Here is a 41,265-nt window from a genome sequence, read left to right as displayed (position 1 = left end):
GGGTCTGTCATGGGTGATGGATAACCTCGCTGCCGCGGCTGAAGCCGGCCGACTGGATGCAGACAAATACATCGAGCAGATTTTTGCAGGCAAGGAAGATGTGCGCGCTTTCCGCCATGTCTTGCGAGAAGCTGGCGGCGACCGGTGGCTCACAGACCGTCACCATAATGCTCGTCGGAAGCGAGGCAATGCCGAATTCGACGTGACCACCTACGTCGGAATTACAGCGCTGTTTGACCCTGCCGAGTAACCTCGAGGGGTGCATTCAGGGTTGCCGGAAGGTGACCCTGCGCTTAAGCCATAGGAAAATAAACATCCTTCAGCAAACACCAATCACCTTAAGCGCTCGCACGCATCATTGCCAATTCCGGCACCCGACGCTGGACTCGCGCGAGTGGTTTACCCCTCTTGCCCCTGCGTCAAACCCTGTCGCGTAGCCGTTTTCGTGAGCGCAGCCTCATCTGGAGGGGTACAGGTTGCCGTTTCTGCGTTCCTTCTGCACAAAACCCCTTGTTTTAGGGCCTCACCCGTTGCGGATTCAAATGCGAATTGCTACGCTAGCGCCAGCCTGAGGATTTGGACCTTTGCGCATTGTCGGTGACTACGCAAAGGCGAGGACCCCGGGCCAACCTTTGACCAATGGCGAGGAATCTATGGCAACGAAAGCTGCAACAAAGCCGGCTCCGAAGAAGGTGACGACTCCGGTCGAGAAAAAGGCGAAGGCGCCGACGGTGAAGAAGGCGGCGACTCCTGCGACGAAGAAGACCGTCGCTGCCACGCCGCTGAAGCCCATCAAGGACTCGTTCACGAAGGCTTCGCTTGCTACCCATCTTGCCGAGCGCGCAGGTGTCGAGCCGAAAGCGGCGAAGGCTTTGATGGCCGCTCTGGAAGAAACGGTGCTCGCATCGGTCCACAAGAAGGGTGCGAAGGAGTTCACGCTGCCGGGTCTGCTGAAGGTTGTTGCTCAGGACGTGCCGGCAAAGAAAAAGCGCTTCGGCAAGGACCCGTTCACGGGTGAAGACAAGTGGTTTGCCGCGAAGCCCGCTTCGGTGCGTCTGAAAGTGCGCCCGCTGAAGAAGCTGAAGGACGCCGCAGTCTAAACCGGACCGCCGGAAAGGGAGCCCCTCGCGACGGAAGTCTGAGGGGCTTTTTTACTTTTTGTGCTTGGGGAGCACGGGCCTTGATGTAATCTGGCTACGCAAGGTGAGCTAGGCGATACTGCGGAGCGCCCGGCGTGCACTACGAGGAGCAACGCATGCAAGGACGGCCTCATTTCAATAACGATGGGAAGTCGGGCCCACCTAACGTCACGTCTGGTTTCTTCGCTGTCCTTCCTCGCCGCAACTTGGCTCGTCCAGTCTGGAAGCGTCGTTGGACCCCAGTAGAAAGGATTGTGCAGCCACCATCGAGCCACAATCGCCGGTATGCCTACACGATAGGCCGCACTCCAGGCGGCGTGGGACGCCTGCTAGTGCCCTCTCGCGTTATTATCAGGCGACCGCACAACGCGAGACGATATCCACATTCGTACCGTCGGCACCCCTGTACCCTTGCAGCGCACTAACCATGGACTCCACCTTCGCAGCCGACGTCAGCCTTTCCGCGGATGGAAATCTCGTCCTTTTCGTCATATCTGCCCGTAACCAGTCGGTGCAGTGTTCAATCAGCCGCGAGGCTCTCGAGCAACATTTCTGGTTGCCGGCCGGCGCGAATGACGCGCGCACATTGAAGGCATTCGCCGACGGGCGACAGCGCATTTCGGCCGCGGCTGAACGGCGGACGCTCAAGTCGGCTGGCGCATCGATTGCGCTGACCGCAGCGGACTTTGCAAGCAGATAGCCGGCTTCGCCGCACACCATCCGTGAAGTTGTGCAGTGACCGAACGCAGCTTAGTCTTGCAGACAGCGCATCCGAGGCATGGGGAAACAGGATGTGTTTGTTCCGGGAAACGACAATGAAAGAAAAGGCAGTATCGGCGGAAGCATCGGCCCTCGAGCGCGTGGTGAGCGCCGCGCGCGAAGTGCAGGCAGCATCGCAACGGCTGGAAGCGCACTACGCTCAGGCACCCGATGAACAGCCCTCGACTCTTGAGCTGGCACGGTTTGCCACGGCGATGCAGGAGCTAAAAGACGCGCGGGAAGCCTTCGACGTGTTAGTCGCCAAAAGAAGCGCACCATCGCCCTGAGCAATCTTGTATGGCTCGTCTAACATCGACTCGCTCCGCCTTATCGCTTCCACGAAGGACCTGATGATTTGAGCGCCTTCCCGGTTGGCGGCCAGCGCGACACCTTTCAGCCGCAAGTAGCCGGTAGCCAGTTACATATCAGTTTCGGGCCGGTTATCCCGCCGTCGTTCAGGCCGGGGCAGTGCAAGGTATTTTCGGAGTACACCCTGTGTAGCAGGCGGTTTGTCAGCCACGCGCCCTATAACAAAGCCCAAAGGTGCGGGATGCACCGGCGGGTTCACAAGCTCCGTCGATATCGCGATTTCGCCCCGATGAGCTGCGCTCCGTACCCCGGCTCGGCGCATTGCGCGTCATTTTCCAGATAGCGTCCGCACCAACCGTATTCGATGCCTCCCAGGGCGCGAGTGCGATGGCAGGGAGCGCGTATAACGCAAACCCTCGGGGAATCCATGAAGGTGGTCAAGGAGTGAATCATGAAATCACAGTTGATGGCCGTGCTTGCTGCTGGCGGACTGCTAGTCATGCCGGGGCTCGCCAACGCCCAGGACACGATGCCGGCGCCGCAGGCCCAGCAGCAGAACCCCGCTACTCCGGCCGCGTCCTCTGACATGAACTCGCAGTCGTATGGTGGAGTGCCCTCCACAAACACACAAAGCGGCAGACGCGCCGCGGAGAAGTGCAGGTTGGACCCGCAATGCAATATCTTCTTCGGTAGCTGAGCGAATTCTGCGCTGTGCATCGTCTCATCAAGTAGACCTGTAGGTGCTTCCGGTCGCCGGCTGCCTCGAGCACTATCAGTTATCGTGTCGGCGGGAAGCCCCCGAGGGTTGTCCCAATTTATAACAACGACGGCCCTAAGCAGACACGCTCCATTGATAACTTCTCGTACACTGCAAACAGCATTAACCTGTCGACGACGGGATTCGAACTATATGCATTCAACGCCTCGCTATCGACGCCAGGCTACGACCTGCAATTGTGTTCAAAAAACATTGGCACGCTGGGCGGATACATCGTGTTGAACGGGACAGCGACGGCCTGGGGCGACGCCACAAAATCAGTCAGTGCGACGCTCACCATCACGCTTCAACCCCACGTTGAGGGACCGTAGAGGTGAATGGGGAGGTGGTGACCGCTGTGCCAATCGCGGTCGATGACGATTAGCCTCGCTCGACGCGCAATTCAGGCTCTGCCGGCTCCTGCTCATCGACGCCTGCAACGCATATACAATTCCGGCCTTGCTGTTTGGCAGCATACAGTGCGCGGTCGGCGGCTCCGACGAGCATTGCAGGGTCGCTGTCTTGCCCGGCCTGCGTTGCAGCGACGCCCACGCTAATCGTGACGATGCCCGGACTGCTCGCCTCGTGTGGAATTCCAAGGCACTCCACCGCCCGCCGGATTCGCTCGGCCACAATCAGCGCACCCGCGCCGTCAGTATCCGGCAATATGAGGGCAAACTCTTCTCCACCATACCGGGCTACCGTATCAGTCGCACGCGAAGTGGCAGACGAAATTGCTGCCGCAACCGTGCGCAGGCATTCGTCACCTCGCTGGTGGCCAAACCAGTCGTTATAGCTCTTGTAGGCGTCCACGTCGGCCATGATGACCGCGAGATTCCCCCGCTTGTCGGCCCGCGACGTCTGTTGCCAGTGACGTCCCAGCTCGCGGTCGAAATGACGCCGGTTGAAGAGCCCCGTCAGCCCGTCGCGGAAAGCGAGCCCCTGCAACTCCGCGCGCTCGTCGGCGGCACGCTCGTCCGCCAGCTTTTGTTCCGTAATGTTGCGAATGGGGGCGGTCAGGGAGTCCGGATTGCCCGAGTACGGGTCGATGACGCAGCGCAGGTGCGTCTCCATCCAGACGGCACCACCGTTCCTGTGCAGGAGGCGACTGGCCTGGGAAGCTTCGGATTCGCCCGACGCCACTTTTTCGAGGGCCATCGCCAGGGCACCGCGGTCGTCGGACAGCGCCAGGTCGGGCAGGTACGCGCCCATCGCCTGGTCAACGGTGTGGCCCAGCAATGCGGTAATCCGCAGCGACACGTAGGTGAGCCGGCCGTCGAGCCCCAGGCTCATGACGATATCGCTCGCGTTTTCCGCGAGCACACGATATCGCCGTTCGCCATCGCGCAGCAGCCTGAAGAACCGGTTTCGCTGCGCCTGGGTGGCGCTGATGGGCAGGGCAATGCCGAGTGCGGCAACCAGAAAAGCTGCAGGCCGAAGATGCGGCCTTGCATGGTTTCGTAGGGAAAGACCCAGAGCGGCCCGGACCCGCGCATCGTGAACGACACGGCGATGCCGAGACACAGCAGCAGCCCGACCATAACGCCCGCGAGGTCCGCCTGAAACGCCAGCAGCACGATGGGCGGCAGCGCCCAGTACAGGAGCGGAAACCGGCATTGACCAAATACGCCTGCCGTGACAATGCAAACCAGCAGCAACAGGAAGGCGGTCTTCCGGAGTTGGCCAGCACGCAGGAGATGCGCGACCTCGCCGGTCCAGAACACCAGGGCGGCGGGCGTGAAGATGGCGAGGCTCAGCGCATCCGAAACATACCAGTTGGCCAGGCTGGGCAGCAGATGCCAGTTCAGCTGCCCGCGCAGCAGCGTCGTCGCGAGGACGCCGGACACGGCAGGCGCAAGCAGCACACCGCCCGTCACGAATCTCACAAGCGGTTTCAGTCGGACCAGCTCGGAGACAGTCGATACGCGCGGTGTAAAGGCGAACGCAATCAGGACCTCGACGATGTCGGCCGACGAGTACGAAGCCGATGCCCCGAGGCTTTCGCCCACATAGAGATTGGCCACCAGATTCCCGAGGACCCCGCCAGCGAAGACCCAGTATCGTTGCCGTCGCGGTGCGGCCATCAACTGTGACAGCAGCACCGCATTGGTCAGCCATATCGGCGTGATTTCGCCCGCCATCGTTTTCAGCTCGCCGCTGGCGAGGCAGGTCAGCGTCGTGACCATGAGCGCGAGCAACAGGTGCCAGACATCGGCGCGCCCTGCGGTGAGGTGCGAGGACAGCGAGGCTGCCCTCAACCTGGGCGAGCGGTGACCAGCCAGATTCTCCATTTTTCTCTCAGCTATCTGCTTATTTTCCTGTGCAACCTTCCGGCCGGTAGGGTCCCGCACAGCGGGCATGCTTCGAAGGCGCACCGGACAAGGCACCTTGCCGCCCTACGAGCTTGTTTATCGGCAGCGGGAGCGGGAGCGGAATCTTTATGGTGCAGCAACGGACGCGGCAAAATTTCTCTTGCACACGCCACGGCGGCGATAGACTGGAACCTTCCATCGCTCCCCGGAGTCCGGGCATGACCTCGCAAACCTGCAACCGCACCGACCTTGCGCCCGAGCAGTTGGAGATGGCGCTCGTCGCGTTCCTGAAGCGCCATCGCTTCGCCTCGGCCATCACCCTGGCCGCCGCGGCCGAACGTGTGCTGGGCCAGGCATTGCGGCATGCCGGCAAGCAGGCGGTCCTGGACTGGAAATTCGAGGCGACCGACCTCGTGCATACGCAGCTGCACGGCGAGCCGCTGGACCGCCAGGCCTTTCACGAAACGGAGAACCGGGTCAGCAACGCGCTGCGCCACTTCGATAAAGCCGATGCGCCCGACTTCGAAGCCGACCTCGAGGAGGCCGCGTGCTGGATGCTGGTGCGGGCCTGCGAGAATGTGCACCGGCTCGGGCTGACCGTGCAGGGCTTCGATGCGTTCAACGAGTGGTTCTGCGAGCACGTCGTCGGCGTCTGACCACGGGTACCCCGAAGAACAACAACTTCGGAACGTTCACTTCGCGACTACGCGGCAGACGTTTCCTGACGGAGCGCATGAATTATGAGGAAGCAGTTGACCGCCGCAGCAATCGCGACCTGCCTCGCGCTGGTAGCCGTCCGGGCCCAGGCTGGAACTGTCGATGTCGACTACAGGAATGCGACCTTCCGCATCGACAACGAAGACGTGAAGTTGTCGAATGGCAAGCGAGCGGTACCGGCCGCGCCTGGCTCGGTGACGCAGCACGTGACGCGTGTGTTCGGCAAGCCCGTCGGTGGCCGGCTTGACTCGAAGCCTGCTGCCGCGATATTCCTTGCGGACGAACCAGGCGGTAGCGGCATTTTCAATTACGTAGCGGTGGCATTCAGTGACTGCAATAAGACCAACGCTGTCTTCCTTGGCGACCGCATCATGCCGCGGTCGATTGGGTTCCATGGCCGCTCCATCGTCGTCACCTATCTAGACCGAAAACCGGACGAACCCATGGCTGTCATACCCAAGGTGACGAAGAACATGACGCTTGGCTTTGATTCCAAGACCTGCCAGCTCGCCAAATAACAACACGGGACCTGGCGGACCCAACCGGGCACCGCCCTGACAGAGCACGCATCCGGGCAGACCGGCAAGGAGCAGAAAAGTGACAACCGACGGGCGGGTCCTGTGCGTCTACCGCTGCACGGCCTGCGGCCATGCCGGTGAGGTCCATCTGGCGGATGATGCGCACGACGGTGAGCGGGCGCACTGCGACTCGTGCGACGCGCCGGTCACGCTCGAGTGGGATGGCGGCGTGCGACTGGTGCCTAATTTTTTCACTACGCTCGCTGCCTTAGCTGTAGCTTTCAGGCGCCAACCTTCCTTGGCGCTTATGGGATAGCTGGAGCAGAGCACATGAGCATTGTCCGCAAATTGCGCGCGACCGGTACCGCGTTCCTCCTGTCGGCGCTCTGCGCAGCCTGCGCGACTCCACACCCACCACCCGGCGCCCGGCTTTCCACGCGGGAATATTTCGGCACGGCGCAGGGCCATGACGTCACCGACAGGGTCGAGTTCTTCGGGGTGGGCTTCACGGCCAGCAAGCCGGTGGTGCTCCGCGTCGACCAGCTTCCGGGCGACACGCAGGACATTGCCTTCACCATCCCGGGCACGCCGCCGGCTGACCCGTACGGCTTCCTCGATTTCAACTACGCGCCACCGTGTCTCTATCGCCGCGGCGACCGGCCGACGGTCGAACGGCCAATCCGCGTGCGCGCGACCGATGCGGCCGGCTGGACCGTGTATTCCGGCACGCTGACTGCGCAGAGTTTCGCGTGCGATGCGCCGCCACCGGACGCCGTGCAGCGACTGAAGCGGACAGGGAACTGAGAGCCGAAACCCAGCTGCCGGGTTTCAGTTCTGGATGTCGGTCTCGCGTCCTTCGCTGATGTCCCGGGTAGCGGTCCAGTATGGTTCGCGGTTGTAATAGGTATGGACCGTGGCGCCCCATTTTTCGTCCGCCATCGAAGGCCAATGGTCCTTGTCGAACCCCGGCTCATCCTTGAGCCGCTGGGCCGGGATGTCCACGACGAAACACCGGTCAATTGCATCCAGTGTCAGTGCGCTCCACGGGATGGCGTGCAGCGTATCCCCGATGCCGAGGAATCCCCCGGTGGAGAGGACGGCATAGGCAATCCGTCCGCTTCGCACGTCCAGCACGATGTCGGCTATCTTGCCCACGTGTTCGCCGTCGGATGACACGACCCTGTCGCCATTGAGCGTGGTCGCTGCCATCACCGCCGGTCCGGGCCCCCGCCGGCGGTGCTGCCAACGATTTTCGCGCCGGTGCCGGACGGGTGCAGTTGCGGGTCGGATGTAGTCATCATGTGCTCCTGAGGTTGAAACACCGAGACGCGCAACCCCCGCGCCTGGCTCATTACAAACCTTTCTTCCATGATAACGGCTCTATCACAGAAGAATTTTTAGGAAACTGCTCCTCTGTTTGCTTCGCCTACGTCACGTCCATCACGGCCCCGATGAACTGCTTATTGTTCGGCTGGTCGTTGGTTGCATGTGCAACCACACGGAGGGTGCTTGATGGGGATGCGTCCAAGCTCAGGACAACTTCACGATGGAACGTGGGCAGCTCGACCGGCAACAACTGCAGGTCGCCAGCACACATGCGCTCGAACGCCTGCCAAGCGGTTGCCCCCTGTTCGACCGACAGTAGACGGTCCGTTGGTTGATGTAAAGGCCCGCCGTACCCATTACTAGAAAGCAGGGGTATGCGGCAGGCCCATACATCAACAGTGCTATCGCACTTGCAACTGCCAATTGAGGCTTCCTGGCGTTCTCCTGAAGAAGTCAAGTATCTCTGCCTTCGGGGTCGAAAATATCGGAGGTCTCGTTATCATGGACTTCTCCGGAACCGTAACATCGTGTGCAGAGCAGCCACCGCTCTCCGCCGCATTTTGGGCACGTGATGGTGTTGGACGTGCGAGACATGTCTGAAACAGTCTCGATTTCGGTTATCTGCACCCTTCCCGTCCCGCCACATTTTTCGCACTTGATTTTTCCTTGGCCACCACATTGCTGACAGGTAGTCATGACCTCCCCTCCTGGTGGTTAGGTGTACATGACCATACTACGCCGAGCGCCTGAGAACACGAAGCCAGATGCTGGCCTCCACGAACTCGCGCAGTTCCTTGCCGGGCGACGAGAACTTGTGGGCGTGGTACTCGGCCAATTGTGCTTTTTTGAGAACACGTGACGCACCTACGCGGCGGTCAGCGCCACGTCGAGCATTTGTAGCACCTCGGCTCGCGCGGATTGCCCTTAAATACGCCCTCCCGATATCCGTACGCTCGGGGGACTGATAGGGGACAAATCTACATCACCGAATAGTGTCGAAGACTGGGCTCAATTCCTCGCAGAACCTGTAAGGCACTGGCGCACCGGCCACTCGGCCCGAAACCTCGCCCATTGCTGGCAAGATGCCGATCGCTTTCCGTTAGAGGTCGCCGAGGTCCTAGCGACGACCGAGGTGTGTCGCGAAAAATATAAGTTCGTTTAGCTAGAAATGTCTTTAAGTTCTTTCTTCGAAAAAGAAGTCCCTTTGACATCCAACCCATTGACTGGATGGCAGTCTTTTTCCATCGCGGATGACGGTCCTAGGGCCCGCGTAAAAGGAGTTTTTTTCGATAGGGTCTTCTGGGAAGTCACGATACGCCGGAGCGGAAAGCATGCGTTCGTTCACAGCAGAGTTCGTCCTAGACGGCAGTGAAGACCACGGCACCATGATTTCCAACTTCGGTGAACGTTCGAAGGAAGGATTCGTCTGTCCATTAATGTTCAGCTGGTTCAAACGTGGCTGCGTCCCACCTGAAAATTTGGTAGCCGCGCCATGCCGTTTCCATCGGCCGTGGCGCGGTTATCACCGTACAGAGTTCGCGCGGTCAAATATCGGTGTCTATTCCCGGGTCGAGGTCCCGCGTCGCCGACCAATAGGGAGAACGGTTGTAATACTGATGTACCTGAGCCCCCCACGTTGTATCTGCCATTGCAGGCCAATGGTCCTTGTCAACACCAGGGTCATCCTTGAGCTGTTGCGCGGTGATGTCCACGCGGAAGCATTTCGCATCGGTATCGAGTGTCAATGCGCTCCACGGCATAGCGTGCAGCGTCGTGCCCATTCCAAGAAATCCGCCTTCAGACAGCACCGCGTATGCAATCCTGCCAGCGCGAACGTCGAGCATGATGTCCGAGATTTTTCCGACGTCTTCGCCATCGGAAGTCACCACCTTGGTTCCATCGAGGGTGTCCGCAGCCATGACGTCCGGGCCCGGGCCATCGCCTACTCCCGTGCCGACGATGCGGGCCCCGGCGGCAGACGGGCTTCCTTGCGGGTTGAGTGCGTTCATGAATCCTCCTGTACAAAATAGGGATGAACTCAGGTGCGCAAGCGCTATGCCCAGGTGAGGCCGCGGAAAGACGTCGTTTGGTAGGGGCAGAGGCAACCCAACGACCAACTGCACCTCGCGGCCCCCCCTGCAAAGAGCCACTGCTACACTTTTTCGATGGGAAATGTTCCTCGGGTCCAAAACGTAAGGCGAGCAGCGCGTGCAGGGTTCCTGGGCATGCCTGTTGCAACTGATGGAGATTCGCCCGAGTATTGAGAGGCGCAAGCAAGGAGGCAGCATGGCAGACACTTTCAAACCCGGCGAAATCGTCAAGGTGTCGGGCATCTATTCGGTCATTCTTGAAGGTGGCGACAACGAGGGGCGGACATTCGATGCCACATGCGTTGAGGGTGACCGCTTCCTGCCAACGCGTACTGGCGCCGGTGTTCACTACGAGCTGAAGTACGGAGCGCCCTACTCACACCGGCACCCTGAGTTGAATCCGGGAAGGTAACAGACACCGGCAAGCCGTATCGTGGCGGCGTTCTGAGTGACATCGGACCGCCGGACATGGGACGGGTATCAACTGGTCCCGGCATTCCACCAACCGGAGCGCCTTGCCGCGACGACCTTTGGGGCGACTACCGGTCATGCCGATGAAGCGGGCAGGAAGGCAGCCCTCGAGACCCGCTTCGATGTCCATATGCCCAAGCCCGCCGATGCGAGCAAGCTCGAGCAGATTCTGATTGAGCGAAGAGCGACAATTAGACATCCATAATGAGAAGGGAATCGCAGACGGTTCGTGTTCGCGTGGTGCGACTCCACGCCGCAGGGCCGCAGTAACTCACTTCATCTGGATTGACTGGCGGTTCTAGGTGTCGCCGGTACAATCGAAGGACATATCGCTTGGACCTCGAACATGACCGCCCTCCCGGACGTACAAGACGATTTTTTGTGGATGCTCGTAAACGACAAGACCGCGGTAAACGTGTTCCTCGTAAACGGCATCAGACTGAAAGGTCAACTGGCCGCCTTTGACCAATTTGCAGTTCTGCTGGAGTCTGGTCCAGGTGTGCAACTTGTTTTCAAACATGCCATTTCGACCGTGGCGCCGGTCAATGGCAGGGGCCAGGCACGTGAGCCGACCGAGGTGCCAGTGAGTGGTGACAAGTCGAACCATGTGCGGGGCCGTGTCCGATGAGTACTGCCATGACATGCTGTGGGTACGCGACAGCGAGTGCGCTGCGGTGTCAGATGAGCTGCATGTTTGGCCGCCTGCTTACCCGCGGGCCTTGCTTCACGTCAAAGCTGACCTTCTGGTTTTCCCGCAGCGATTTGAAGTCTTGTGCCTGAACCTCGAAGAAGTGCGCAAACAGCTCCTCGCCATCATCATACGACGTGATGAGCCCAAAACCCTTCGCATCGCTGCGGAGCGGTAAGCTCTCACGGTTGTTCGAGCGCGTTTTCAATCAGCCGTTGAGGAAGCTAAACCCGGCCATCAGGGCCTCTGCTTCAGTGGCGAAAGGTCGTTCGCCTACGTTAGGCAGGAGAGCCGGAGGCAGTTCCCACCCAGACGGCGGATGACGCACGCCAACCTTTACCAGGAAACCTCCCGACGCGACAACCGAGTCCGCGACGATAACGGCCGGCAGCAGCTCGACTTCAACAGTCGCCACGAAGCCCCGATACTGATACGTGCGTTGCATTACCTGCCTACTGTTAGGTTTTGGTCACGCAGGTATGGCTGCCAGATGGTCGCTCGACAGACCGAATCGGAGTGAACGGCGGATTCGGCAACGTTGTGCCGTCAATGTGAGCTTTAGCATATGCAGCGGCATACTGGAGCGCGGAATTCTCCGAGACGAAATAGGCGAGGATTCCGAATGCGCTGCACTTTCCGGTGGGGCGCGTGACAAATACGCTTGCCGCATAGCCTAGCTTCGAGATTGATACAAAAGGCGCAATTACGTGCTGTTATAACTGAATGGCTGGGACTCCATGGTGCTAAAGCCTTCCGGTAGACGTTGCACTCTGTAACGTCGCGGCATTTCCATACGTTCGCAAACGCACGCCCGCGGGCAATTCCCACCGTCCGCGGAACGCATCCACTTTGCTCGGAGCAGGTCGTGCCGCCCGTCGAAAGCGCCTATTGCTGGTAGCAGATTCATCGTGTGAAAAGTTGGTGGCTCAATTGGTGAAATGCCGGTGTTGCAATAACCAGATGCCCATTGGGCCAGTTTAATTTGCAACGCCAGCCCGCGAGACCCAGGGGCGAATCGCCTGTAGAGCTCACCGTAATCGTTCCTTGGTCTCCGTAAGCGATTCGCTTTGACATGTTCTACCCCCGGTTCTTGCTACGGGAAAGGCCATGGTACTTTTGCTTGGAAACTAACTTGCGTTTCCGACGTGCGCGCCGGACGAAGCTTCTCTCCGCCACACCGTCCGGCGGCGTTCAAACAGCTTCAGCCGTTGCAGCCTACCCGTCATTAACGGGGTTGCTTGCTGCGCGGAGGGACAACGCGCTTCCGGCCAGACATGGATATCGCTGACGTGCCGGGCGTCAGCTCTGGCAGGCGACCATGCTTTATGAAATCGCGAAGCAGCCTGACTGCCTCCGGCTTGCCCCGCTGCTCCAGTCTCCCGAGAAGTGCATACGCAAATGCCTGCAGGTCCTCGCGTCCATGGCCTGTCTCGAACTGGAGAAGCGTTTCGCTGACCGCCGCGTGAATGCTTTGCTCGTACAGCATGCTCGCAATATGCGACGACCCTCGCGCCAGTTCCATCTCGCAACCGTCCAGGCGCTGGACGTCATCAGAAGACCGTTTAGGTTTAGCTGCCTTCACATCCATACCCCGGTTTTGCGGCAACGCCTGTCGCGTCGACTTATCAACGCCGGCGAACGCGTCGTCGCGCGCCAGTCAGACCCTGGCATACAGGAATGAAACGGACGAACGGCACACCGACCCGATGCACCGCCATCGTCATGAGATGTGGACTAGGCGTCCCGGGTCTGCCCTGTACAAAGCCAGTGAACGTCGACGTTGAGCTCGGCGGCAAGACGCGTACAGGCGTTCAGCGGCGGCACGGTGATTCCATGTCGCCAGTAGTCCACGTGGTATTTGCTGACACCCAGCGCCGTCGCTGCGCGCGCCGAACTCAGGCCGGCCCGTTTGAACGCCCTGTCAAGGCGGGCCGCCAATGCCCGTCTGAGACGGTCGTTCTCCATGCTACGTTCGAGGTGACCGCTCGCGGTATCCTGGTTCATCATTTTTGATATCTCTCAGTATATTTTTTAATCGCCGCCCGACGATTCGCAGCCTGGAGTCAGGCTACTTTTGCTCATGACGGTCTTGCGACTTGGCATCGCGACAGCCTGTCAGGTTCGTGACCAATGCGACGAGCGGTTGAGTGTTCCTGACGAAGGACACAAGGGAGGGGCTCATCGTTAATGGACCGGCTGGTCGCCGCCACGTCGAGCCTTCTTCCCCTTCAGAAAATCTAGACTACGCAATACCGAATCTCTATGGCCATCTTTTTGGATGGCTTATTGCGGCTGTATATTGGCCGCCTGATTGCCCTTCGGGCCTTGCTTCACGTCAAAGCTGACCTTCTGGTTTTCCTGCAGCGATTTGAACCCTTTTGCCTGAATCTCGGAGAAGTGCGCAAACAGGTCCTCGCCACCGTCGTCCGGCGCGATAAATCCAATGCCTTTCCCATCGTTAAACCACTCACGGTACCGGTTGGCATGTGGCTGCTCTTCTCTCAAACTGATTGCTCGCAAAACGCGACGATTGTCCGTTGCGCGTTCAACGTTTATAACGGATGGTATCGCCGGGAGCCCCAGGGTTTTCCGACAGTTCGCGCCGTACCCGGTCAGGCATCCATCGTGATTATCCGGACAGTACTGCCCCAAAATACAAAAAGATGTCGTATGGAATCCTAGTCATATCGATATCCCGAAAAGTAGCTGACTACCCTGCGGCGGCGAGGAATTCGTCGTCCTGTTGGTGGCCTGCGGATATGACGGGGCTAGGCTGCCAGAAGACAGCTCGCATTGCTGCTGCGCCGCGCGTCTTCGAGGACCCGCATGAGCATTTCCAAGGAAAAAGGCTTCTGCAGGCACACATCGAAGAGTCGGGCAAACTCTTCATTGCTATCGCTGTCACCCGTCATGGAGGCAACAAAGGGCCGGGGGAAGACTGGCCTGTCCAGCAGCGACAGCGCGACGGCACTGCCGTTGATGCCGGGGAGGTTTTCGTCCAGGAAAACGAGTTCGAAAGCGCCGGCATGGAGCAGTTCCAGCGCAGTCTCCCCATCGTGCGCCATAACGGCGCGGTGACCAATGCAGTCCAGCAGAAAAGCCAGACTGTCCGCGACGAATTCATTATCGTCGACGACGAGCACATTCATTCAATATCCTTATTACGGGAAGTTCACGGCGCTGCCAGAATTCTTCTTATGTAATACGATATTATTAAATGGCGCTGCCTCTAAGTTAGTTTTACAGATTAATACGTAAGTATAACCACGGACCTGTTCAGCAGGCATTTAAATACGCCCCGTACGACGCGAGGGACTAGGTCGACAATCCAACAAGGACACAATCGCAGCAGCGCAGCCCAAGGGCTCCGGGGCTTCGCTTCAATCGCGCGTTTTCGACATGCGCACGATGCGCGTGCCATCCTCGTTTGAGTCGGAAAGGACCAACCCGGATGTCTTCGCGTACGACACACGTCGCCGGCGAGGCAGGTGTCGTCTCGCTGTTTCGAGTGGCGTCGAAACGGGAAACTGTTCCTAAAGTGGCGACATACTGCTGAACCCACGTTAACGCACGCAGCCGTTGCAGAGTCGCACCGTTCATCGGTGATGCGGGCACACCGTGCGACAGTGTGCCCGGCTTCGAAGTTGCGGCGGGACCTGCTCAATGTTGAAATACTGGTCGCCTTTAGCGAAACCGCGAGGCGCGATAAAAAACGATAAATAGAGAACGCTCAGCACGGCGAGCAAAATAACCGCGCCAAAACAGCGCCATGATAAGCGAGCCGATTATCCCGCCTCGGAGGTGCAAGCCGAGTGCCCCGCACCCCCGATGCTGCCAAAACCGTCGCGCAATCCACTTACGATGTACGTCTACGCGGAGCCGGACCGCGACGCCGTTTGCGCTATCCAAGTCTCCCGGGAACGCCTGTTGCGTCATTATTGCGCGGGCGAAGCTTCGGATTTCTTAGTTGTTGAGACCGCGCTTGAACAGCCTTCAACCTGGGAGACGCAATCATGCAGATTCTTGCCACTCAAACCGGCCTGCCTCGCGTGTCATGGGGTGCCATTTTCGCCGGCGTAATCCTGTCACTCATTGTCTATCTGGTCCTTAGCGTGCTCGGGACTGCTATCGGCGCAACACTCCTGTCTCCGCTGTCGCAGCCTGACCCGATGCGCGCATTCGGCTTTGGCTCAGGCGTCTGGATGATTGTGACTACGGTCGTTGCCGTCTTTACCGGCTCCTATCTGGCTGGCCGATGTGCGCCTGTTCTCGGATGGTTGCATGGTCTGCTCGCGTGGGCAGTCATGATTCTTTTCGTCGTATACGGCATGGCGTCCCTCCTCGGAGGTGCGGTCAGCGTTGCCGGCAGCGTCGCCACGGCGGGCGCGACTGTGGGCGCCGCGCAGAGCCAAGCGCCCGCCGGCAACCCGGTGGTCGACTCGGTCAAACAACAGGTTCAGAGCGTCGTCGCGTCCGCAGCCTCGATAGCGTCGAGCCCGCAAGCCGAGCAGAACGTACGCCAGGCGGCAGACACCGCTGCCCGTGCCGTCGCTCGCGCGACGTGGTTTTCGTTTGCCGCGCTTGTCGTGGGCGCAATCATCGCTCTGGGGTCCGGCAGTCTCGGCTTTCGCCATCAACCCCTTTACGAGGAAGGAGGCGGCTCGGCGAACGACGACGCAGTACGCGCCGCACGCGGAAGTGGGGGCACACGTACTAACAGTCCTGCCCGTTGACGCCTGACGGCTGGCGTTCGGTTTTGCGCGAGGAACATGCTTCTGTTGAGCGTCGCCCGGTCGACCGTCCGGCGCCCCCGCCGACCCGAAGAAGGTTGTGTCGAAGTCCGCGAGACCAGCGAGCGGCCAGTCGTTTCGAAAACTTCGCGAGTGGTCCAGGAGGCCGAGCGACAACATGCGTAGCTGTTCGTGAATAATCTACTGGAGAGATTGCAATGGACAACGTTTCGCGGGAAGAACAGATTCGTGTGCGGGCCTATGAGCTCTGGGAAAAAGACGGTAGCCCCGAGGGACGCGCCGACGAATATTGGGAACAGGGCGAGGCCCAGATAGACGAAGAAGAAGATTCGGGCGAAAACGGAACTGAGCCAAAGAGTCGGCTGCCCAGGTGACGGAAAACGGACGCTGAAGAGAAGCCCCGCCGTCGACCGCCCAGCGGAGCCATAACTCTTGCAGGCTAACTGTTCGACGCCGCGATGCACGCGGCGCGTCCTTCCGTTCCCGCCGTGCGCCGCCCCCACGACGTGCCCGACGCTGTCCGGTTGCGTCACGCTACCGCATAACGCTGCAGGCCAGCCTTTGAGCTTGCAAATTACACAGGACGCTTCTGCAACAGCACCGCTGTCAGTAGGCCTTCTTCATGCCGCCACCCTCGGAAGCAGGTGCATCCATTCCACCCTTCTTCTGCGTCTTAGGCTTCATCTGCTTTTGCGACATGTCGCCCGACTTCCCCATCGTGTTTGCGCCGGACGCGCCAGACGGTGACTCCGTCGTTCCGCTTGCATTCGGCGCCCCCATTCCGGTGCCGCCCTGGCCTGCACCAGCGCCCCCACCACCACTTGTGCCCGCACCCTGCGCATAGGCGGTGCCAGACAAACTCAAAATGAATGCCGATAACAGTAAACCTTTCGTAGCAACTCGCATGATGGTCTCCCTCGTGCGCAAAGCGACCAGTTGCGACCCGGGTCGGTGCAACCCCCGCTGCGTTGAATCGCGCAATTCCCGTGCCGCTGTTGGCCCTCGCAAAGGTTCCTCGATTTCACCCTTCGCCGTTCGCCGTTCGCCGTCCCCAGGAGCTATTGCGAGTACCGCGACGGCCCGCGCACTGGCATGCGGATGCCGCTTCGCCGCACAGAAGGAGGTTCCGCATGCGAGGTGCGAACAACGGTCGTCGTGGCATGCGCGTTGCGCGTCCAAAGGCATCCACCTTTTCAGGAGTAGGCCATGACAACCCTTGACCCCCAAACGCAGTCCCAGACGGGTGGCAGAGGTGCGAACATGGTTGGCGGCGGAGTCGGCGATGGGCCGGAGCCCGATGTAATGGCCGCCTCAACCTTGGATGGAACCAAGGTGATGTCGTCTGATGGAGAACATGTGGGAAAACTATCAGACATCATGCTCGACGTGCGCAGCGGCCGCGTCGCATACGCTGTTCTCGCCGAGGGCGGATTTCTAGGCATGGGCAGCACGCTGCACGCCATTCCGTGGAGCGCATTGACACTGGACACTGACGAAAAGTGCTTTTTCGTCGACATAACGGCCGAGCAAATCAAAAGTGAGTCCGGTTTCGATAAGGACCACTGGCCGTCCATGGCGGATGCGCAATGGGGCGCCACGGTCCATCAGTACTACAACCGGGACCCGTACTGGTCTGCTACCCGCGCTGCCAGCAAAGGAGACGTTACTGACATTTAACAGTTCTGTCCCCGACAGGCGGCATACGAAGCGGCCGCCGCCTATCGGATAGCCGCACCGGCAGCACCCAGTACATTGGGTCGCTGACTCCTTCAAGGAGGAAACCATGACGAATCATCGAAAGACACAGACACGCGAGACGGGCCGCGATGATGATAAAGATGACCGACCAGGAGGCACGTCGAAGTCGTCTGGTCCGCCAGTGCCCGACAGCGCTGCTCCGGTCTTGCAGTCAGAGGACGATGACCCATTGGTCGACGAAGACGCGCCGGGATAAGATGCGCCGAAACGAGGTGTAGCGCCGAAACGGAACATTTCCAGCCAGGTACGCAACGAGTGGAGATAGCTTCGACGGTTGACCCATCTGACAGACGCGAGTTGCTGCTTCATCCAGGATTTGTCCATGCTGGGCCGCGTTGGCCAACCTGGTACAGCGCTGCTCGACGTCGAAAGGCAAGGTGTCGTGCCCGCTCACCGACGCGCTCATGAGCGGCGATGAGCTGCCCCAGTGAACGTGTTAGCGCGACGCGTGCCGGTAGCACACACCAGCTACACAACCGGGACAGGGCTAACCAGCGTGCCTTCTATGGCTTATTTGTCAAAGAGACTGTTCAATAGAAGAGGATGTTAAAGACATATGTAGCGAATGGCTTTGTGCGTTATATGCCTTCTGAAATTTAGCTGCCGCCTGCAGTTCGAGGACGATGGGTCACGAGCAATTTCGAGGTGCAACCGTTTGTGGAGCGAGCCCGCCCTTGCAAGCAAGCAGGTACGAACCCTCGTTGACTTTGCGCCGCCCCTCCCGTAATGTGAAATTCGCCGCTGTGAACAAGGTCGCTCTGGCGCCCGTCTGTCGAGCTAGCAGCATCCTGGCATCCCGACCTTCGAGCTTTCTCTATTTTTCCAGTCGCTCTGTCAGCCATGCAAAGCAGTCGCGCGCCTAGTCAAACGGATGAGCTTGCCCGCAGGCCGGTCCGCGCCGCAGATTACGCGGCCGAGAACCGAGCGCTTGTGGCGCTCGCCCGGACTCAGGCCGGCCCGCGCTCCGAATTTCTGCAAGCCATCGCGGACACGGCTCTGACACTGTGCCGTGCGGGTAGCGCAGGTATCAGTCTTGTCGAAGGACCGGATGACAATCGGGTCTTCAGGTGGCTCGCGGTCGCCGGGCTCTGCGCTGGCCTGCGCGGCCATACGACCGCATGGGACGAGTGCCCGTGCGCTGTGACCCTGGAGGCGGGGACACCGCAACTATTCGTCAACCCGCAGGCTCAGTTCCCTTGCCTTGCGTTTCCGGGAGTCGACGTACCGGAAGGCATAGTCGTTCCAATCAAGGCTGCGAATGCGGAGCTGGGGGCGATATGGGTGATGTCACACACGCAGGATTGCAGATTTGACCCCGAAGACGTCAGACTGCTCTCAAACCTCGCCGTTTTCGCCGGCTCGGCGTTGACCATCGTCAATGCGCGCGACAGCGGTGAAGAGAGCGACCGGCGGCACAACGAATTCATCGCGATGCTCAGCCACGAGTTGCGAAATCCAATGGCGCCAATCGATGGCGCTATAAGTGCAGCAAAACGACTTTGCGCCGAAAACGAAAGAGCCGTCGAAGTCCTGACTATTGCGCAACGCCAGATGAGGCATCTGCGAACTCTGGTCGATGACCTGCTCGACGCCGCCCGTCTGAAACATGGCAAGCTCGCTATCAAGCACAGCGACACGTCACTCAGCGACATTGTGTCTGATGCTGTGACAGCCATCAGACATCACATCGCATCCCGCAGGCACACACTCAAAATCACCGGGCTGGACGAGCCCATCCCCGTGCGTGCTGACCATGTCCGCTTGAGCCAGGTACTGGGTAACCTCCTTTCGAACGCAGCGAAATACACACCTGTCGGAGGCACCATCGAACTCAACGTCCGCGTCGAGCCAAACAACTCGCGCGACGAAGGACCGGGGCTGATTGTTATTGACGTCACTGACAACGGGATGGGCATCGATAGCGCGGTCCTGCCGCACGTCTTCGAGTTATTCGCGCAGTCTGCCCGCGGTCAGGCGCGTTCCGAAGGAGGCTTGGGAATCGGGCTCGCGGTGGCAAAGCGGATGGTCGAGCTTCACCAGGGAACAATCTCAATCAGGAGTGAAGGCTCAGGCAAAGGCACGGTTGTGACGCTCCGTTTGCCGATAGCCCGGACAACAGCGGATACAGGCGTCAGCGCCCCGAGCGCGACCGTCCCGGCGTCAGGGCCGGTGAGTTTACTGCTCGTTGACGACAATCAGGATGCGCTCAGGGCGCTGAGCGTTTTGCTCGAGCTTGAAGGTCACGAAGTAACAACGTCGGACAACGGGCGCGGTGCCATACGGCTGATGTCTGAAATGCACCCTCAGGTTGCAATCATCGATGTGGGCATGCCGGAAATGGACGGCTTCGAAGTTGCACGAACCGTTCGCCTGAATCGCGAATTCGACGGCGTCGTGCTCGTAGCGCTCACGGGCTATGCATCCGAATCCGACAAGTCGAGGGCACTGGCGGCCGGTTTCGATTTCCATCTGACCAAGCCACTTTCTCTCGACAAGCTGCAGTACATCCTGGCGAATCGTGCCGATGGCAAGTTGCGGGGCATTGTCTAAGGTCGGTGGGCTCTTGGTCACGAGTTCAGGGCTACGAAGAATCGGCCGAACTAGGGGGACGTCGGCCTGAACGGGCAGAAACGCACCCCACTACCTGCCGCATCTCCAGCCAAAGGAGGAGTTCACATGCAAGAGTTTGAGCGTATCAAGGTCCTGTTCGTTGCCGGATTTGGACCAATCGTCCGCGATAAAATCGCGGGCCGGAACTTGTACGGGGAGACGTTCAATATCTCATTCAAGGAGGAGTCGGGCGGTTATCTGCATACTGAGGCTCTGAAAGGGGTTCAGAGTTTTGCCTTATGGCCGCTCGAGCAGGCGGCGCAGTCCTGCTTTGGCAAAGATTCCTGGCCGGACGACACGCCCGTTCCCCAGGCATGGCTCGAATTTGATGTCGAGGATGTCGAAGGAGCAACTGCGGAATTGGAATCGCGAGGCTATCGAATTCTCATCAAGAACAAGAAGGAACCGTGGGGTCAAACGGTCACACGATTTCTTTCTCCGGAAGGATTGCTGGTTGGCCTAACAATTACTCCGTCGATGCGGCACCCGTGAGTGTAATGGGACCGGTGGTTTGCTAGCCGCTGGCCGCGCTTGCAGCTTTGGAGAGCCAGAGCAAGAACATCCGGGGGTGTCTCCGTTTCTAAGCTCCTGCGCAGTGCGCTACATTAATGACGACCGCCCGCTCTACGGCTTTGGCGAACGATGGTTGCGCGAAGTATTCAAGCGAACGAGTCGCCATGATGAACTGCTGGTGACGTTCGCCCTGCGTGGACCTCATTTGAATATTCGGCTCTCAACAACGAACGCTCAGTATAGTCGACACGTCACTTTCTTCGAAATACATGCGGTCAAGCGGGAGTGTTATCCCGAAAATTGAAGTTGGTCGCCGGCCTCTTGCGCCCCAGAATTCAACCCGTCCAAAGTGGTTCACAACGATTACCTCACTCGCGCCGCCCTCCAGATAGCTTGCTATCCGGCGGTCGATGTCCTGCACCCTGTCGCTATCGAGAAGCACTTCAACGCAGAGGTCGGGCGCAAACGGCACTGGGTCGTCGCGGTCGAAGCTTTCCCACTTATCACACGGCATCCACACGACGTCCGGGACCCTGATGCCAAATGACCGGGTCGAAATGGCCACCGACATTGCTGCGCCATGACCCATGTGTTCGGTCAGGTGACAGTAGACATCTGTGAGCATTATCTGGCGCCTGGCAGACGGGGAAGGATTCAGAACAGCCTCGCCGAGTTCGTCCAGTTCATACCGGTATCGCTCGACAAATTCTGTATTCGGACTGACGCGACACCAGGCGGCGAGCAGTTCGTCACGGTCCAGAAGAGCAGGCGTGGCCATAGTCATCTCGCGAGGAAGTCACTTAAGCGTAAACCCTCCCCGGACGATTTGACAATTATTTTATTATTGTGCGATGCACAAATCCAACCGTAGTAATCAGGCTCTCGGCATACGCTTTTCCGCATTGGCAGCATTGTTCGGTAGGCTTCACGCCGCATATTGCGGGCAACGGAGGTCCGATATTCACCTGATTTCTGAGATTTGTTGTGCAGTGCAGTGCAGTGACGGGAACTAGACCGTTATTCGCGCCTCTCATTTTGACGCTTTACGATTACAAAAAAAGCATTGAGCGCCACGGTGCAGCACGAACACCCCGCGCACGCTCGCAAAAGGGTCGTAATTTCAAACATTTGACCAGGCGTGCCGACCGCGGTAGGCAGTGCCAAATCTGGCGCACGAGCCTTGATGCATGCCTTCCAAGCAGAGACTTAAAAAAGCCGGTGGGCCGCCGGCTCCCTCCGGTGACAGGGGGCTTAAGAAAAGCTGTGAGCCAGCTTCGTACCGCATGTGCCGTATCGGCCGAAGATAGGAAACCCAACATGAAACTTGACGACGCCACTTTCCGGCAACTGCGCCGTCTCGCTCCTGTACTCGACGACTTGCTGAACGCGGGCGAGGTAGAGCATCCCGACCAGGCGGTACATCTTGCTGCATTGGCGCAACTTTGCTCACACGTGTTCGACGCGTATCAGCGTCAGCATCCTGATGAGACGGCGCAGGCGCGGCTCGACGCAATCGAGTCGCAATAGCACACGCCGTCCTGGTTGCAAGACCCGTAAATCGACACCGGAATCAGCAGGCGCGTGCTCCTTTGCACCTGAGCACGAGGCAGCGTGCGCGGCACGATAGACGACGGTCAAGCGACCTCGTATTGCCAGTCAGCTCGACAACCGTTCAACCGGAGTTGGCGGTCGGGCGAGGATTCGGGCCGGCGGAAGGCTTCACGACGCGCTCACCAAAACGCTCGTGCGCTTTGCGAGTCAGCGTGCTGCCAACCACCGACCGGGATAACGCAAACGGGGCGAATCATTGCTGTCGCTCACGCGAACTGCGGCGGTCGTTCCTCACGCGCATCGCGCAGTTCCTGCATGGCGGAGGGAAACCGCGCGGTTTCAAGCTTCGACGGTTGCGTAACTCCAGCGCAGTCAGAATGTGTTTCCGGCGCAGCTGACGCTGCCTGCCCTTCTCGTGCGGCGTCAGCTACGCACTCAAGTGCCATGGCCTCCGGCGACGCCGTGATTTCTTTCCGCTTGCACATGCGTCGGCTGCATGGGGCGCGCTACATACTCGGGTCGAAGTCATCGACGGTCAGCACGATACGCTCGCTAGGTCGTGCGCGGGCCTTTCGTTCCGCCAAAGCCACGATGCGCCTATGGCCTTCGGAAAATGCCTTGAGAACGCGCGCATCAGTTGCGCCAGGTCGCACCCAGAAATGCTGCTCGAGTGTCTCGCGCGTGACGACGCACGCGATGTCGCGACCACAGAGTGATAGCGCAAAAACGACACCGTCTGTTGAAACACTGGGTTTAAGTTCAAGGGCTTCCACGATAGGTGCTCGAAAGATTGCTTCCACGTGTCGCCTTATAGTACGGGCGAGACGGCAGAAATCTCAACAAAACCTGAACGGCGCTCGTCGCGGTTGCCCAATATCGAGAGTTGCGGTAGCGCAGGTGGGATGCAGACATCGCCCTGCCGGAAAACACAAACCGGCAAGTCGGGAACGCCGAAATCGCAACGCCATGTTCGATGGAAAACGTCGAACGCCCGAGAGGAACCAGGCAGGCCTAGTGCCGAGTACGGTCTGGCAAGGACTGCAGCAAAGCGGTGACGTGCATCTCTTCATGCAGTTCCGGCCAGTACAACTGCTGGTGGTCCAAAGAGATGGCAAAACACCCTCGCTCCGCTGTTGTGGCTGCCTGCAGGGCAGGAAACCAGCCCAACGGAAATTCAACGGCCTGGCCGTCGGACAGGTCGAGAAACAGGTGTCCGCTGTCGAAATGCACGCTTACCGCCCCGCTGTCCATGGCCGTCTCCTGAATGAGAAGCAACTTAAAGATAGGTCGCCGCGAGACGCCAAACAAGAAAGAATGCCGGAAAGCGGCGCCGCGACTAAAGTGATTCAGCTCTTCATTTTTCAAGACCGTGTCGCGGCCCAGCACCCATTGCGCTAACTTCCGCACGAACTGGTATTCATGTCCAGCCGTTGCTGAAAGTGCGAAGGCAATTGCCGCGCGGCAATAGCCCCCCTTCATCGCTGTCCCAACCAGGTCCTAGCAATCATGCCGGTGGTCTTAAAACAGGGTCGAATGACGACCCTGTTGATTCGTGTGTCTTCGCCCACGTGTGTTGGCCTTGCTTAACTGCAGCGGGCAAGCCGATAGACATGACCAAACCTGAATTTGACGAGCGCGAAAGTGCGCGGCCCGACTTGCTATGTTTCCTGGTGGCGATTGCAGCTGCATCCTACGCGCTGACCAACGAATGGCGAGTGGACCATATTGTTGAGTGCTGCCGTCGATGGCTCAAGAAAAATGGGCTGAAGATGGATTGGCTGGACAGGGTCCGCATCGGTCAACTCGCTCTGAAGATTGCCAGCAAGGACTTGCTGGAGGCAGGCGTCGCCGTCCGGATGTCCAGCGTTAACGCTCTCTTCACCAGCGAGATGGAACTCAACGGGTCAAGCACAATGGTCCAGAGGATGATGGCACTTTGCCACGACGCGCTCTGAACACGCTCGAGCTCAATGTCGCAGCAACTGCTTTCATGTCGCGGGCAACAGCGACTGCGCTTGCTCCGCTCTGAAATTTTTACATATCACGTCGCGAAAAGCGGCCGCAGTTGCCGGTACAGAGTTCGGTACGACGCTAGCCGTTCCAAAAGTATCGAATGCCGCTCATCGTGAGGAAAGAATTCCTGCGATAGCGACGGGGTACGGACAACCGCCGCGAAGTCGCCGCCAACCGCCAACCAGCCGATACGTGCGGCTCCGAGCGCAGCAATGCACTGCGCATCGGGCGGCCGGCGTATCGATACTCCAAACGCGTCAGCAATCAACTGCGTCCAGAACGTACTGCGCGCACCGCCACCGATAAGACTCAGCGAGGTTTCGCGGGTGCCATCCGCACGCAGGGCATCGAGGCCGGGGAAGTGCTCCGGCTCGTGTCGTGCAACCCATAATAACTTTGGCGCCGTAAGCCCTGGCATTGCGCAATTGCCTGCGATTTCATGCAGCCTTGGTGCGCGGGCCGTGAGTTCAGTGCATTCGCTGACGCTGCGCATATCGTTCCGAAATATCGCCGGGCGTAGCGGCCGGTCATTGGCATCAAGGAGAACGGCACCGTGCATTTGACCAGAGAGACCAATGGCCTGTATGCGTGCAAACGCGTCGGGATAGTTCTTACGCAGCGTCGCTAGCGCAATGCGCGTAGCTCGCCACCAATCCTCTGGGTCCTGTTCTGACCATCGGTGCCTCGGCCTCGATATTTCCAGCGGATAGCGAGCGGTCCCGACGACATGTCCATCGTCGGCCAGCAGAAGGACCTTCAATTCCGTCGTGCCGAGGTCAATGCCAAGAAACATTGCTTGAACTCAAGATACGTCTTGCCCATATCGCCTAGAGGTCGAAGTTGGTTGGCATAAGAATCACGTCGCGAATGGTCATGCCGCGTTGCCGCGTCAGCATGAACATGATGACCTCCGCTACCTCGCTGGCCTCAATCAGGCTCCCCGACTCTTTGGCTTCTTTCAGTTTCTCCTCCGGCCAGTCGGCGAGCAGTGCGCTGATGACCGGGCCGGGCGACACGGAGCCGATGCGTATTCCGTGTTTGAAAACCTGGCGCCTCACCGTCTGCACAAAGCAGTTAATCGCCCATTTGGACGACGCATAGACCGGCTCCCACGGCGTTGGGAAGTGAGCAGCCAGGGAACTGGTCACGATGATATCGCCGGTCCGCCGGGCTATCATGTGGGGCAAAACGTCGTGGACGTTTTTTATCACGACGTTGACGTTGAGATTCAGCATCCGGTCAATCGCTGCCGTATCCGCGTCCACCAGGTCGCCGCCGACATACGTGCCTGCGTTCGCATGCAGGATGTCGATTTGCCCCGCGATGTCCAGCACGCGCGGCACGAGCGTTGAACAAGCCGTCGAGTCGAGCAAATCCACGACCAGCGGAATCGCCGCATCGCCGTGTTTAGTGCGGATTGCCGCCATCGCGGCATCATCGCGGTCGACTAGCACCACGCGGGCACCGGCCGACAACAGCGCCTCGGTGCTGGCGAGCCCAATGCCTGACGCAGCGCCGGTTACAACAGCGACCTTGCCCTGCAGTTCTCCTTCCATTTTCCTGTTCCTCCTGATTGGCGGTCTTCGCAAACTTGCCGCAGTAGCAATCTACCGGACAGCTTGTTGCCCGCTCAGTTCGCACCGCCGGCGACGTCTACTTCTGGCCTCACCGGTAACCATCTTTGCGGTGTAACCGCGCACTAATCCCTGAATTCGCGATTTGTGTAGGTCAACTTTTTGCAGCACCAAAGTGGTCAATTGCTCTGGTGATGAGCAAATATTCGATTGCGATGGTAGCTCTTTCAAGGTGATTTAGGGGAGGACAAACCCTATAGCTTGCGAGCTAAAGGCCCCACTGAGGCGCCGAGATAGGCCATGCCGCGCGTCGGTTCCCCGGCACTTATCGAACGGCTTCCCACAGGGGAAGCTCAAGGGCTGCATGCGCACGAATTCCGTAGAATGCCGCATGCTGTATTCGTATCTTAACGAGACCCTGGCGGTCAGCTTAGAATTACCTCCACATCAACAACGGGGGGCGCAAAGCCGATTCCGTCGAAAGCTGGTTATTGCCGCGACCGTGATGGCGGGTGCGTCGGACAGGGTGGTTGCAAAGAGTGACTGAAACGAATAGCCAACAGGGAGAATCTGTGAAAACAGTTGGACTAGCCGTCTTGATGGCGACACTTGCGCCGGCAGCGTTTGCGGGTGGCTACAGGGAGGTTTGGAATCCGCCAGAGGCGCGTGCGACCGCTCCACACATGGTCACCGGTGCGCACAAACTTGCAGCTCATCCACACGTCGCCCCCCATACGATGAAAGTGCACGCGCGACGCGTCACGCCGTCTGCTCCTGAGCTCGTGGCGAAGCAAAGCAAAATGCGCAAGACCATGGCGACGGGCGAACCAGACATGTCGGAAATTCCGCGTCAAATAACGCCCCAGGGCAATGTACTTCGCGTGACGGGTCGCGGAGATTCTGCCGAGGTCGCTCGCTGATGGAATCGCAGTCCTATCATTGTTACAGCGTATGGGGGCACGCCATCCTTCAGCAGGAAGACATCCTGGAGCCGGAGCGCTATGCGGCAAGCGGGACCATCACTATGGGCGGAAAGTTGATAGAAGCGTCCGGCGTTCTTGGCCATTTTGATACTGAAGAGGAAGCTCAACATGCAGGGCTGGATTGGGCCCGCGCCTGGGTCGATGCGCACGGGTGAAATCGTTGCCTTGTTGGCGGCCGTGAATTCACCCGGCGACGGCGACGTCATCTCATCTCCTTGATACTCGTCAGGCTCCATTGCGAAGCAATGGAAACCGCTTTGTCCGCCTAAAAGGACTCCCATCCATTTGATGGCTTGAATGTCTGAAAGACTCTTCGATGATACGAATGAGTAAAGAAATATCTAGCGAATGATGTTTTAATTTTTTTCAGCAGCCGTTTTAGACCGATACGCTCGGTCGCATACGCTGCGCTGGAGCACTGCTGAGCACACGCTTATGTTGCATAGGGGTAGCACGAAATACAGCGGGCCACCCTGCGGGCGGCTACAGTCCCGCGACTGGGTCGTCCGTCATATGCGGGCCTAAGAGCTTTGCCATACAGTCCGCGCTCGTCCACTGGCACGGGATGCTGTTGCCCTCAGGTATGGATGGTGTCGGCCGTCTCACGCAACCGCATATCCCGCCGGGCAAGACGTTCGTCTACGAATTCCAGCTGGAAAAGCACGGTACGTTCACCCAAACCGTGCTCTGGAAAATGCCCGTCGGCAAGTCGCCCGCCGGTCTCTGGCTCACGCCGGGGGACAAATACCTGTTGATTGGCATGACCGGCGCGGACTACGTCGCGGTCATCGACTGGCGGGCGTGCAAAATCGTGAAGACCATCCATACCGACAAGGGTGCGCATAACTTCCGGTCGCTCGTCGACGGACAGCACATTCTAGTGTCGAACCGGGTCGGCAGCACTATCAGCATTCTCGACCAGAACACGCTGACCAATGTGGGCACCATCAACGGTTTGCTTGCTGGTCCCGATGACATGGAACTGACGCCCGACAAACGATACCTGTGGGTGACCTTCCGGTTCACCCGCTACGTCGGCGTCATCGATATGAAAACCCACAAGCTCGTTAACACCATCAAGGTCGGAAAATCGCCTCACGGCATCTACTTCTATAACCGCGCGCCGCTCATATAGGAGCTTCCACGCAGGAGGTTGCGATGCAGATTATCACTGCCCTCGGTCATGCTCTCTGGATGGCCTTCACGATGTTCTGGCAGATATTCTGGGGGCTAAGTCTGGGCTTCCTGTTTTCTGGCCGTGATTGAAGTCGTGGTCTCGAAGTCCGAGATGTCCAGACTTCTGCCTGACGCATCCCCCCGGTCGCTGACCGTCGCCAGTCTGCTCGGCGCCGCGTCCTCCTCCTGCTCCTACGCCGCCGTGGCGATGGCACGCTCCATCGTGCGCAAGGGCGGCGACTTCACGTCAGCGATGGCGTTCCAGTTCGCCGCGACGAATCTCGTGCTCGAACTTGGCGTACTGATGTGGGTGCTGATTTCGTGGCAGTTTGCCGCAGCCGAGTTTATCGGTGGTCCCATCATGATTGTTGTACTCGTGCTGCTCTTCAGGTTCTTTCTCAAGGACTCGCTGAAGAAGGAAGCTGTCGAGCAGGCAAATAAGGGAATCGCCGGCAGCATGGAAGGTCATGCGGCCATGTCGATGGGCGAACAGCACGGGAGCTGGAAGCAACGTCTCGCTTCGCGGGAGGGGTGGATAGCCATCAGCCACAGCTACGTGATGAACTGGTCGATGCTGTGGCGCGACATCGGTATCGGGCTACTCGTCGCGGGCGAACTCGGCGCATGGGTGCCCGACAGCTTCTGGCAGAAGTTTTTTCTCGTCAGCCATCCGACGGCCGCGATGATTTGGGGCGCGTTTGTCGGCCCACTGATTGCTGTTGCGTCGTTTACCTGTTCGGTCGGGAACGTGCCACTCGCCGCAGTGCTGTGGAACGGTGGCATCAGCTTCGGTGGGGTGGCCTCTTTCATCTTCGGCGACCTCATCATTCTTCCCATCCTCAACATCTACAGGAAGTACTACGGCGGCAGGATGACTGCGTTTCTGGCCGTTACCTTTTATGTCGCGATGGTCGCGGCCGCATTGGTAGTTGAGTCACTGTTCCAGCTGCTTGGATGGGTTCCCAAGGAACGGCATACGGCAGTCGTCGATGCAGCAATTACTTTCAACTACACCACCGTGCTCGACATCATCTTCGGCGCCGTCTTTCTCATTCTGATGGTCGTCTTTTTCAGGACCGGCGGCCCCGAGATGATGCGAATTATGGAAGGCGGGGAACATGACCATGGGCCGCGCGGAAGCCAAAGCTCTCATGACCATGCACACCATCAACACGGTGGCCACTCGAAATGACCGTTCTTATAAGGAGATTCAAGATGAAAAGCCTTCTCGCTCTGCGCGCCGCGTCCATTTGCGCGGGCCTCGTATTGACTGTTGCGGCATATCCCGCCAGCGCGCAACAAGGCGCATCCATGCCGGGAATGAACATGTCCAGTTCGGCCGATAGCGGTTCGAGCCCGTCAATATCAGCGTTCAAGGAAGCGGACGAAAAGATGATGAAGGAGATGAGCGCCCCTCCGTACAGCGGCGACACCGACAAGGATTTTGTGTCCCACATGACTCCCCACCATCAGGGCGCAATCGATATGGCGAAGGTGGAATTGAAATACGGCAAGGACCCCGACATGAAGCGACTGGCCAGGAACATCATCAAGGCACAAAATGAGGAAATCGCTTACATGAAGAAGTGGCAGGCGAAACACGCCGGCAAATGACGTAGTTATGTGCCGATGGCTGTTAACGCGCAGTCTGTGCAGCAGGTGACTGGCTGGAGTGGCGATGGACGACCGTGCTCGTCGCAAGGACAGACGTAAAACCCTGACGGAGCAAACGACGTCGGCGATACGGGAGCGACTCGAAGGTCGAGGCGCGCGGGTGTTCCTGCCATTTTTCGGCCCGGCGGTGGTCGTCTCAATCGCCTACATGGACCCGGGGAACTTCGCGACGAACATTCAGGCTGGCGCGAAGTACGGCTATACGCTCCTCTGGGTCGTGCTGTTGGCGAATCTGATAGCCATGCTGTTTCAGGCGCTTTCAGCGAAGCTGGGGATAGTTACCGGACGAAACCTCGCTGAGCTCTGCCGCGAACACTTCCCGAAGCCCCTCGTCCTTCTCATGTGGGGCGTGAGCGAGGTGGCCGCGATGGCCACGGATTTGGCCGAGTTTCTGGGCGGAGCAATCGGACTGTCCCTGCTGTTCCACATGCCGTTGTTTGTCAGCATGGCTGTCACCGCTCTCGTGACCTATGCGCTTCTGTTGTTTGAGCGTGCCGGTTTCCGTCCACTCGAACTTGCAATTGGGGGACTGGTCGGTGTGATTGGCTTGTCTTACCTTGCCGAACTATTCATCGTACCGGTCGCCTGGCCAGCAGTCTTCATGCATACGTTTTCACCGCATCTTCCGGATTCAGAAGCTCTCACGATTGCTGTCGGCATTATTGGCGCCACGGTCATGCCACATGCGTTGTTTCTCCATTCGGGGCTAACTCAAAGTCGCGTGCTCCCAAAGACAGAAGCTGAACGCACCACGCTGCTGGCATATTCGAACCTCGAGGTCGTCATCGCACTGACCACCGCCGGCCTTATCAATATGGCCATGGTCATCATGGCTTCCGGCGCATTCCACGCGGGTCATCCTGACGTCGCCGAAATCGAAACGGCATATCACACCCTGGTGCCTCTGTTGGGCATAGGGGCTGCGGGCATTTTTCTCTTGGCGCTAATTGCCTCTGGGATATCCAGTTCGGTCGTAGGCACGATGGCCGGCCAGATGATTATGCAGGGCTTCATTGGCTTTCGTATCCCGCTTTGGGTGCGAAGGGTCGTGACCATGGTGCCCAGTTTTGTCGTTGTTGGTTTCGGGGTGAACGCGACCAATGCGCTCGTCATCAGCCAGGTCGTGTTGAGTCTTGCCTTGCCGTTTCCGATGATGGCGCTGCTATGGCTCAGTTGTCGACAGGACATCATGGGCCTTCGCAAGAACCGCACGTTCACTACCATACTGGCCACGATAGCAGCCGCTATTGTCCTGTCTCTCAATGCGTTTTTGCTGCTGCAAACGTTCGGGGTAGCGCTTCCTGGGTAGTCGCGGCTTGAAAGGCGTCGGACTACATGGGGACTAGAATGGAAGCGAGCGTCAGGGGACCGGAGAACTGACTATGTCTTGCGATTGCAGCCACGCATCGGCGAACAGCGAAAAAGAACGGAAGACGCTTCGTATCGCGTTGGGGTTGAACGCCACCATGTTCGTAGTCGGCATGGCGGCCGGCCTTGGGCCCAATCCAGCGGTTTGATGGCCGACGCACTGGATATGCATCACTGATGCGACTGCATATGGACTTGAGCTCATGGCAGTGACACGGGGTATGCGATTCAAGCAGTACTCAGCCCGCTGGACCGGAGCAACGCTCATGCTCCTGAGCGCCGGTATCATCGCCGACGTCATTCGCCGTTGTTTGTTCGGAAGCGACCCGCTCGGCGCCGCGATGGTCGGGTTTTCCATTTTGTCGCTCTGCGTCAACGTCACGGTCCTACGGATGCTCGCACAGTACCGGGAAGGCGAAGTCCATATGCGAGGCAGCTGGATATATACGCGCGCTGACGTGGTGGCAAATTTCGGCGTTCTTGCGTCCGGCCTGGTGGTCTTGGCGACCGGATGGCGTTATGCCGATTTGGTCGTTGGTCTTGCCATCGGCATATACGTGGCGAAGGAGGCCGTTGAGATTTGGCAGCAATCGCGCAATTCCGGCGAAAGCGATGCCGCGTTTTCTGAACAATGACGGCGTTCGCTATTCATTCCGACCGCTACTCATTCGACACAAATGTCGAGAAACGAAAGCACGTGAGGTACTACCCGGACAGCCGAGCCGCTTCTTTGGAACGCCCCGCAGGTGCATCAACATGCCGTGACAGCCGTTGCAGACACTCCTTATTGCTGTTTGCCCTACGTCTGGCAAGACGGAAATAGAGCTTCTGCCTTCTCTGCAAGCGCTCTGGCTCAGCGACCCGCAGTAGTGTCCGGCGTCCGACTGAACAGAAGCAACGCGATGGTCAGGACGCAGAAACCTGCTCCCGCGTAGAACGTGGCGGCTGCACCTACGCGGTCCCACAAGGCACCGGCGATAACACTGGACACAAGCGTAACGATGCCGCTGAGGAGGTTGAAGAAACCGAACGCGGTGCCGCGCAGTTGCGCAGGCGCGGTGTGAGCAACCATCGTGGCCAGCAACCCCTGCGTCATCCCCATGTGCAGACCCCACAGCGCGACACCCACGAGCACGACGCTCCAGTGGGTGCCATGGGCGAGGACCAAATCCGAAGCAATCAACATGACGAGACCTGCGACCAGTAATCGGGTGTGGCTCATCGTGTCGGCGAATTTCCCGAACGGATAGGCCGACAGCGCATACACGACGTTCATGGCGACCATCACGAGCGGAACCAGCGCAATCGGCACGCCGCTTCCCATGGCCCGCAACACGAGAAATGCTTCACTGAATCGGGCCAGCGCAAATACTCCGCCGACTACGACCGCCCACCAGTAGCTTGTGCCGAGCTGCCTGATGCTGTCCCTGCGAATCGGATTGACCCGCTTTGCGCCCGGCTCCCGCGCCGGCTCTTCGATGCCAAAGGTCAGCAGGGCGACCGCGAGCAGGCCAGGAATGACAGCCAGCCAGAAAGCGAGCCGGAAATTATCGGCCCACACCAGCATGATGACAACGGCCAGCAGCGGCCCGAGGAACGCGCCGATGGTATCCAGCGACTGACGAAGCCCGAATGCAGCACCTCTTAGATGTGGTGGCGTGACATCAGCCACGAGCGCATCTCGCGGCGCACCCCGGATGCCTTTGCCCACCCGGTCCATGATGCGCGCGGTCACCACGATACCTATGGTCGGCGCCACAGCAAAAAGCGGTTTGCTTAGCGCGCCCAGTCCGTACCCGGCGACGGCAAGCCATTTGCGGTTTCCCAGATAGTCGCTGAGTGTTCCGGAGAACACCTTGACGATAGGCGCTATCGCCTCGGCAATGCCCTCGATGACACCAATCGTGGTCGCGCTGGCTCCAAGAGCGGCCATGAGGAACATGGGCAACAGGCTATGGATGATTTCGGATGAGATATCCATGAACAGGCTGACACAACCAAGCACCCACACGCTGCGAGGAATTTGCCGTAGAACACTGACTCGCTGTTCAGTCTGCATTGAATCCATACCCCCCAATGAGCGGGTGCAATTCTGTCGCGCCGGGGATTGAAGCCAGTCACCAGAATGAAGTTGTGGCGGCGCACCCCATCGATTCAGGTGTCCGGCGTTCGCGGTTGCTCGGCCGACAACGCTGGCGATTCGCGGTGCAGCTTGGCCTGTCGCCGCGCAGGTCGTTAGTCACTCGATGGCGCCGATGGTCGGTCATCTTCTTCCACGCGCGAGTTTTATCGAGCGCGCGAAAACACCCTACGCACAATTTGTGCCTTGCCATCGAAAGCACACACGTCAATGCACGGTGACTTGACTGCCATGGTCAGGCGGCCGCTTGTGAAGGTTGCACTTCAACGGTGACATGCGACAGCCCCTTGAAGCGCTCAAGCACTGCGTGATAGAAGCGCGAATCACGCTGGGGTTCACCTGTTGCCACTGACACCACGGCACTCATGTGACCAGGACCCACCCGCCATACATGCAGGTCGACGACCTTGTCGCCACGGTCCTCGATAGCATGGCGGACGTTCTCTGCCATGCGCCGGTCCGGATTCATGTCGAGCAGAATTGCACCGGTGTCCCGCATCAAGCCGTACGACCAGTTGGCAATCACGAGCGCACCAATGACGCCCGCCAGGGGGTCCATCCACAGCCAGCCGAACGCGCGCGCCAGCACCAGGCCGATGATAGCCAGCACGGAGACCGCCGCATCAGCCATCACGTGAATGTAGGCCGACCGGATGTTGTGGTCCCGGGTCGCTGCCTCATGCGTGTCGTGGCCGTGCTCATGCTCTTCGAACTCGACCTCGTGTTCGCCGTCCGGCATCCGCACGATGGCCTTGAAAGCGTGCGGCTCAGGAATATCTTCCTTCGATTCCAGATAGCCGCCACGGTCCGCCAGCACGAATACCTGCTGCGTCCCATCGGGTCGTACCGTCGTAACGGACACCGCCGCGGCGTCCAGTCGCGAACCCTCCGTCGCCGGTGTAATCCGGAAAACGGGCGGCACGCCATCTTCGAAGATAGAAACTGCAAACACACCGGACGGCGCAAAAATCTTCTGCACCTCGTCTTCATGAGCATGGTCGTCGTGACCACGACCATGACCATGACCATGACCATGACCGTGGCTGTGTCCGTGATGGTCTCCGCTCAGCAGCCAAACGCTCGCCAGGTTGACCAGCAGGCCGACCACGGCGATGGGAATCGCTTCACCAAAATGAATCGGTACGGGGGACATAAACCGCGACACCGCCTCGTAGCCAATGAGCACCGCAATCATCGCGAGCACGATGGCGCTCGTGAATCCCGCCAGGTCGCCAAGCTTGCCGGTACCGAATACGAAGCGGGAGTCGGTCGCGTGCTTGCGAGCATAGGTGTACGCGAGGGCCGCAATCAGCATTGCTCCAGCGTGCGTCGACATGTGCAGACCGTCAGCAACGAGCGCAAGTGACCCAAACATGCTGCCGCCGACGATTTCAATCAACATCATCGCGCTGCATAGCGCAATCACGGCCCATGTCTTTCGCTCGTTCTTTTCATGACCGGCACCCAGAAAGATGTGGTCATGTCCTGCGCCGAACGCGGCGTTCTTGAAATCACTCATTTTCTGACTCTGCTTACTTGAAATAGCTGTGAACAACTTCGATGAGCTGTTCAGTTGCGCTGTCACCTGGCTCCTCGCCGCTTTCCGCGTCGACAAGGTGGTTCCTGATATGGTCTTCGAGCACAACGGCAAGCAGGCCGTTCATCGCGCCTCGACAACTTGTAATTCGCTGCAGAATGTCTGAACAGCCGTGCTCTTCCTCGAGCGCCCGCTCAATGGCGTCGACTTGCCCCTTAATACGGCGAATCCTGTTGAGAAGCTTCTGTTTTTCCTGAACGGTGTGGCTCATCGCACTCCCCTTTATACCCTAGGGGAGTATATACTCGCGTTGAGTTTTGTATAGGGGGTCGGGGTATTTATCCGGACAATCCGGGCGTCCGCCTCTGTCTGCGAAGCGCCCTGAATATTTTTCAAACCAAGCTGTTGTTCGAAGCTCTTAATTTCATGCACGCACGTCACAACGCCGCCTTCACCGCACTCCTTGCGGCCGCGCTTTTCGGTGCGACCACTCCGCTTGCCAAAACTCTGCTCGGCTCCCTGTCCCCTTTCATGGTCGCCGGACTGTTCTACCTCGGCGGCGGATTTGGACTTACCATCGGAATTCTCGTCCAGCGGATTCGTCGTACCACGGGCGAACGGCAAAACGAAAGCCGTTTCAGGTCGCTGAAGTGCCTTGGCTGCTTGGCGCAATCGCGGCGGGCGGCGTCGCTGGACCGGCGTTGTTGATGCTCGGCCTGAATACGACCCCGGCCGCAACCAGCTCGCTGCTACTGAACCTCGAAGGTGTGTTCACCGCGGTGATTGCCTGGGTGGTTTTTCGTGAGAACGTCGACCTGCAGATATTTATCGGCATGGTCGCGATAGTGGCAGGCGGCGTAGCGCTGTCTTGGCAACCAGGCGCCGCCGGCGTGTCGCCAGGGGCGCTACTGGTGGCCGGGGCCTGTGCAGCGTGGGCCGTCGACAACAACCTGACACGGAAGGTATCGACGAACGACGCGATGGTCATCGCCTGCCTGAAAGGGCTGGTTGCCGGTACCGTCAACCTGGGCATTGCGTTGCTGCTGGGTGCGCATCTGCCAAGCCTCGGCAAGATGGCGGCGGCCATGTTGACCGGCTTCGCTGGCTACGGTGTCAGTCTGGTTCTCTTTGTCGTTGCACTTCGTAACCTCGGTACCGCCCGAACCGGAGCGTATTTTTCAGTAGCGCCGATATTCGGGGTCGCGCTATCGCTCATTCTGTGGCCAGAACTGTCATCGCTGCTGTTCTGGGTAGCGGCTGCACTCATGGCTCTGGGAATCTGGCTTCATATCCGTGAGCGGCATGAACATCCCCATACTCATGAAGTTCTGGACCACAACCATCGACACACGCACGACGAGCACCATCAACACGCTCACGACTTTGAGTGGGATAGTGATGAGCCACACACGCATCCGCAACAGCACGTGCCCATTACTCGCACGCACGCGCACTTCCCCGACATTCATCACCGGCATACGCATTGACGCTTCAGCGACAAATTTGCGTTCAGACTGCACCAATGGTCGTGCTGGGCTTCATCAGGTCCCGTATCATGGAACTGCATACGGTACGGAACCGGGGAAGCAAAATGGACAGCAAAGAGCATTGGGAAGGAATCTATCGCTCCAAGGCATCTGACGCGGTTAGCTGGTATCGCCCGCATCTTGAGACTTCGCTGCAGCTGATTTGTGAAGGCGCGCCGGACCAGAGCGCTACCATTATTGATGTGGGTGGGGGTGAATCGACGCTCGCAGATGATTTACTTGTACGCGGATATCGAAACCTGACGGTGCTCGATATGTCCGCCGTCGCTCTCGATGCAACGAAACAGCGTTTAGGTTCTATCGCCGAAAGGGTCACGTGGGTCGAATCCGATATTACGTTGGTCGACCTACCCGAGCATCGATACGACGTGTGGCATGACCGCGCCGTCTTCCACTTCCTGACGGAGCCATCGCAACGAGACGCCTACATTCACCTGATGACGAAAGCACTCAAGCAGGATGGCCACGTTGTGATTGCCACATTCGGGCCCATGGGACCAGTCAGGTGCAGCGGGCTGGACGTGAGGCGATATGACACTCGGCAGCTGTCCGACGAATTCGGTGCCGGGTTCGAATTGGTAACAAGCACACTCGAAGACCACCACGCGCCGGCTGGCCCCGTCCAGCAGTTTCTTTACTGCTGCTTCCGGAAGCTGTGATTGCCGGGTCAACCCGCCTCGGCGTTGCGCGCCTACTGCGTGAGCTTGCTCAGGCGCAGCAAGAGCCAGACTGCTGCATCGAAGGGCACCTGTTGGTGCCATATGAGCAGTACACGCAACAATCCCCGGGTTTCGGTTCGAGCACTGTCTTGCAATGTTCGCATTCGTAAAACCACACGCAGACGTCGGTGTGCATCGTCTCGTCTTTGCTATGCCCGCACACTGAGCACGTGATGGTGGAGTTCAAGACGACTGCGGTCATCACTGCACCGTCGCAAACATGACGAACGTCGTCCCTCTTTCCTTGGTCTCAGCTGCCTGAAGCATCGCGTCCAAGCTGGTCTCGGGGTACATGGCGAACATCGGTACCGCTAACCACGTAGACAACCGATTCGGCGATGTTGGTCGCGTGGTCGCCAATACGCTCAATGGCCTTCGCAATGAACAGGTAGTCCAATCCAACCGAGATTGTTCGAGGGTCTTCCATCATGTACGTGACAAGCTTGCGCATGAAGGCCCGGAACTCGTTGTCGATGGCTTCATCATCCTGGATAATCTGTGCTGCTGCAACGGTATCCATCCGCGCAAATGCATCCAGCGCTCTGCGAAGAATGTTTGAGGCCATTTGTCCTGAAAGCTTGATTTCAGCTATGTTGACGCTCCGCGCGTTGGCTTCCATAGCGATGCGGCGGGTCCGCTTCGCAATCTTCCGGGCCTCATCGCCCGCACGCTCGAGGTTGGTGACGCACTTTGAAGCGGCCATCAGGAGGCGCAGGTCACGAGCGGCCGGCTGTCGACGTGCGATGATGTTACCAACTTCCTCGTCGATTTCTATTTCCATCGCATTGAGCCGGCGTTCGCCCTCGAGGACCTGCTCAACAAGTGGCAAATCGAACGTGTTCATTGCCTCCATCGCGCGGGCAATCTGTGACTCCACAAGGCCGCCCATTTCGAGCAACCGGGTTGAGAGCAGCTTGAGGTCGACATCAAACTTGCTCGAAATATGCTTGTCCGACATGTTCGCTCCTCGGCCGACGCGGCCAGCGACATAATTCGCAGTTGCCTGAAGTATCGTATCGGGTTCGCAAAATCAGCTCGGTAGAACCAGACTCCACCGACCCGCCGATGCTCACGGATACCTGACCATCGAGCTCGACACGTACGATAGCGCTCGCAACCGTATATACCGAATTAGCGTATGCCTGCGTTTCGACATAGGCAACAATGCCTACGCGCCAGGCATGAAAAAGAAGGCCCGGAATCGCTTCCGGGCCCGAGAAGGGTGGTCATGGCATAGCTCCTTCGGCACAAAACATGACTGAGCCGAACTTCGCCAGCGGTGTTAACCACCTGCGTGGTCGAACAAACGAAACAGCCCGACATGCGGGTGTCCCGAACGTCAGAAACGGAATTCCGCTACCACCCTGTCTGCACGGAAATTAACAGCCTCTCCTTAAGGGCAGCTTATGCAGTGACGAGACGCTCCGAAGGGTTACGCCTTTCGGTATCGCTCAGAAAAAGGCGCGTCATATGTACCCCAAGTATTGAGCCTTGGCTATCCGGCAACTTGCCACTGTCCGGAACTGTGGAATCTAGGCGCATCGCATCGGTCACGAGCACGCCACCCTCGGCGCGGTCAATGAGTCAGGATACTTGCTCTTTTCGGTCGGAATTCTGCGTAACGGCGTGATGGCATCAATTTCCGCTTCATTTCTTTCCGCGGTCGTTAGCGTAGATGTCGTGCCCGTATTCAAAGTTACAGGTACAGGCCCATTGACAATGCACGTTGCCGTCCTTCCATCACGAAGGTATACCTTTTTGGAGTAGCTCATGGCAGGACTTGCGTTTGCATACGAGGTTGCAAACAATAGCGCCGTCGTTGAGAAGATGCACAGGCGACTGGCTTTCATTCGAACTCTCTCTTTTGAATGCTCGACGAACGTACGAGCCCTTCGGAACGGCACCGAAACATGAACCGACGGCTTCGGTATCGAAAGAGACAGTCTGCGGTGAAAGACCTTATCTTGATAGGCCATGAGCATCAAGGGTTGGCGCGTATTAGTACGCACGCAAGGAGCGTCGCCTATCCGACCGGCAACGCTCAGCCACTGCTGCCAACGGTGATGCATCAGTCGGGGTTGGGACCTTCCAGTTTGTTCTCCAGGACCGCTTCATCCTGGTCGTCGCCACCGACCTCCTGCGTCGCTTGTCCGTTGCGAGCATCGAAGGAATACCGCAATCCGTTGCCCCCTGCCTCCTTTTCCAGCTCCTCATCCACGATTTTTCCCGGATGCGCCTTGAGCGCGATAGACCGCGCCTCCGCAATGCCAACCCTGGCATCTTTCGCGAACTGTTGTCCGCTGAATGCCTGCGCGCCAACACTTGCAACGAGTACTCGCCAATTGTTCTCACAGCATGGAGCACACGCGACGCCACCTGCCCTTTCCGCTCGCGTGACGTTACGCCCGCCGAATGCTGCACGCATTCGGCTTAAGGGATACTTAACGGGTCAGGCAAAAGCCAGCTGTCACACAATGAACAAAGCGCGCAGAGGAAAATGTTTTGCTCTCCGCGATGAGCAGATGTCGTCTGGCGCTTGGAGATAGCGCTGACCTCGTTGGCGCTCGATGCGAGGTAGGCATTTTGCGACATGGGCTTTCGTATCGCCAGAACCTGTCAGCGCGAAGGCTGCGGTATTTGAGATTTTGCTGCTGCAGAAGCTCATGCGGCCGGAACAGGACGTCGCATGCGCTACCCATTCGATAGCATTCAGGACGTTAGCATCCAGCAACGCCCAATCCGCGTTAAGGATGAGTTAAGGATATCTGCCTATTGTGACTACAAGCACCAGATGAAACGTTGACGCCAACCACAAACAGGCTTCACGTCACAGATGATGTGTCTCGTTGCCGGCAATGACCGACGAACCGACAACGCACCCCGAAAGGTGATGTTTCCGTCACGCCAGGCTCGACAGAAAATTGCTCAATTGTCCGTACGGATACTGTCACGCCGGGGCCTTTAAAGAAGACCTTGGACGCAAGTTAATCGCACAATCGGCCGACGAGCTTTCCTGCCGGTCGCTGATAGTCACTATGGAGAAGCTTAAAATGAAAACGCTCATGTCTACCATAATCATCGCTGCAGCTATCGCAATGCCCGCAGCGTCCTTCGCCCAGCAAACGAACGGCCCATTGACACGCGCGCAAGTGCGCGACGGGCTCGTCACCGCTGAGCAGCAGGGTTTGGTTCATCAACCAAAATCGCAGTACCCGAAAGCGCTTCCCGCGTCGACAGGGACCACAACTGGTTTCGACGTCTCAGGATATGGCCCCGCTGTCGCGGGTTCGTCACAAACAGCCGCGGCGCCGGCGGCTCCAATAAGCATGGACCATTCGCTATTTTCTCATCACTAACAGCCGTCCGATTGCCGTGAGCGTTAGCAATGCGTCGTCATGACTTGGGACTGGTATCTGTGAAGCGTAGCCGGACCGGAGTGGCCCATCCGCGCTTTGCTGCCGACCGACCATCGTCGACGCACCGCAAGCGTCGCGAGCTATGTTTCGTATGCGCGCTGTTGGGAGGGTTTGGTTCGCATTGAGGCGCATGCAGGTGGACGTATGAGAACTATTGCTGAAACCAGGCTCCCCTAAACCCCAGTCCGCGTTGGGCCTATCTAAGTCCAGTTTAAGCAACGACTATAGGCCAGCGGCCATTCATCCCGATATCCCCTTTTCAGCCGCCAGGGTACAGGCGGCGTTTTTTTGATGCGCGCGGCCATGCCGTGTCCAGCTGGAGATGTTACAAAAGCAAGTGCGCTTGGACAAGCACGATAGCTCGCACTACGGGCTATGCCTGCTGTCGTCTCAATTTCGCGCGCTCCACCAACTCGAAGACTGCCATGCCAGCGAGCACCTAAGCCCATCTTCCGGGTCGCGCGACCATCATTTGCGCAAGCAACACAGCATTGGTCAACCAGATAGGCGCGATTTCGCCCGCCATGGTCTTCAACGCGCCACTCGACATGCACGTCAGCATTGTTACCACGAACGCCAGTAGCACAGAGCGAGCTTCGTTCCTTTGGCTCGTCCGCGACGGTTTTCCAGCGTTTCTCGCCCCAGGAGTAAGCGCATCAGAAAATTTCCCCATTCGTGTGCTCTCAATTAGTTTTTCTTCTATTTCGTGCGTCGGCCCCGACGCAATTTTTCCGGTCACAGGGGAATGTCGAGGGTTTCCGTGGAACGCTCGGGCTACACTTGATGCACCGCCGCTCCGATTTTAGCCGGGAAGAAGCCCCCGGGGTCTCCCGTCGTCAGTATGAAGGT

General features: G+C 58.6%; 45 protein-coding genes and 7 pseudogenes. 28 read left to right on the top strand and 24 right to left on the bottom strand.

Going from position 1 to position 41,265, the window contains the following annotated elements; genetic code table 11:
- From PQR42_RS42660 to PQR42_RS42640, 5 genes are all read left to right on the top strand, one after another.
- The coding region (locus PQR42_RS42660; protein ID WP_408495644.1) for a hypothetical protein at positions 1 to 250 on the top strand (250 nt) is incomplete at its 5' end.
- A gap of 403 nt (positions 251 to 653) precedes the next feature.
- A complete protein-coding gene (locus PQR42_RS42655) occupies positions 654 to 1,100 on the top strand; it encodes an HU family DNA-binding protein (protein WP_408495642.1) in 447 nt (148 codons plus the stop codon).
- A 466-nt stretch (positions 1,101 to 1,566) separates the two neighbouring features.
- Positions 1,567 to 1,839 carry a DUF1488 family protein gene (locus tag PQR42_RS42650; RefSeq protein WP_408495640.1) on the top strand — a complete coding sequence of 91 codons (273 nt, stop codon included), beginning with the start codon at positions 1,567 to 1,569 and terminating at the stop codon, positions 1,837 to 1,839.
- 115 nt (positions 1,840 to 1,954) lie between these two features.
- Complete coding sequence (locus PQR42_RS42645) at positions 1,955 to 2,185, top strand: hypothetical protein (RefSeq protein ID WP_408495638.1); 231 nt, start codon at positions 1,955 to 1,957, stop codon at positions 2,183 to 2,185.
- A gap of 473 nt (positions 2,186 to 2,658) precedes the next feature.
- On the top strand, positions 2,659 to 2,904 hold the full coding sequence (locus tag PQR42_RS42640; RefSeq protein ID WP_408495636.1) for a hypothetical protein: 246 nt from the start codon (positions 2,659 to 2,661) through the stop codon (positions 2,902 to 2,904).
- Positions 2,905 to 3,345: 441 nt separating this feature from the next.
- Here the strand turns inward: PQR42_RS42640 and PQR42_RS42635 are convergent, their stop codons facing one another.
- A complete protein-coding gene (locus PQR42_RS42635; RefSeq protein WP_408495634.1) occupies positions 3,346 to 4,287 on the bottom strand; it encodes a diguanylate cyclase in 942 nt (313 codons plus the stop codon).
- Positions 4,254 to 5,255: an MASE1 domain-containing protein gene (locus tag PQR42_RS42630; protein ID WP_408495632.1), complete on the bottom strand. Its 1,002-nt coding sequence runs from the start codon at positions 5,253 to 5,255 to the stop codon at positions 4,254 to 4,256. The genes PQR42_RS42635 and PQR42_RS42630 overlap by 34 nt, the downstream gene beginning before the upstream one ends.
- A 239-nt stretch (positions 5,256 to 5,494) precedes the next feature.
- Here PQR42_RS42630 and PQR42_RS42625 point away from each other — a divergent pair, with 239 nt between their 5' ends.
- From PQR42_RS42625 to PQR42_RS42615, 3 genes are all read left to right on the top strand, one after another.
- Positions 5,495 to 5,932, top strand: coding sequence for a hypothetical protein (locus PQR42_RS42625; protein ID WP_408450478.1), 438 nt, complete (start codon positions 5,495 to 5,497; stop codon positions 5,930 to 5,932).
- Between the two features lie 84 nt (positions 5,933 to 6,016).
- Positions 6,017 to 6,511: a hypothetical protein gene (locus PQR42_RS42620; RefSeq protein WP_408450480.1), complete on the top strand. Its 495-nt coding sequence runs from the start codon at positions 6,017 to 6,019 to the stop codon at positions 6,509 to 6,511.
- Positions 6,512 to 6,841: 330 nt separating this feature from the next.
- Entirely contained in the window at positions 6,842 to 7,315 is a 474-nt protein-coding gene (locus tag PQR42_RS42615) for a hypothetical protein (protein ID WP_408450482.1), read from the top strand.
- A 24-nt stretch (positions 7,316 to 7,339) separates the two neighbouring features.
- On the opposite strand, the pseudogene PQR42_RS42610 reads toward PQR42_RS42615, so the two are convergent.
- Positions 7,340 to 7,809, bottom strand: a pseudogene (locus tag PQR42_RS42610) (PRC-barrel domain-containing protein).
- Positions 7,810 to 8,290: 481 nt separating this feature from the next.
- A complete protein-coding gene (locus PQR42_RS45845) occupies positions 8,291 to 8,533 on the bottom strand; it encodes a hypothetical protein (protein WP_494478190.1) in 243 nt (80 codons plus the stop codon).
- A gap of 232 nt (positions 8,534 to 8,765) precedes the next feature.
- On the opposite strand from PQR42_RS45845, the gene PQR42_RS42605 reads away from it, so the two are divergent.
- Positions 8,766 to 8,999 (top strand): DUF6946 family protein, encoded by a 234-nt coding sequence (locus tag PQR42_RS42605; protein ID WP_408495646.1) that lies wholly within the window; start codon positions 8,766 to 8,768, stop codon positions 8,997 to 8,999.
- Positions 9,000 to 9,381: 382 nt separating this feature from the next.
- On the opposite strand, the gene PQR42_RS42600 is transcribed toward PQR42_RS42605, so the two are convergent.
- Positions 9,382 to 9,846, bottom strand: coding sequence for a PRC-barrel domain-containing protein (locus PQR42_RS42600; RefSeq protein WP_408450195.1), 465 nt, complete (start codon positions 9,844 to 9,846; stop codon positions 9,382 to 9,384).
- A gap of 277 nt (positions 9,847 to 10,123) precedes the next feature.
- On the opposite strand from PQR42_RS42600, the gene PQR42_RS42595 reads away from it, so the two are divergent.
- Together PQR42_RS42595 and hfq are read left to right on the top strand one after the other, a co-directional pair.
- On the top strand, positions 10,124 to 10,339 hold the full coding sequence (locus PQR42_RS42595) for a hypothetical protein (RefSeq protein WP_408450196.1): 216 nt from the start codon (positions 10,124 to 10,126) through the stop codon (positions 10,337 to 10,339).
- A 405-nt stretch (positions 10,340 to 10,744) separates the two neighbouring features.
- Complete coding sequence (gene hfq / locus PQR42_RS42590) at positions 10,745 to 11,026, top strand: RNA chaperone Hfq (RefSeq protein ID WP_408495630.1); 282 nt, start codon at positions 10,745 to 10,747, stop codon at positions 11,024 to 11,026.
- A gap of 49 nt (positions 11,027 to 11,075) precedes the next feature.
- Here the strand turns inward: hfq and PQR42_RS42585 are convergent, their stop codons facing one another.
- The 5 genes and pseudogenes from PQR42_RS42585 to PQR42_RS42565 form a co-directional block, all read right to left on the bottom strand.
- The gene (locus PQR42_RS42585) at positions 11,076 to 11,294 is read right to left on the bottom strand and encodes a cold-shock protein (RefSeq protein WP_408450198.1); all 219 of its coding nucleotides are present in this window, start codon (positions 11,292 to 11,294) and stop codon (positions 11,076 to 11,078) included.
- A 1,017-nt stretch (positions 11,295 to 12,311) separates the two neighbouring features.
- Positions 12,312 to 12,674 (bottom strand): hypothetical protein, encoded by a 363-nt coding sequence (locus tag PQR42_RS42580; RefSeq protein ID WP_408495628.1) that lies wholly within the window; start codon positions 12,672 to 12,674, stop codon positions 12,312 to 12,314.
- A gap of 146 nt (positions 12,675 to 12,820) precedes the next feature.
- A complete protein-coding gene (locus tag PQR42_RS42575; protein WP_408495626.1) occupies positions 12,821 to 13,093 on the bottom strand; it encodes a helix-turn-helix domain-containing protein in 273 nt (90 codons plus the stop codon).
- Positions 13,094 to 13,369: 276 nt separating this feature from the next.
- Positions 13,370 to 13,572 (bottom strand): annotated as a pseudogene (locus tag PQR42_RS42570) (cold-shock protein).
- Positions 13,573 to 13,854: 282 nt separating this feature from the next.
- Entirely contained in the window at positions 13,855 to 14,235 is a 381-nt protein-coding gene (locus tag PQR42_RS42565; RefSeq protein WP_408495624.1) for a response regulator, read from the bottom strand.
- A gap of 864 nt (positions 14,236 to 15,099) precedes the next feature.
- Between PQR42_RS42565 and PQR42_RS42560 the strand changes: the two genes are divergently transcribed.
- A complete protein-coding gene (locus PQR42_RS42560) occupies positions 15,100 to 15,819 on the top strand; it encodes a YrzE family protein (RefSeq protein WP_408495622.1) in 720 nt (239 codons plus the stop codon).
- Between the two features lie 215 nt (positions 15,820 to 16,034).
- Positions 16,035 to 16,211, top strand: coding sequence for a DUF2934 domain-containing protein (locus tag PQR42_RS42555; protein ID WP_408495620.1), 177 nt, complete (start codon positions 16,035 to 16,037; stop codon positions 16,209 to 16,211).
- Positions 16,212 to 16,443: 232 nt separating this feature from the next.
- Here PQR42_RS42555 and PQR42_RS42550 read toward each other — a convergent pair whose 3' ends face one another.
- On the bottom strand, positions 16,444 to 16,743 hold the full coding sequence (locus tag PQR42_RS42550) for a hypothetical protein (RefSeq protein WP_408495618.1): 300 nt from the start codon (positions 16,741 to 16,743) through the stop codon (positions 16,444 to 16,446).
- A gap of 300 nt (positions 16,744 to 17,043) precedes the next feature.
- Here PQR42_RS42550 and PQR42_RS42545 point away from each other — a divergent pair, with 300 nt between their 5' ends.
- The 3 genes from PQR42_RS42545 (at position 17,044) to PQR42_RS42535 (ending at position 20,697) form a co-directional block, all read left to right on the top strand.
- Complete coding sequence (locus tag PQR42_RS42545) at positions 17,044 to 17,514, top strand: PRC-barrel domain-containing protein (RefSeq protein WP_408450206.1); 471 nt, start codon at positions 17,044 to 17,046, stop codon at positions 17,512 to 17,514.
- Positions 17,515 to 18,435: 921 nt separating this feature from the next.
- Positions 18,436 to 20,145 carry a hybrid sensor histidine kinase/response regulator gene (locus tag PQR42_RS42540; protein WP_408495616.1) on the top strand — a complete coding sequence of 570 codons (1,710 nt, stop codon included), beginning with the start codon at positions 18,436 to 18,438 and terminating at the stop codon, positions 20,143 to 20,145.
- A gap of 126 nt (positions 20,146 to 20,271) precedes the next feature.
- Positions 20,272 to 20,697, top strand: a complete 426-nt coding sequence (locus PQR42_RS42535) for a VOC family protein (protein WP_408450208.1) — start codon at positions 20,272 to 20,274, stop codon at positions 20,695 to 20,697.
- Positions 20,698 to 20,938: 241 nt separating this feature from the next.
- On the opposite strand, the gene PQR42_RS42530 is transcribed toward PQR42_RS42535, so the two are convergent.
- Positions 20,939 to 21,496: a Uma2 family endonuclease gene (locus PQR42_RS42530; RefSeq protein WP_408450209.1), complete on the bottom strand. Its 558-nt coding sequence runs from the start codon at positions 21,494 to 21,496 to the stop codon at positions 20,939 to 20,941.
- A 539-nt stretch (positions 21,497 to 22,035) separates the two neighbouring features.
- On the opposite strand from PQR42_RS42530, the gene PQR42_RS42525 reads away from it, so the two are divergent.
- On the top strand, positions 22,036 to 22,245 hold the full coding sequence (locus PQR42_RS42525) for a hypothetical protein (RefSeq protein ID WP_121113447.1): 210 nt from the start codon (positions 22,036 to 22,038) through the stop codon (positions 22,243 to 22,245).
- Between the two features lie 530 nt (positions 22,246 to 22,775).
- Here PQR42_RS42525 and PQR42_RS42520 read toward each other — a convergent pair.
- Positions 22,776 to 23,042, bottom strand: a complete 267-nt coding sequence (locus PQR42_RS42520) for a DUF1488 family protein (RefSeq protein WP_408450210.1) — start codon at positions 23,040 to 23,042, stop codon at positions 22,776 to 22,778.
- Positions 23,043 to 23,280: 238 nt separating this feature from the next.
- Positions 23,281 to 23,748 carry a DUF2442 domain-containing protein gene (locus PQR42_RS42515; protein WP_408495614.1) on the bottom strand — a complete coding sequence of 156 codons (468 nt, stop codon included), beginning with the start codon at positions 23,746 to 23,748 and terminating at the stop codon, positions 23,281 to 23,283.
- 131 nt (positions 23,749 to 23,879) lie between these two features.
- On the opposite strand from PQR42_RS42515, the gene PQR42_RS42510 reads away from it, so the two are divergent.
- A complete protein-coding gene (locus tag PQR42_RS42510) occupies positions 23,880 to 24,224 on the top strand; it encodes a hypothetical protein (protein ID WP_408495612.1) in 345 nt (114 codons plus the stop codon).
- 86 nt (positions 24,225 to 24,310) lie between these two features.
- Here PQR42_RS42510 and PQR42_RS42505 read toward each other — a convergent pair whose 3' ends face one another.
- The 3 genes and pseudogenes from PQR42_RS42505 to PQR42_RS42495 form a co-directional block, all read right to left on the bottom strand.
- Complete coding sequence (locus PQR42_RS42505; protein ID WP_408450524.1) at positions 24,311 to 24,625, bottom strand: FGGY-family carbohydrate kinase; 315 nt, start codon at positions 24,623 to 24,625, stop codon at positions 24,311 to 24,313.
- Between the two features lie 15 nt (positions 24,626 to 24,640).
- Positions 24,641 to 25,075 (bottom strand): annotated as a pseudogene (locus PQR42_RS42500) (FGGY family carbohydrate kinase); the annotation flags it as partial.
- A gap of 34 nt (positions 25,076 to 25,109) precedes the next feature.
- Complete coding sequence (locus PQR42_RS42495; RefSeq protein ID WP_408450520.1) at positions 25,110 to 25,838, bottom strand: SDR family oxidoreductase; 729 nt, start codon at positions 25,836 to 25,838, stop codon at positions 25,110 to 25,112.
- A gap of 937 nt (positions 25,839 to 26,775) precedes the next feature.
- Here PQR42_RS42495 and PQR42_RS42490 point away from each other — a divergent pair.
- The 7 genes and pseudogenes from PQR42_RS42490 to PQR42_RS42460 all read left to right on the top strand — a co-directional run bounded on the left by PQR42_RS42490 (position 26,776) and on the right by PQR42_RS42460 (position 31,692).
- The gene (locus PQR42_RS42490; protein WP_408495610.1) at positions 26,776 to 26,994 is read left to right on the top strand and encodes a DUF6566 family protein; all 219 of its coding nucleotides are present in this window, start codon (positions 26,776 to 26,778) and stop codon (positions 26,992 to 26,994) included.
- Positions 26,995 to 27,239: 245 nt separating this feature from the next.
- Positions 27,240 to 27,500, top strand: a pseudogene (locus tag PQR42_RS42485) (multicopper oxidase domain-containing protein); the annotation flags it as partial.
- Positions 27,501 to 27,512: 12 nt separating this feature from the next.
- A pseudogene (locus PQR42_RS42480) lies at positions 27,513 to 27,974 on the top strand (YncE family protein); the annotation flags it as partial.
- Positions 27,975 to 28,127: 153 nt separating this feature from the next.
- Entirely contained in the window at positions 28,128 to 29,207 is a 1,080-nt protein-coding gene (locus PQR42_RS42475) for a permease (protein ID WP_408495608.1), read from the top strand.
- Between the two features lie 23 nt (positions 29,208 to 29,230).
- Entirely contained in the window at positions 29,231 to 29,629 is a 399-nt protein-coding gene (gene copM / locus PQR42_RS42470; RefSeq protein ID WP_408495606.1) for a CopM family metallochaperone, read from the top strand.
- Between the two features lie 64 nt (positions 29,630 to 29,693).
- Positions 29,694 to 30,998: an Nramp family divalent metal transporter gene (locus tag PQR42_RS42465; protein WP_408450340.1), complete on the top strand. Its 1,305-nt coding sequence runs from the start codon at positions 29,694 to 29,696 to the stop codon at positions 30,996 to 30,998.
- 262 nt (positions 30,999 to 31,260) lie between these two features.
- Positions 31,261 to 31,692 carry a cation efflux transmembrane domain-containing protein gene (locus PQR42_RS42460; RefSeq protein WP_408495604.1) on the top strand — a complete coding sequence of 144 codons (432 nt, stop codon included), beginning with the start codon at positions 31,261 to 31,263 and terminating at the stop codon, positions 31,690 to 31,692.
- Positions 31,693 to 31,910: 218 nt separating this feature from the next.
- On the opposite strand, the gene PQR42_RS42455 is transcribed toward PQR42_RS42460, so the two are convergent.
- The 4 genes and pseudogenes from PQR42_RS42455 to PQR42_RS42440 form a co-directional block, all read right to left on the bottom strand.
- Positions 31,911 to 33,116 carry an MFS transporter gene (locus PQR42_RS42455; RefSeq protein WP_408495602.1) on the bottom strand — a complete coding sequence of 402 codons (1,206 nt, stop codon included), beginning with the start codon at positions 33,114 to 33,116 and terminating at the stop codon, positions 31,911 to 31,913.
- Between the two features lie 95 nt (positions 33,117 to 33,211).
- Positions 33,212 to 33,430: pseudogene (locus tag PQR42_RS42450) on the bottom strand (DUF1289 domain-containing protein).
- Between the two features lie 2 nt (positions 33,431 to 33,432).
- Positions 33,433 to 34,716: a CDF family Co(II)/Ni(II) efflux transporter DmeF gene (gene dmeF, locus PQR42_RS42445; RefSeq protein WP_408495600.1), complete on the bottom strand. Its 1,284-nt coding sequence runs from the start codon at positions 34,714 to 34,716 to the stop codon at positions 33,433 to 33,435.
- 13 nt (positions 34,717 to 34,729) lie between these two features.
- Positions 34,730 to 35,005: a metal/formaldehyde-sensitive transcriptional repressor gene (locus PQR42_RS42440; RefSeq protein WP_408450343.1), complete on the bottom strand. Its 276-nt coding sequence runs from the start codon at positions 35,003 to 35,005 to the stop codon at positions 34,730 to 34,732.
- A gap of 155 nt (positions 35,006 to 35,160) precedes the next feature.
- On the opposite strand from PQR42_RS42440, the pseudogene PQR42_RS42435 reads away from it, so the two are divergent.
- Both PQR42_RS42435 and PQR42_RS42430 read left to right on the top strand, forming a co-directional pair.
- A pseudogene (locus PQR42_RS42435) lies at positions 35,161 to 36,221 on the top strand (DMT family transporter).
- Positions 36,222 to 36,289: 68 nt separating this feature from the next.
- A complete protein-coding gene (locus PQR42_RS42430; protein WP_408495598.1) occupies positions 36,290 to 36,940 on the top strand; it encodes a class I SAM-dependent methyltransferase in 651 nt (216 codons plus the stop codon).
- Positions 36,941 to 36,989: 49 nt separating this feature from the next.
- Here PQR42_RS42430 and PQR42_RS42425 read toward each other — a convergent pair whose 3' ends face one another.
- From PQR42_RS42425 to PQR42_RS42415, 3 genes are all read right to left on the bottom strand, one after another.
- Positions 36,990 to 37,202 carry a GDCCVxC domain-containing (seleno)protein gene (locus PQR42_RS42425; protein WP_408450566.1) on the bottom strand — a complete coding sequence of 71 codons (213 nt, stop codon included), beginning with the start codon at positions 37,200 to 37,202 and terminating at the stop codon, positions 36,990 to 36,992.
- A gap of 48 nt (positions 37,203 to 37,250) precedes the next feature.
- Positions 37,251 to 37,958, bottom strand: coding sequence for a phosphate signaling complex protein PhoU (gene phoU / locus PQR42_RS42420; RefSeq protein WP_408450564.1), 708 nt, complete (start codon positions 37,956 to 37,958; stop codon positions 37,251 to 37,253).
- 1,110 nt (positions 37,959 to 39,068) lie between these two features.
- The gene (locus PQR42_RS42415) at positions 39,069 to 39,425 is read right to left on the bottom strand and encodes a PepSY domain-containing protein (RefSeq protein WP_408495596.1); all 357 of its coding nucleotides are present in this window, start codon (positions 39,423 to 39,425) and stop codon (positions 39,069 to 39,071) included.
- 625 nt (positions 39,426 to 40,050) lie between these two features.
- On the opposite strand from PQR42_RS42415, the gene PQR42_RS42410 reads away from it, so the two are divergent.
- Positions 40,051 to 40,356, top strand: coding sequence for a DUF4148 domain-containing protein (locus PQR42_RS42410; RefSeq protein WP_408495594.1), 306 nt, complete (start codon positions 40,051 to 40,053; stop codon positions 40,354 to 40,356).
- The last annotated feature ends 909 nt before the right edge of the window (positions 40,357 to 41,265 follow it).

The organism is Paraburkholderia sediminicola (genome assembly GCF_046027355.1).
GTDB classification, from domain to species: Bacteria; Pseudomonadota; Gammaproteobacteria; order Burkholderiales; family Burkholderiaceae; genus Paraburkholderia; species Paraburkholderia sediminicola_B.
The sequence above is the reverse complement of the archived record's forward strand: the minus strand, read 5'-3'. Positions and strand labels throughout refer to the sequence as shown.

Coding starts and splice junctions, on each gene's coding strand:
- PQR42_RS42655 (WP_408495642.1), top strand. CDS start 654: ATGGCAACGAAAGCTGCAACAAAGCCGGCTCCGAAGAAGGTGACGACT.
- PQR42_RS42650 (WP_408495640.1), top strand. CDS start 1,567: ATGGACTCCACCTTCGCAGCCGACGTCAGCCTTTCCGCGGATGGAAAT.
- PQR42_RS42645 (WP_408495638.1), top strand. CDS start 1,955: ATGAAAGAAAAGGCAGTATCGGCGGAAGCATCGGCCCTCGAGCGCGTG.
- PQR42_RS42640 (WP_408495636.1), top strand. CDS start 2,659: ATGAAATCACAGTTGATGGCCGTGCTTGCTGCTGGCGGACTGCTAGTC.
- PQR42_RS42630 (WP_408495632.1), bottom strand. CDS start 5,255: ATGGAGAATCTGGCTGGTCACCGCTCGCCCAGGTTGAGGGCAGCCTCG.
- PQR42_RS42625 (WP_408450478.1), top strand. CDS start 5,495: ATGACCTCGCAAACCTGCAACCGCACCGACCTTGCGCCCGAGCAGTTG.
- PQR42_RS42620 (WP_408450480.1), top strand. CDS start 6,017: ATGAGGAAGCAGTTGACCGCCGCAGCAATCGCGACCTGCCTCGCGCTG.
- PQR42_RS42615 (WP_408450482.1), top strand. CDS start 6,842: ATGAGCATTGTCCGCAAATTGCGCGCGACCGGTACCGCGTTCCTCCTG.
- PQR42_RS45845 (WP_494478190.1), bottom strand. CDS start 8,533: ATGACTACCTGTCAGCAATGTGGTGGCCAAGGAAAAATCAAGTGCGAA.
- PQR42_RS42600 (WP_408450195.1), bottom strand. CDS start 9,846: ATGAACGCACTCAACCCGCAAGGAAGCCCGTCTGCCGCCGGGGCCCGC.
- PQR42_RS42595 (WP_408450196.1), top strand. CDS start 10,124: ATGGCAGACACTTTCAAACCCGGCGAAATCGTCAAGGTGTCGGGCATC.
- hfq (WP_408495630.1), top strand. CDS start 10,745: ATGACCGCCCTCCCGGACGTACAAGACGATTTTTTGTGGATGCTCGTA.
- PQR42_RS42580 (WP_408495628.1), bottom strand. CDS start 12,674: ATGGATGTGAAGGCAGCTAAACCTAAACGGTCTTCTGATGACGTCCAG.
- PQR42_RS42575 (WP_408495626.1), bottom strand. CDS start 13,093: ATGATGAACCAGGATACCGCGAGCGGTCACCTCGAACGTAGCATGGAG.
- PQR42_RS42565 (WP_408495624.1), bottom strand. CDS start 14,235: ATGAATGTGCTCGTCGTCGACGATAATGAATTCGTCGCGGACAGTCTG.
- PQR42_RS42560 (WP_408495622.1), top strand. CDS start 15,100: ATGCAGATTCTTGCCACTCAAACCGGCCTGCCTCGCGTGTCATGGGGT.
- PQR42_RS42555 (WP_408495620.1), top strand. CDS start 16,035: ATGGACAACGTTTCGCGGGAAGAACAGATTCGTGTGCGGGCCTATGAG.
- PQR42_RS42550 (WP_408495618.1), bottom strand. CDS start 16,743: ATGCGAGTTGCTACGAAAGGTTTACTGTTATCGGCATTCATTTTGAGT.
- PQR42_RS42545 (WP_408450206.1), top strand. CDS start 17,044: ATGACAACCCTTGACCCCCAAACGCAGTCCCAGACGGGTGGCAGAGGT.
- PQR42_RS42540 (WP_408495616.1), top strand. CDS start 18,436: ATGCAAAGCAGTCGCGCGCCTAGTCAAACGGATGAGCTTGCCCGCAGG.
- PQR42_RS42535 (WP_408450208.1), top strand. CDS start 20,272: ATGCAAGAGTTTGAGCGTATCAAGGTCCTGTTCGTTGCCGGATTTGGA.
- PQR42_RS42530 (WP_408450209.1), bottom strand. CDS start 21,496: ATGGCCACGCCTGCTCTTCTGGACCGTGACGAACTGCTCGCCGCCTGG.
- PQR42_RS42525 (WP_121113447.1), top strand. CDS start 22,036: ATGAAACTTGACGACGCCACTTTCCGGCAACTGCGCCGTCTCGCTCCT.
- PQR42_RS42515 (WP_408495614.1), bottom strand. CDS start 23,748: ATGAAGGGGGGCTATTGCCGCGCGGCAATTGCCTTCGCACTTTCAGCA.
- PQR42_RS42510 (WP_408495612.1), top strand. CDS start 23,880: ATGACCAAACCTGAATTTGACGAGCGCGAAAGTGCGCGGCCCGACTTG.
- PQR42_RS42495 (WP_408450520.1), bottom strand. CDS start 25,838: ATGGAAGGAGAACTGCAGGGCAAGGTCGCTGTTGTAACCGGCGCTGCG.
- PQR42_RS42490 (WP_408495610.1), top strand. CDS start 26,776: ATGGAATCGCAGTCCTATCATTGTTACAGCGTATGGGGGCACGCCATC.
- PQR42_RS42475 (WP_408495608.1), top strand. CDS start 28,128: ATGTCCAGACTTCTGCCTGACGCATCCCCCCGGTCGCTGACCGTCGCC.
- copM (WP_408495606.1), top strand. CDS start 29,231: ATGAAAAGCCTTCTCGCTCTGCGCGCCGCGTCCATTTGCGCGGGCCTC.
- PQR42_RS42465 (WP_408450340.1), top strand. CDS start 29,694: ATGGACGACCGTGCTCGTCGCAAGGACAGACGTAAAACCCTGACGGAG.
- PQR42_RS42460 (WP_408495604.1), top strand. CDS start 31,261: ATGGCAGTGACACGGGGTATGCGATTCAAGCAGTACTCAGCCCGCTGG.
- PQR42_RS42455 (WP_408495602.1), bottom strand. CDS start 33,116: ATGCAGACTGAACAGCGAGTCAGTGTTCTACGGCAAATTCCTCGCAGC.
- dmeF (WP_408495600.1), bottom strand. CDS start 34,716: ATGAGTGATTTCAAGAACGCCGCGTTCGGCGCAGGACATGACCACATC.
- PQR42_RS42440 (WP_408450343.1), bottom strand. CDS start 35,005: ATGAGCCACACCGTTCAGGAAAAACAGAAGCTTCTCAACAGGATTCGC.
- PQR42_RS42430 (WP_408495598.1), top strand. CDS start 36,290: ATGGAACTGCATACGGTACGGAACCGGGGAAGCAAAATGGACAGCAAA.
- PQR42_RS42425 (WP_408450566.1), bottom strand. CDS start 37,202: ATGACCGCAGTCGTCTTGAACTCCACCATCACGTGCTCAGTGTGCGGG.
- phoU (WP_408450564.1), bottom strand. CDS start 37,958: ATGTCGGACAAGCATATTTCGAGCAAGTTTGATGTCGACCTCAAGCTG.
- PQR42_RS42415 (WP_408495596.1), bottom strand. CDS start 39,425: ATGCGTGCAGCATTCGGCGGGCGTAACGTCACGCGAGCGGAAAGGGCA.
- PQR42_RS42410 (WP_408495594.1), top strand. CDS start 40,051: ATGAAAACGCTCATGTCTACCATAATCATCGCTGCAGCTATCGCAATG.